Annotated in this window: 51 protein-coding genes and 1 pseudogene (1 of these 52 running past the window's edge); 28 read left to right on the top strand and 24 right to left on the bottom strand. The window is 34.8% G+C overall.

Going from position 1 to position 57,671, the window contains the following annotated elements:
- Positions 1-260 carry the end of a 3-hydroxybutyrate oligomer hydrolase family protein gene (locus tag A9G28_RS08285; RefSeq protein ID WP_065580361.1) on the top strand. Its footprint begins 1,975 nt before the window's first position, so the window shows 260 of its 2,235 coding nt (coding positions 1,976-2,235); its start codon lies off the left edge, out of view; it ends in the stop codon at positions 258-260.
- Between the two features lie 71 nt (positions 261-331).
- On the opposite strand, the gene A9G28_RS08280 is transcribed toward A9G28_RS08285, so the two are convergent.
- The 3 genes from A9G28_RS08280 to fsa form a co-directional block, all read right to left on the bottom strand.
- Complete coding sequence (locus A9G28_RS08280) at positions 332-913, bottom strand: acyl carrier protein phosphodiesterase (protein ID WP_065580360.1); 582 nt, start codon at positions 911-913, stop codon at positions 332-334.
- Positions 914-930: 17 nt separating this feature from the next.
- On the bottom strand, positions 931-1,737 hold the full coding sequence (locus A9G28_RS08275; RefSeq protein ID WP_065580359.1) for a siderophore-interacting protein: 807 nt from the start codon (positions 1,735-1,737) through the stop codon (positions 931-933).
- A 164-nt stretch (positions 1,738-1,901) separates the two neighbouring features.
- Positions 1,902-2,564, bottom strand: a complete 663-nt coding sequence (gene fsa / locus A9G28_RS08270; protein ID WP_065580358.1) for a fructose-6-phosphate aldolase — start codon at positions 2,562-2,564, stop codon at positions 1,902-1,904.
- Positions 2,565-2,858: 294 nt separating this feature from the next.
- On the opposite strand from fsa, the gene A9G28_RS08265 reads away from it, so the two are divergent.
- The gene (locus A9G28_RS08265) at positions 2,859-3,740 is read left to right on the top strand and encodes a helix-turn-helix domain-containing protein (RefSeq protein ID WP_065580369.1); all 882 of its coding nucleotides are present in this window, start codon (positions 2,859-2,861) and stop codon (positions 3,738-3,740) included.
- 367 nt (positions 3,741-4,107) lie between these two features.
- Here the strand turns inward: A9G28_RS08265 and proP are convergent, their stop codons facing one another.
- On the bottom strand, positions 4,108-5,613 hold the full coding sequence (proP, locus tag A9G28_RS08260) for a glycine betaine/L-proline transporter ProP (protein ID WP_065568098.1): 1,506 nt from the start codon (positions 5,611-5,613) through the stop codon (positions 4,108-4,110).
- Between the two features lie 351 nt (positions 5,614-5,964).
- Positions 5,965-6,846, bottom strand: coding sequence for a DMT family transporter (locus A9G28_RS08255; RefSeq protein ID WP_065580357.1), 882 nt, complete (start codon positions 6,844-6,846; stop codon positions 5,965-5,967).
- A gap of 222 nt (positions 6,847-7,068) precedes the next feature.
- On the opposite strand from A9G28_RS08255, the gene ypfJ reads away from it, so the two are divergent.
- Positions 7,069-7,923, top strand: coding sequence for a KPN_02809 family neutral zinc metallopeptidase (gene ypfJ, locus A9G28_RS08250; RefSeq protein ID WP_065568100.1), 855 nt, complete (start codon positions 7,069-7,071; stop codon positions 7,921-7,923).
- A gap of 64 nt (positions 7,924-7,987) precedes the next feature.
- Here ypfJ and A9G28_RS08245 read toward each other — a convergent pair whose 3' ends face one another.
- The 9 genes from A9G28_RS08245 to A9G28_RS08205 all read right to left on the bottom strand — a co-directional run bounded on the left by A9G28_RS08245 (position 7,988) and on the right by A9G28_RS08205 (position 13,867).
- A complete protein-coding gene (locus A9G28_RS08245) occupies positions 7,988-9,199 on the bottom strand; it encodes an MFS transporter (RefSeq protein WP_065580356.1) in 1,212 nt (403 codons plus the stop codon).
- Positions 9,200-9,490: 291 nt separating this feature from the next.
- Positions 9,491-9,883, bottom strand: coding sequence for a hypothetical protein (locus tag A9G28_RS08240; RefSeq protein WP_065580355.1), 393 nt, complete (start codon positions 9,881-9,883; stop codon positions 9,491-9,493).
- Between the two features lie 352 nt (positions 9,884-10,235).
- A complete protein-coding gene (locus tag A9G28_RS08235) occupies positions 10,236-10,517 on the bottom strand; it encodes a hypothetical protein (RefSeq protein ID WP_065580354.1) in 282 nt (93 codons plus the stop codon).
- Between the two features lie 35 nt (positions 10,518-10,552).
- Positions 10,553-10,939 carry a hypothetical protein gene (locus tag A9G28_RS08230; protein WP_065580353.1) on the bottom strand — a complete coding sequence of 129 codons (387 nt, stop codon included), beginning with the start codon at positions 10,937-10,939 and terminating at the stop codon, positions 10,553-10,555.
- Positions 10,940-11,212: 273 nt separating this feature from the next.
- Positions 11,213-11,626: a hypothetical protein gene (locus A9G28_RS08225; protein ID WP_065580352.1), complete on the bottom strand. Its 414-nt coding sequence runs from the start codon at positions 11,624-11,626 to the stop codon at positions 11,213-11,215.
- Between the two features lie 64 nt (positions 11,627-11,690).
- Positions 11,691-12,173: a competence protein ComJ gene (gene comJ / locus A9G28_RS08220; RefSeq protein ID WP_065580351.1), complete on the bottom strand. Its 483-nt coding sequence runs from the start codon at positions 12,171-12,173 to the stop codon at positions 11,691-11,693.
- A 123-nt stretch (positions 12,174-12,296) separates the two neighbouring features.
- Positions 12,297-12,734: a hypothetical protein gene (locus tag A9G28_RS08215; protein WP_065580350.1), complete on the bottom strand. Its 438-nt coding sequence runs from the start codon at positions 12,732-12,734 to the stop codon at positions 12,297-12,299.
- An 85-nt stretch (positions 12,735-12,819) separates the two neighbouring features.
- Positions 12,820-13,317, bottom strand: a complete 498-nt coding sequence (locus A9G28_RS08210) for a CPCC family cysteine-rich protein (RefSeq protein ID WP_065580349.1) — start codon at positions 13,315-13,317, stop codon at positions 12,820-12,822.
- Positions 13,318-13,516: 199 nt separating this feature from the next.
- The gene (locus A9G28_RS08205; RefSeq protein WP_065580348.1) at positions 13,517-13,867 is read right to left on the bottom strand and encodes a hypothetical protein; all 351 of its coding nucleotides are present in this window, start codon (positions 13,865-13,867) and stop codon (positions 13,517-13,519) included.
- A 333-nt stretch (positions 13,868-14,200) separates the two neighbouring features.
- On the opposite strand from A9G28_RS08205, the gene A9G28_RS08200 reads away from it, so the two are divergent.
- On the top strand, positions 14,201-16,507 hold the full coding sequence (locus A9G28_RS08200; RefSeq protein WP_065580347.1) for a zinc/cadmium/mercury/lead-transporting ATPase: 2,307 nt from the start codon (positions 14,201-14,203) through the stop codon (positions 16,505-16,507).
- A gap of 68 nt (positions 16,508-16,575) precedes the next feature.
- Here A9G28_RS08200 and birA read toward each other — a convergent pair whose 3' ends face one another.
- From birA to murB, 3 genes are read right to left on the bottom strand one after another with little or no spacing between them, the layout of a single operon-like run.
- The gene (gene birA / locus A9G28_RS08195) at positions 16,576-17,529 is read right to left on the bottom strand and encodes a bifunctional biotin--[acetyl-CoA-carboxylase] ligase/biotin operon repressor BirA (protein WP_065580346.1); all 954 of its coding nucleotides are present in this window, start codon (positions 17,527-17,529) and stop codon (positions 16,576-16,578) included.
- On the bottom strand, positions 17,504-18,646 hold the full coding sequence (locus tag A9G28_RS08190; RefSeq protein ID WP_065568112.1) for an MFS transporter: 1,143 nt from the start codon (positions 18,644-18,646) through the stop codon (positions 17,504-17,506). The genes birA and A9G28_RS08190 overlap by 26 nt, the downstream gene beginning before the upstream one ends.
- A 57-nt stretch (positions 18,647-18,703) precedes the next feature.
- Positions 18,704-19,714, bottom strand: a complete 1,011-nt coding sequence (gene murB, locus A9G28_RS08185; RefSeq protein WP_065568113.1) for a UDP-N-acetylmuramate dehydrogenase — start codon at positions 19,712-19,714, stop codon at positions 18,704-18,706.
- A 429-nt stretch (positions 19,715-20,143) separates the two neighbouring features.
- Here murB and A9G28_RS08180 point away from each other — a divergent pair, with 429 nt between their 5' ends.
- The 10 genes from A9G28_RS08180 (at position 20,144) to A9G28_RS08135 (ending at position 33,117) form a co-directional block, all read left to right on the top strand.
- A complete protein-coding gene (locus tag A9G28_RS08180) occupies positions 20,144-21,373 on the top strand; it encodes a phosphopentomutase (protein WP_065580345.1) in 1,230 nt (409 codons plus the stop codon).
- Between the two features lie 52 nt (positions 21,374-21,425).
- Positions 21,426-22,142 (top strand): purine-nucleoside phosphorylase, encoded by a 717-nt coding sequence (gene deoD, locus A9G28_RS08175; RefSeq protein WP_065580344.1) that lies wholly within the window; start codon positions 21,426-21,428, stop codon positions 22,140-22,142.
- Between the two features lie 198 nt (positions 22,143-22,340).
- Positions 22,341-23,582: a nucleoside permease gene (locus A9G28_RS08170; RefSeq protein WP_065568116.1), complete on the top strand. Its 1,242-nt coding sequence runs from the start codon at positions 22,341-22,343 to the stop codon at positions 23,580-23,582.
- 346 nt (positions 23,583-23,928) lie between these two features.
- Entirely contained in the window at positions 23,929-25,098 is a 1,170-nt protein-coding gene (gene add, locus A9G28_RS08165) for an adenosine deaminase (protein WP_065568117.1), read from the top strand.
- A gap of 25 nt (positions 25,099-25,123) precedes the next feature.
- Complete coding sequence (locus A9G28_RS08160) at positions 25,124-27,097, top strand: bifunctional 2',3'-cyclic-nucleotide 2'-phosphodiesterase/3'-nucleotidase (protein WP_065580343.1); 1,974 nt, start codon at positions 25,124-25,126, stop codon at positions 27,095-27,097.
- A 23-nt stretch (positions 27,098-27,120) separates the two neighbouring features.
- Complete coding sequence (locus A9G28_RS08155; protein WP_442903262.1) at positions 27,121-27,525, top strand: cytidine deaminase; 405 nt, start codon at positions 27,121-27,123, stop codon at positions 27,523-27,525.
- A 173-nt stretch (positions 27,526-27,698) separates the two neighbouring features.
- Complete coding sequence (locus A9G28_RS08150; RefSeq protein ID WP_065580341.1) at positions 27,699-29,000, top strand: pyrimidine-nucleoside phosphorylase; 1,302 nt, start codon at positions 27,699-27,701, stop codon at positions 28,998-29,000.
- A 28-nt stretch (positions 29,001-29,028) separates the two neighbouring features.
- Complete coding sequence (ushA, locus tag A9G28_RS08145; RefSeq protein ID WP_065580340.1) at positions 29,029-30,714, top strand: bifunctional UDP-sugar hydrolase/5'-nucleotidase UshA; 1,686 nt, start codon at positions 29,029-29,031, stop codon at positions 30,712-30,714.
- Between the two features lie 14 nt (positions 30,715-30,728).
- Positions 30,729-32,276 carry a YjjI family glycine radical enzyme gene (locus tag A9G28_RS08140; RefSeq protein ID WP_442903046.1) on the top strand — a complete coding sequence of 516 codons (1,548 nt, stop codon included), beginning with the start codon at positions 30,729-30,731 and terminating at the stop codon, positions 32,274-32,276.
- Positions 32,251-33,117 (top strand): YjjW family glycine radical enzyme activase, encoded by an 867-nt coding sequence (locus A9G28_RS08135; protein ID WP_065568123.1) that lies wholly within the window; start codon positions 32,251-32,253, stop codon positions 33,115-33,117. The genes A9G28_RS08140 and A9G28_RS08135 overlap by 26 nt, the downstream gene beginning before the upstream one ends.
- A gap of 283 nt (positions 33,118-33,400) precedes the next feature.
- Here the strand turns inward: A9G28_RS08135 and A9G28_RS08130 are convergent.
- Together A9G28_RS08130 and A9G28_RS08125 are read right to left on the bottom strand one after the other, a co-directional pair.
- Positions 33,401-35,570: pseudogene (locus A9G28_RS08130) on the bottom strand (Tex family protein); the annotation flags it as partial.
- 161 nt (positions 35,571-35,731) lie between these two features.
- Entirely contained in the window at positions 35,732-37,168 is a 1,437-nt protein-coding gene (locus A9G28_RS08125; RefSeq protein WP_065580338.1) for a hypothetical protein, read from the bottom strand.
- 292 nt (positions 37,169-37,460) lie between these two features.
- Between A9G28_RS08125 and greB the strand changes: the two genes are divergently transcribed.
- The 3 genes from greB (at position 37,461) to A9G28_RS08110 (ending at position 39,651) form a co-directional block, all read left to right on the top strand.
- Positions 37,461-37,946: a transcription elongation factor GreB gene (gene greB, locus A9G28_RS08120; RefSeq protein ID WP_065580337.1), complete on the top strand. Its 486-nt coding sequence runs from the start codon at positions 37,461-37,463 to the stop codon at positions 37,944-37,946.
- A 125-nt stretch (positions 37,947-38,071) separates the two neighbouring features.
- The gene (locus A9G28_RS08115; RefSeq protein ID WP_065580336.1) at positions 38,072-39,163 is read left to right on the top strand and encodes a YcbX family protein; all 1,092 of its coding nucleotides are present in this window, start codon (positions 38,072-38,074) and stop codon (positions 39,161-39,163) included.
- A gap of 221 nt (positions 39,164-39,384) precedes the next feature.
- Positions 39,385-39,651, top strand: coding sequence for a hypothetical protein (locus A9G28_RS08110; protein ID WP_065580335.1), 267 nt, complete (start codon positions 39,385-39,387; stop codon positions 39,649-39,651).
- 465 nt (positions 39,652-40,116) lie between these two features.
- Here A9G28_RS08110 and A9G28_RS08105 read toward each other — a convergent pair whose 3' ends face one another.
- Together A9G28_RS08105 and ilvC are read right to left on the bottom strand one after the other, a co-directional pair.
- Entirely contained in the window at positions 40,117-40,677 is a 561-nt protein-coding gene (locus A9G28_RS08105) for a cell division protein ZapC (RefSeq protein WP_065580334.1), read from the bottom strand.
- A 293-nt stretch (positions 40,678-40,970) separates the two neighbouring features.
- Entirely contained in the window at positions 40,971-42,449 is a 1,479-nt protein-coding gene (gene ilvC / locus A9G28_RS08100) for a ketol-acid reductoisomerase (RefSeq protein ID WP_065568130.1), read from the bottom strand.
- Positions 42,450-42,623: 174 nt separating this feature from the next.
- Between ilvC and A9G28_RS14165 the strand changes: the two genes are divergently transcribed.
- The 7 genes from A9G28_RS14165 (at position 42,624) to ruvC (ending at position 47,933) form a co-directional block, all read left to right on the top strand.
- Positions 42,624-42,860 (top strand): YhdT family protein, encoded by a 237-nt coding sequence (locus A9G28_RS14165; protein ID WP_065580333.1) that lies wholly within the window; start codon positions 42,624-42,626, stop codon positions 42,858-42,860.
- A gap of 7 nt (positions 42,861-42,867) precedes the next feature.
- The gene (gene panF, locus A9G28_RS08090) at positions 42,868-44,328 is read left to right on the top strand and encodes a sodium/pantothenate symporter (RefSeq protein WP_065580332.1); all 1,461 of its coding nucleotides are present in this window, start codon (positions 42,868-42,870) and stop codon (positions 44,326-44,328) included.
- A complete protein-coding gene (prmA, locus tag A9G28_RS08085) occupies positions 44,303-45,169 on the top strand; it encodes a 50S ribosomal protein L11 methyltransferase (RefSeq protein WP_065580331.1) in 867 nt (288 codons plus the stop codon). The genes panF and prmA overlap by 26 nt, the downstream gene beginning before the upstream one ends.
- Before the next feature lie 37 nt (positions 45,170-45,206).
- A complete protein-coding gene (gene dusB / locus A9G28_RS08080; RefSeq protein ID WP_065568134.1) occupies positions 45,207-46,214 on the top strand; it encodes a tRNA dihydrouridine synthase DusB in 1,008 nt (335 codons plus the stop codon).
- Positions 46,215-46,221: 7 nt separating this feature from the next.
- On the top strand, positions 46,222-46,518 hold the full coding sequence (gene fis / locus A9G28_RS08075; RefSeq protein WP_034883623.1) for a DNA-binding transcriptional regulator Fis: 297 nt from the start codon (positions 46,222-46,224) through the stop codon (positions 46,516-46,518).
- A gap of 183 nt (positions 46,519-46,701) precedes the next feature.
- Positions 46,702-47,445 (top strand): YebC/PmpR family DNA-binding transcriptional regulator, encoded by a 744-nt coding sequence (locus A9G28_RS08070; RefSeq protein WP_065568135.1) that lies wholly within the window; start codon positions 46,702-46,704, stop codon positions 47,443-47,445.
- Complete coding sequence (gene ruvC / locus A9G28_RS08065; protein ID WP_065580330.1) at positions 47,445-47,933, top strand: crossover junction endodeoxyribonuclease RuvC; 489 nt, start codon at positions 47,445-47,447, stop codon at positions 47,931-47,933. The genes A9G28_RS08070 and ruvC overlap by 1 nt, the downstream gene beginning before the upstream one ends.
- Positions 47,934-48,080: 147 nt before the next feature.
- On the opposite strand, the gene A9G28_RS08060 is transcribed toward ruvC, so the two are convergent.
- Complete coding sequence (locus A9G28_RS08060; protein WP_065580329.1) at positions 48,081-51,290, bottom strand: efflux RND transporter permease subunit; 3,210 nt, start codon at positions 51,288-51,290, stop codon at positions 48,081-48,083.
- A gap of 14 nt (positions 51,291-51,304) precedes the next feature.
- On the bottom strand, positions 51,305-52,504 hold the full coding sequence (locus A9G28_RS08055) for an efflux RND transporter periplasmic adaptor subunit (RefSeq protein WP_065568138.1): 1,200 nt from the start codon (positions 52,502-52,504) through the stop codon (positions 51,305-51,307).
- Between the two features lie 402 nt (positions 52,505-52,906).
- Between A9G28_RS08055 and zipA the strand changes: the two genes are divergently transcribed.
- The 4 genes from zipA (at position 52,907) to A9G28_RS08035 (ending at position 56,880) form a co-directional block, all read left to right on the top strand.
- Complete coding sequence (gene zipA / locus A9G28_RS08050) at positions 52,907-53,839, top strand: cell division protein ZipA (RefSeq protein WP_065580328.1); 933 nt, start codon at positions 52,907-52,909, stop codon at positions 53,837-53,839.
- Between the two features lie 225 nt (positions 53,840-54,064).
- Positions 54,065-56,095, top strand: coding sequence for an NAD-dependent DNA ligase LigA (gene ligA / locus A9G28_RS08045; RefSeq protein WP_065580368.1), 2,031 nt, complete (start codon positions 54,065-54,067; stop codon positions 56,093-56,095).
- A gap of 71 nt (positions 56,096-56,166) precedes the next feature.
- Complete coding sequence (luxS, locus tag A9G28_RS08040; protein ID WP_065568140.1) at positions 56,167-56,682, top strand: S-ribosylhomocysteine lyase; 516 nt, start codon at positions 56,167-56,169, stop codon at positions 56,680-56,682.
- Positions 56,683-56,691: 9 nt separating this feature from the next.
- Positions 56,692-56,880 carry a 2-hydroxymuconate tautomerase gene (locus A9G28_RS08035; RefSeq protein ID WP_065568141.1) on the top strand — a complete coding sequence of 63 codons (189 nt, stop codon included), beginning with the start codon at positions 56,692-56,694 and terminating at the stop codon, positions 56,878-56,880.
- 178 nt (positions 56,881-57,058) lie between these two features.
- Here the strand turns inward: A9G28_RS08035 and ribA are convergent, their stop codons facing one another.
- Positions 57,059-57,670 (bottom strand): GTP cyclohydrolase II, encoded by a 612-nt coding sequence (gene ribA / locus A9G28_RS08030; protein WP_065568142.1) that lies wholly within the window; start codon positions 57,668-57,670, stop codon positions 57,059-57,061.
- Position 57,671: the final 1 nt, after the last annotated feature.

Raw genomic sequence — 57,671 nt, 5'->3', positions numbered from 1 at the left:
ACTTAGATGGTAGGCCACCGTTTGACAATACCTTATTACCGATTGATTATTATGGTGAAGACGCCATTGAATGGTTATGGGCTAACTTAACCAACAAAGCAACATTACCTGTAAGCCAAGTTGTGCGCACAAAACCTCGAGGTGGTAAAAGTGGCTATGCCCCACAAGTAACAAACAAAAATCTAAAACCGATTAGCCAATTGCCAAATCGTAAGGATGTTATCCAAATAAACGATGGTAAACTAATATTACCTAATTAATCGAAAAATACTCACCGCTATCGGCTTAAGCTACAGTGTATAAAACTTAAACCGATAGCACTAAATCCAACTTAGTTAATGCCTTGTTTTACTGTTAAACAAATTTTAGGATATAACAAAAAAAACAGCGCCTCTAATTGGCCATAATGTTGTTTGATATCAATAATCGTTTCTTCTAGCAAATATAATTTCGGTCGCCGCTGTGCCATACCAGCTAACACGTCGCCAACAAAATCGAGAGATGCATAATTTTCGAGCCACAACCCACGCCACATCGCATTCATAAAGTGCTGATAATCAACTGGATAAGCGCTAATATATGGTTGGATATGCGCTTTGGTTACTTCATTAAATTGAGCTACACTAGGCAACAGCCCATAGCTATCCCAATGCTTTGACAAGAAATGATCCCATACAATATCCAATGTAATGGCAGCAACGCGCTGATACGATTGACGGAACAGTAATTTAGCTTGTTTAACTTCAAGCAGGTTATCAGTCAAGCTATCAATTTTTCGGTGCAACATAATGCCATCAGCAATATCAGTATCATAAATTAAATACGGATCACCTTTAACAAAATCGGCCACAGTATTACCAATTAACGAACTATGTGCTAACGTGGCCAAATGTAAATGAGCAAGAATATTCATAAAAAAGCAACCGCTAATTATTCACGATGTTTAAATTCACCTTCGGCAAAACCTTCTCGCCAATAGCTAGTAATATGAAAAGCATCCGGCGGTAAATGTGTATATTTATCCTTAACCGCATGGCGAAGAGCTTGTGCTAGCGAGCGCTCCATTCCTCCCCAAAACAGCAGTTTACCTTGCCTTGATAAATTAGCGTTGATTACCGCATTAATTAATTGATGGGGATTATCTGGATTTTGTACTAGCCAACAAACTTCAATATTTTTATTGTCTGATAATGAAACAATATCATTTTTATGATTTACTTCAATGAAGGCAAAAGCTTTATGCTTTTTAGGTAGATGCTCAAGCGTATAACAGATCGCTGGCATGGCTGAAACATCCCCCATTAACACCAAACAATCATCAGTAAACTGCAATTTACTGGCAGCACCAATCAAACCAATTTGATCCCCAATCTTAGCTTTTTGTGACCAAACCGACGCTAAACCAGTCTGATGAATAGCAAAATCGACAAAAAACTCATTATTAGCACATTCAAACTCACGCACACTATAACTACGAATAAGTCGGCGTAATTTATCGTCAACAACGATTTTATTATTATCATCAAACTTGGGAAATTCTATTTTACCAGTTAAAGGATCAGGAAATAACAATTTTAAGTAAGGACAAATCCATAAAGGATTAATATCAACTTGCTTATTACAACTAAATTGGACACGAATAAAACTAGGCGAGATTTTTTCAACATTTAATACTGTGAGTAATGCATTAACAATAGCTTTTTTATTTACTTTGATTTTATTATTTTTTTCATCCATAGCATTGCACCTTATAGTGATTAATATTAAGAATCATCATACAATAAAAAATGTTAGAGTTATGCTATTTTTACAATTGAAAAAGGCAGATCAGCTTGTTCCACGCCAAAGCAGCAAAACAAGCTCAAGTCAAAAAATAGGTAAACAAAAATAGGTAAACAAAGTTAAAACGTTAGTGCACCAAAAGCACTACACCAATCGTCATCAAACTTAGTGATTGCCGCATCGACTGCTGGATCAGAAATAAACAGTTCAGCCACATCTATGGGCAAAGTAATCGATTGGCATCCAGCCAGCATACAATCTAACGCTTGTCTCGGTGTTCTAAAACTGGCAGCTAATACCATTGACTGTGGGCAATGCAAATCTAACAATTTTTGTAATTCTTGTACAGTATCTTTGCTACTTCCACCTTGAGCATCAATACGATTAACATAAGGCGCAATATATTTAGCGCCCGCTAATGCTGCTAAAAACCCCTGCCCTGCGCCATAAACAGCAGTACCTAAGGTTGGAATACCTTGCAGGGTGAGTTCTTTGATTGCCATCAACCCTTGCGCATTAACGGGAATTTTTGTCACAATCGATGGCACTGCTTTTCTTAGCTGATGCGCTTCTTTTATCATCTCTTTAGCATTGCTTGATAATACTTGCGCAAATAACAGTTTATCAGCACCCAGCACGTCTTGTAATTCAGCCAATAATGAAAAAATAGACTTACCTGCTTTTGCCACAATACTAGGATTGGTGGTTACACCATTAATTGGCAACACTTTAGCTAAACGCTTAATGGCCGTAACATCAGCGGTATCTAGATATAGTTCCATGGTTCACTCCTAATTCAGATCAATCATCATCTATTAACTTAGAACAACATTTTTATACTAAACATCATTTTTATACTAAACATAGTAAAAAAAAATCACCCAACCGCCTAGAAGACGTTTTTGCCATTTACTGGATTTATATACGCTAGATGAAAAATTTAGACTTAGATCACACAATCATAAATTAAAAATAGCCTATTAAATAAAAAATAATTTATGTTGATTTCATATTTTTTATATCTGTATATAATCTCAACAATTGCGCACAACTTGATTTATCATCAATTTAATCTTATGACAGATTTCATTAACAACAAATTAACTAAGTTAGTCAATCACCCGCTAACAATCAATCACATCTATTTCGCTAATAACAGCAATTGTGCCCCTTTACATGCCTATCAAGTCGATTTTCCTAGAATTGAGATCGTCTTAGATGGTAAACAAAAAATGCTATGGGCTAATAACGACGGCAACGTACTTGAAAAAGTACTTTCAACCAACGATTTACTTTATATCGCTGCTCACAGCTGGAACAAACCCATTTGGCAAGCCCCATCCACCTTATTAACTATTTTATTTGGCAAACAGCAAATTGCTATAACACTATTACATTGGGATGGCAGACAATTGATTCCCCATGGGCAAGCCAATATCCCAAGGCGTGGTCCTCGGGTTGGATCATTTATTATTCAAGCACTGACCGAGTTAACTCGGTATAACCAGCCGAGCAAACAAAATAAAACAGCTTATCACCTTATTCACAGTTTACTTAGCAACACCCTTGATTTGCTAAATGTCGATATTAAAACATCATCCAAAACTACCAGTCTTTTTGAGGCGATTCGCCAATACATTGATACGCATTTTCGTGAAGATGTTACGCGTGATTTTTTAGCCGATATGTTTTACATTTCGCCCAATTACTTATCACATCTATTTCAACGCGAAGGTAAAATAGGATTAAATGAATATCTTAATCAAATTCGCTTAGAATATGCAAAATCACTATTGAAAGATTATGATCTAAATATAAAAGAAATTGCTCAAGCATCAGGATTTAAAGATAGTAATTATTTTTGTCGGATTTTTAAAAAAAAGACAGATCGAACCCCAACTGAGTATCGGCGACAGTATCATAGTAAACTAATGATGAAGTCAGCTAGCATAAAATAGGTTTTGATAGATATAAATTAGTATTGAATAAGCTATTTGTTGTTAACTTCCAAACTTTTGATATTCAGCGATAATGCCAAAACTGGCACAAAACACCGCAAATAGTTATTTTTAGACTAAATTTATACTCGTTTTCACACTTAAAAAATAGGTTTTAAACTTATAAAAGTCGTTCAGAAAAGTAATTGATTTTATTGAAGTTTTTACCCACCATTACACTTACCCATTTATTTTGTTATTTCTATTTTGTCGTTATCATTGAGTAAAATTTTAGGTTTGTTATGCTTACATAATCTCATTATAAAAAAATCCGAGTTAGTTACTGAAAATGTCTTAACTCGGATGCACTAAAATTACGCAACAAAAATTAATCTAATTTAGGATGCTGATCGACTAAGTTTTGGCGCTGTTCTTGCAATGTTTCAATCTGTTCATCAATATCTTCGACCTTATGTTCAATCGAATCAAAATGTTCTGATAAAATTTCTTTTGCTTCTGACCGATCAGATGCCGCAGGCGTTCCGCCACGCAATGGTCGATTAGCGGTTTCTTTCATTTTTATGCCAGTAAGTAAACCAACTAATGCCACAGCCATTAGATAATAAGCTGGCATATATAAATTATGACTTTCTGCAACTAACCAAGCGATAACTGTTGGTGTAGCACCAGCCACCAATACCGAAATATTAAAAGATATAGCCAACGCACTGTAACGAATACTGGTTGGAAAGATAGCAGGTAAAATAGAGGCCATAACACCAGTAAAACAGTTAAGTAATATAGCCAAAATCAACAATCCTAAAAAAATAAGCCCAATAATATCGCTGTTGATCATAACAAATGCAGGATAAGCAAGAATTAATAACCCTAAGCTACCACCAATAATAAATGGCTTTCGACCGATTTTGTCGCTAATAAAACCAATCAATGGTTGCACAAATAACATACCAATCATGATGGTTATAATAATTAACACGCCATGATCTGTATCATAATTTAAATTGTGAGATAAATAACTAGGCATATAGGTTAATAGCATGTAATAAGTCACATTGGTCACAATCACCAGCCCTACACAAATAAGCAAACTCCGCCAGTATTTTGTAATGATCTGTTTAAATGTCATTTTAGGTTGATTTTCAATATGATTGCGATCATTATGATCCATTAAATCAGTATGCTGTTGAAATGCAGGCGTTTCATCTAATGCATGACGTAAATAAAGCCCAATCAATCCTAATGGTAGGGCAAATAAAAATGGAATTCGCCATCCCCAGTTATGAAACACTTCTTTGCCAAGAATGCTTGATAACAATACCACTAAACCCGCACCCACTAAAAAACCAGCAATAGAACCAAAATCTAACCAGCTCCCCATAAAACCACGTTTGCGGTCTGGCGAATACTCGGCAACAAATATCGCTGCGCCAGAATATTCACCGCCAATTGAAAACCCTTGCGCAAATTTAGCTAACAATAATAACACCGGCGCAGCAATGCCAATTGAAGCGTAAGAAGGAATTAAGCCAATACAAAAAGTACTTAACGACATAATGATGATAGTGATGGATAGTACTTTTTGGCGTCCAAATTTATCACCAAGCATACCAAAAACCACCCCACCTAATGGTCTGACCAAAAACGGCACCGAAAACGTGGCTAATGCCGCCACCATTTGAACACTAGGCGATGCATCAGGAAAAAACACTTGCCCTAGCACATAAGCTAAAAAGCCATACACACCAAAATCAAACCACTCCATCGCATTACCGAGCGCTGCTGCAGTAATGGCTTTTTTTAATTTGTTATCATCAATTATGGTAATATCGTTAATATTTAATGGTTTGTTTTTGGATCTTTTTGTCTTTTTCATAAAATACCGCCTGTTTACATGCAAAGAATAAAAAAGGAATGATGCAACAAGGTAAACGGTTACCTTTTAATACACAAAGAACGTACTTTTTAGATTACACATTAAAAATGTGTTTATCAGCTAATTAAAATTGAAGCAAAAATACAGCAAAGATAAAAAATGAGGATAATAAAAAAGCAAAAACCGATGTTTTATTGTCTATCTTGATTTCTACTAAATAACAACAAAACAATTCCTTTTTGTGAAAATTGAGTGCTAACTATAGCAAAATAACATGATATTGTAAATATTCGGCTAATTAACCAACTAATACTAAATATTTTACACACTATTTTATGCTGAGTTAGCGATTTATCTTTTTGAGCAAAAATAGATCCCAATGACAATGAATATGATCGAAACAATATGGAAATACGCAACTTGTGTATGTAAAAAGACAATACTGAAAATGCCTGCTGACAAAGGAATAATGTGAGTATATATTTGCCCTCGTGTTGCACCAATAGCCACAATGCCTCTATTCCAAAATAAATAAGAAAGCCAAGATGCAAAAACGGCAATATACAATAAGCCAAGCAAAAAACTCGTATCAGTATAATGAGCAAGGTTCTCAATAGGATGAAAATAAAAATAGACTAACGCAATAGGCAACAACATTACCGAGCCTAATACGGCACTCACAGTCACAAAGGCATTACCTGATATCGATTTATCTTTTAACCGTAAAAATGCGCTATAGCAAGCCCAGCTTATTGCTGATGCCATCGCCCATAAATCACCTTTATTAATATTGCTGAGCTCACTTAAATTGGCGATATTTCCTTGCAGAATAAGATAAATAACCCCCATAGTACTGAACAAAACGCCTAAAATATTATTTTTTGAAATTGCATCATTAAATAGTAATTTATTCATTACTAAAACCATTCCAGGTGTGGCTGACAAATAAATTGACGCATTAAGCGATGAGGTATATTGAAGCCCAATATATAGCGCTAATGGAAATATAATTTGACCAAAAATAGCTAGCAAACATATTGGCCAGATTGACTTTTTAATTTTGGATAAGTCGCTACGCACTTGGCTATGATAAAGGCACAATAGTAACAGCGCAGTAATAACCCAACGTCCTTCAGATATCACCATGGGATCGGCTTGGGTAACTAAAACTCGCCCCACCACATAATTACCGCCCCAAAAACAAGCCGCTAATGTCAGCAATAAATATGGCATGATAATACCTTTGAATATTAAACAACACTGTGATAGTGATATTATATACCTAAAAATAATAAGAAATAACTTTTTTGAGAACAAATGCTTTACTCATCGTAAAGATTGTAAAGCAGGTTATTTATTATTAAGTTTTTCAAATTGCAACGATAACATCAGTTTAATCTAGAATCCTTACTTGTTATCATCTAAAATGAATAAAAACTAACAAAGGTAATGACTATGCGTTGGAGAGACCAAAGAGAAAGCGATAATATTGAAGATCGTCGCTCACAATCGATTGGTGATTCAGGTGCTCGAATCCCTATTGGTGGTAAAGGTAAAGTTGCGTTATTGCTGGTGGTATTAGTTGCTGGCTATTATGGTGTTGATTTAACAGGGCTACTAAATTCAGATCTTATTGACACAAATAGCACTGAACAAAGCTCAAACCAATATTCAATTAATGATGAAGATGCTGCCAAATTTACATCAATCATTTTAGCAAGCACTGAAGATTATTGGCATCAAGAATTTCAACATTTAGGTAAAACCTACACTCCTCCTAAATTAGTGCTTTATAATGGCGCAACCCAAACATCTTGCGGTATGGGTAAAGCTTTTATGGGACCATTTTATTGCAGTATTGATAAAACTGTTTACCTTGATACTTCGTTCTATCAAGAGTTAAAACTACGGCTGGGCGGTGGAGGTGATTTTGCACAGGGTTACGTAATCGCTCACGAAATTGGTCATCATGTGCAAAATTTGCTTGGAACATTTGACCAAGTGGAACGGTTAAAGCAAGGCCAAGCAAATATCGATAATAAATTATCCGTTAAGTTAGAATTGCAAGCCGATTGCTATGCGGGGATGTGGGGGAATGCCATGCAAAAAGAGAATATTCTTGAAGTTGGCGATATTGAACAAGCGTTAAACACTGCAAAAGCCATTGGCGATGACCGCTTACAACAGCAAAGCGAGGGGCGCATTGTACCCGATAGCTTTACACATGGCACATCTGAACAACGTTACACGTGGTTTAAACGTGGGTTTGATAGTGGTGCAATCAACCAATGCAATACCTTTACGGAATAGATAATAAAAGGCGAATAGGCTATGCGTTAATGATTACTTATTAACTTTGGTTACTCGTTCGCCTTTAATTGACTTGGCTAGCAGTGTCTTTTTTAACCAACATGCAAAATAACAACGATATTGCCACCATAATCAATGCAACCCAATAAATAATCTTATGCCCATAAATATCAGATAACACCCCTTGCAACATTCCAGCTATAATTACGCCAAAAATGACACCATTATTAAATAAAGTCGATGCGACCCCCATTCGAGTTGGCAATAGATCCTGAAAGTAAATAATACCAATATTTGCAACAATCCCAATAAATAATGCATTAAAAAGTTGTAGTATTAATAAAGCATATTTATCAGTGCAAAGAATCAAACCAGTATAAAAAATTAGCCCACAAGTAATCGCAATAAAAAACAGATTTCGTTTACCTAAATAAGGCACTAAATATCCAGCGATGAGCATTACTGGAATTTCAATACCCGCAGCTAGCCCCATTAATACGCCAGGTAAAGAATCTGGCAAATGTAAGACTTCATCAACATAAAGTGGCATATCGATGATATACATCATATTCGCAGCCCACATAAATACAGTAGATAACAGTAAACATAGCACATTTCTGTTCTGCCAAAGTGGTTGATTTGCTACTTTTAGATCTAGGTTGTTATTTATTGATGAGGTAGGATTTTTTTCAACTGAAGGTAAAAATACAGCAACAAATAGCATCGCCACCATAAACATACCCATGGCAGCTAAATACATTGCCGTAAAACCAAAATTAATAGCCAAACCAAATGAGATTGGTGGACCAAACACCCAAGCCAATGAAAGTTGAGCCCGAATAAGCGAATTAAATGCCACAACATTACGCCCTGTTTTAACAGCATATTCACGCGCTAATGCAAAAATTTGTGGCATAGCAGCCGACGATAACGCCGCAAATAAAACGCCCAAGGTAATTAATATCAAATAATGGCGCGTAAACGCAAAAGTGATACTGTTAGCTACGCCCATTAAACAGCAGAAGATAACAATATAACGCCTATCGCCTTTTTTGTCGGAATATTTAGCCAATAGGAAACTCCCCACAATACTAGCTAAGGCATTAACCGAGAAAAAAAGCCCAACCAGACGCGAATTAACATTAACATCGAAAGTTAAAAACCGACTTAATGTGGGGGCTTGTAAAGCACCAGCAATTCCAACAACAAATGTAGTGACTAAAAAAGCAACAAAAATAACGCTTTGCTTTTGGCGAAACGAAGAGATATTAGTCATAAAAATACACTGAAGAATTAGATTAAAGGGATTTGGACCAATTATATACTTAAATTTAATATAAACGTAATAAAATTAAAAATAAATAAGGCAACGTATTTTTCCTCACTTTACTGATAAATATGCCTTTAGATTTTGCTACTTTTATTAATATAGGATTTATTATGTTTATATGGTAATGATAACTCTGTTTGCAAAAATGGCGGGGCATTAAGAATTAGTCACACCAGATTGTAAAAATTAAAGAAGTAATGATCACCACTTATCGTTATACTAAAATTTAGAAAAAACTTAAATTATTGATATTTCGTATAAATAAAATCCTTCCTCCGTAAGATAAAAAACCTGTTTGTTATTTGGATTAGCAATAATAGGCGTTATTAAAAATGAACGAAGATCATCATGATTAATTGTATATTGAATAAAATCAATAAGTTGATTTTTTAATGCTTTCACAACATGCCCTTTGCATATAGCTTTTTTACCTTTATAGTAAATTAGGTTATGTGCTATGTAAAAGCTATCACTTTGAAATAGATGAACAAAATTTGAAAAAGATTGCGTAAATAAAGTTAAATTTCCATTGCATACGATATCTAACATATTAAGAAATATATGCTGTTTTTCTGCTCCTAATATAAATTCTTTTGGGTTTAACTTTTCAAATGCGTAATAATTTTTCATTGGGTTATTTGTGTTTTTTATGATATTAACAATTATAATATATTAAGCCGTTATAATGTTTTTATTCATTGCAATAAAGTACACAAAATAGTCGTAAAATAAGCTTAAATAGTCACATTGAATACTGCATCTTACCATGAAAATAGTGTTCATTGATTTTGTTGCATTACTGTTGGTTTACAAATATTTCCATCGCTAATCCATTCACTAAAAACATTTTAATCTGCCAAGATTCTCTATCAATTTATATTAATCTATAAATGCGTTGAAAAAGAATATAGGTAATAAGTAGTAGCCCCCACTATGGTAAATTCATCAAGCGTTGTTCTTTCATTTATGTGTTTAGGTAATATTATGTAGAACTTGCAATTAACTTCTTTAATCTTCTAATTTCATTAATTAATTTTGGTATATCTTGTCGAGCATGAGCAATAAATTCTTGATCGGCAATCGTTGCACCAATAAGTTCAATATCTTCACCGCGGTTATTTTTATCACCTGTCATAATAAAATTACTGCCACTGTTATGATCGCGACCTTCAAGATAAGAGATCCAAGGACCTGTCGTTGCTTTCTCACATCGCATTTGTATCAGTTTTAATTCATCATCAGATAGATTAGTCGTTTGTTGCATAATCAACCTCATTGGCAAATTGATGATAGTGGATATTATTTTTTAGTTAATTGCATTTTTAGCTTTCTTATTTCAGGAGTTAGCGCAAAACAGTCCGCTAATGGTTCGTCAGATAATGACCAATACTCAATTAGTTCCATATGATAATTATAATCCTGCAATAAAAGTTTTAGGGCTTGATTAATCGTTAAGGTGGATACACTAATACCTGATGAAACTAAATCATTCGTGACATCCAGTATCAAAGTCATTAATATACGTTTTTGTGTTTTTGAATAAGTTGAATGAGTATAAGCACGAATATATCTATCTAACCATTCTTCGGTTCGGTATTGCTCTGGCAATTCATACGCCCAATCTTGAGTGAATTTATCACCACTTGGTAAATGTAAATCATGACATAGTTTTTTTAGTTCATACATCTTGCTTAATTTTAGATTTTAACGGTTATGTTGCTGATAATTACGTTACTTATAATTAAGTTAATTAGCCAAGATTCAGCACAATATTTTTTGACTACAACTTCATTATGCTAACTTAATTCCAATTCGGAGCATTAAAGTATATTAATTCAAGTAATTAGCTAAATGATATTATTTTAATAATATTTGAAAGCATTGCAAATTTTTCACATGATCTTTTACAAAGAAGGGATTACTTTTTGATCACATTCTATTCCTAATAGCAAACTTTCTTTATAAAAATGCGATTTCTGCAGCACCTATTTTTACTATTGACATGTTTTTCATTTTAATACCTATACTATGTTCACTATCCTCTGACCACGCAAACATTAAGCCGTACTCATCTTTTTCATCTAACAAGATGTAAATTTTAGTTAATGAAATTTGTGATAGCGCTTTATTACCATCTTGATTATAAACTTGAGAGATATAAGTCGTCATTTCATTATTGATGATGTTGTATAATTCAATTTGATGGGATGTAATGAAATCAATAGCATCTTTCATTTGCTTGTTATACTCAAATGATTCCAAATAAATAACTGGGATAGGTTGCTGGCCAAAGCGGGGCAAAATAATATCTACTGCGATGCCTTCGTCTTCGACAACATAGCTTATGGTGTTTTGGCTATTTTTCTTTTTCATTTATTGTTCTTTATTCGCTTTGACAACAGGCTATAAATTAGAGCTAATCATAGCAAAGGTGGAATTATAGTACTCCTGATTGAATTATTTTTTGTTTTTTTCCTCCCCATTCGTCATCAATCATATAGTGTGCGGCGATTGGGGTTGAGGTAGCTACAAAAGTAAATTTATAAAAAACTTCATCACTTTCACAAATTTCATAATACAGCGAATACAATGGCGCACTTAATGGTAAGTCAATGGTAAACTTTTCTGTAGCAGAGGCAACTTCAACGCTATATTCATGATGGGTGTAAAAAGGAATAGCAATACATCGTAAGGTTTGAGTATCTATTGTAAAACTATCTGCTAATGTTAAAAAAACATTTGCGCCGAAAGTATCATCAGGTAACGGATCAAAAATGGCATAATCACGATGAATCACTGCACCTTGCTCAATGTTTTTCTGCCCCCACTGCGACAACGTTTCACAATACGGTTTGGATCTGACTAAAATTTGACTATTTGATATTAACAAATCCACAATTTGTTGGTTATTTTGCCTCATAAATAATACTCGCGTTTACATTTGATAAAATCATCAAATCAAAAATAATATTTATTATAAGTAATATATATTATCAATATTTGGCTTATTGTAGAATGACATTCTATGTTAGGATTGTTATTGCTAATTCTTAGATAAAACAAGGTTAATTGGGTTATTTAATTCAATAGTTATTTTAAAATTAGCGCTGGATTGTACTATAAGGAAATTGTTAGGTAGTTCAATTGCATTAATAAATGGATTTGATGTTTCAAAATAGATCACCCATTTTAAAGCATTTTCTGGTGTTAAGTAGGCGATAAAACCTTCAGAGCCATAACTCCCCTCTCCCAAATAGCAGTTATTGCCATCATTTAGGGTTATTTTTTTGATGATATCAATACTAGTTATATTATCAGGATCTTCGCTCAAAAAAAGATTCAAATTGAATGGCTTCCCCTTTTTTATAAATAATTGGGGATAAAATTGGGTTGCAAAAGAAATTGAATCACCAGTGGCAAAGTAAATGCCATCTTTTATCGGTAGTGTTTGCCTATCCCATAACGCCAATATTTTGGTCATCTAATCATCCTTTAATACTTATAAATAGATATCAAAAAGCATTTTGTTGTATGTACCCTGAAATACTCGTTTTATACAATTGTTATTAATTATCATTACCTGATTTATATGGAATATTAATGAAGTTAACTTTTTGTTTTTCAAATTTTCCTTTATATTGCTTTAAAGTTGAATGATTAACTACACTGTATTTATCTAACTCATGATACAAAGTGCCATCATCCTCCCAAGAACATAATGGGCAAACATCGTATTGCCCTTGATGTTCTAAGGTTAAATAGCTACAACATGGGCATATATGCAAAATATCTTCATCTCCAATAATAGTGATAGGTTCATTATATAAATCACTAATGTATTTTTTTAAATAGTGATTAGAATATCCTTTCAGCTTAATATCAATAAAATAGTCCAATAAAAATGTTTGAACGGCACCATCAAAAATACTTGTATATGTTAAAGATTGACCATGCTCATCAAGGTAATCAGCAAAGAGAATATTCTCAATCTCTTTTGTTGGATATTGTATAATCATATTAATAGCTAATTGTGTTAAAGCAAGTTTACGGCTAAGTGTTTTCATTGCAAATGCCCTATCATTATTCTATTTCTCACGTATAAATTAACCTATCTATTTCATGATGTTATGCAAAATTAAATGTTGTTTAATATGTCACAATTAAAGTTACTTTGATTTAGGTTCATCTATTTAAAACCAATCTTTTGATATCATTAAATATGTTGTAAAGCTTCAATGTGATTTTCCTTCATCATAGATAGTATTAAGTTTTATTGTGGCTGAAATTCTCTAATTTAAACAAAAGATAGTCATATAATTTTTCCGCAAAAAAACTAGCATGTTCACTTTTTACTATTAAATTAAAAAAATAATATTGATCATACAACTCATCAATCATAGGGTCGGAAAGCATAAAAAACTCAAGGTATGCTAAATATAATTTTTTTATATCATTAGAGATTTCTTCTAAAGAAATATGATAATTTGTTATATCATAAAAAATATTAGTGTATTGATTATTAATCTTACTTAACTCTATAAAAGGAGCCCGCTTTTTCTCACAAAGCGCCCAATGAAGAGCCCTTGCCTTATCATTGCTATAAATAAATTTCATAATTTATAGAAAGTCCTCACGTTGTTTATAGTAAGTTGAAAAACGATTAGGGTTGGAATCTACATAATAAAACAAAATTAATATCCTATCATCAATAAGACATAGGGTAATTACATCACAAAAATAACGATTATAGATTTAGCTAAATGTTTGGTAAACTAGCCATTTATAATGACTAAAAAAACTAAACAACTAATCCAACTCAACTACAACATACTTGCTCAACTCATTTTTAATTGATCCTCCTTATTTAACACATAATGAAAATAAAAATAATTTCCTTTTTTATTTTTTAGCGTACAATCAAAATCATCCACTCACGTAGGTAATGTTATGTTATACAATAACAAATACATACACCATCATAGTTGTCATGGTAATTGTCAAAATATAGCGCACAATCATATACAGATACCTGATGATATAAATTGTCATCAAGAATCCACGCCTTGTTGCGGAGGAGATACACATACTACCAAATCCCAAAGTCGCTTTGACGATCCTCCAGAAGATCCTGATAGGCAAAGCCAACATGTTAAATTAACATGGAAAATAGCCGGTATGGATTGTGCCAGTTGCGCTCAAAAAATTGAAAATGGTTTAAAAACCTTACCCAATGTTAGCCAAACAAAGATGATATTTTCTACCGAAAAATTAATGGTTTTTGTTCCCAAAAAAAATCAGGAAATTATTCAATTAATTGAAAATAAAGTTATCGAGTTGGGTTATAAACCTATTTTCGAGCCTTCCAATAACCATTCGCATCATCACGATCATCATCATTTTGACAAAAAGGCACTAATCCCTTTAGTTGTATTAGGAACTTTAATTGTGATGAGTTATATCCTGTTATTATGTAATCAAACCGTTGGCGAATATGCATTTATGGCAACGGCAATAATAGGGTTAATTCCTATTTTGAAAGAAGCATGGATTTTAACACGTAATGGTACACCATTTGCTATTGAGTCGTTGATGAGTGTGTCGGCTATTGGTGCATTATTTATTGGTGCAGCAGAAGAAGCCACCATGGTCATTTTTTTATTTATGATTGGTGAAATGCTGGAAAGCATAGCAACAAATAAAGCCAAAACGGGGATATCATCACTTGCTAAATTAATGCCAGAAGAAACTGTGATAATTATTGATGGCGAACGAAAAACTGTTGCTAGCCATAGTTTAAAACCCAATGATATTATTGAAATTTCATCGGGTGGACGTTTACCCGCCGATGTCATTTTAATAAGCGAACAAGCCAATATAGATGAAAGCGCATTAACAGGGGAATCTATCCCGATTAATTATCTTTCTGGTGATAAGATTTTGGCGGGATCGCTAGTGGTTGATAATACGATTCAACTTAAAGTAGTTTCAGAAGTTGGACAAAATGCGGTTGATCGCATTTTACAACTCATTGAAGATGCCGAAGAGCGCAAAGCGCCTATTGAACGTTTTATTGATAAATTTAGCCGCTATTACACGCCAGCAATTGCTTTGTTTGCACTATTAGTAATTATTGTGCCACCATTATTACTTAATTCTGATTGGTATACTTGGTTTTATCGTGGCTTGACACTATTATTAATTGGATGCCCTTGTGCACTAGTTATATCAACACCAGCGGTAATAACATCGGCTTTATCTAATGCCGCAAAACAAGGAGTGCTAATTAAAGGTGGTGCAGCTTTAGAGCATATTGGTTCTGTTAAATTGATTGCGTTTGATAAAACAGGCACCTTAACCAAAGGTCAACCACAAGTAACCGATGTAATTAATCAAGGTATAACAAAAAAACAGTTATTAACATTAGTTGCTGCAATTGAAAGTGGGTCACATCATCCCATAGCTAAGGCGATTGTTGATTATGCATTACAAAATCAACTAAGCATTAATGAGGCTAATAATCGTAAAGCTATTGCAGGAGTTGGTATTCAAGGCGAAGTGGATCACAAGACTTTTTATATTGTTTCACCAAACAAAGTAGCAACCGTTTCACTACCTTTAAATAATGAACACGCCCAAATCATTGAGGAGCTTGAAAATGCAGGTAAAACAGTGGTAGTTGCAGTGACAAGTCAACAATTGATAGGCATTATTGCATTGCAAGATGTATTGCGTTCAGATGCAATTACGACAATGAATGAACTTGATCGGCTTGGACTCAAATCTTTAATGTTAACAGGAGATAATGCACGAGCAGCTAAAGCCATTGCCTCTCAATTAAAAATGGACTATCGCGCCGAGCTATTACCAACCGATAAATTGGTTGAAATTGAAAGAATTCGTAATACCATGCCAATTGCTATGGTGGGCGATGGTATTAACGATTCACCAGCAATGAAAGCCGCAACGGTTAGCATTGCTATGGGAGGAGGTACAGATGTTGCATTAGAAACTGCCGATGCCGCATTAACTAAAAATAGCTTGTCTAGTTTACCTAAATTAATTCATTTAACACGCTTTGCCCGTCGTAATATTAAACAAAATATTACGATTGCATTAGGGGTTAAGTTAGTATTTTTAATTACTAGCTTATTTGGCTTTACTGGATTATGGCTCGCTGTGTTAGCCGACTCAGGCACAACTGCGATTGTGACGGCAAATGCTCTTCGAGTTTTAAGATTTAAAAATAAAAGTTAACAACTTTATTATTTAACCTATTTCGCTTAAAAAAAGTGGAATAGGTTTCTCATGTTTTTTGAAAATTATCATTCATCACTTCTTAAAGATATTTCACCACCAATATAAGCGTCGATTTTACCATTTTTTTCTAACATTAGGGCGCCTTGCTCATTGATGCCTTTAGCAACCCCACGAATGATGTTTTCGCCAATTAATAGTTTTATTGGACGATTAGTAAAGTTGTCTAATCTATTCCAATCGTTAATAAATGGCGTTAAACCATATTTTTCAAATTCCGTTAATTTACTTTTTAAGGCCTTAGCAATCTGTGCAACTAACAAATTACGATTAATATTACCTAAATTAGCCCATTTTTGGTTAACAATATTAATATCTGGATTAGTCATAGTTAAATTGACACCAACACCAATGACAACATGAGCACAATCCCCCGTTTTCCCTGCTAATTCAACTAAAATACCTGCTAGCTTTTGATCATTAAGATAAAGGTCATTTGGCCATTTAACTTTGATATCTTGACCTGATAATGCACGTAAAGTGTCTGCAATAACGATACCAACAACTAAACTTAGCCCCATTGCTGCCGCTATACCTTGATCTAACCGCCAATACATCGAAAAGTAAATATTACTACCAAACGGAGAAAACCATTTACGTCCTCGTCTTCCTCTCGCTTTTGATTGAAATTCAGCTGCACAGCAATTACCAGACGTGAGTTGATCAATGCGATCGAGCAGATATTGGTTAGTCGAATCAATAATTGGCAATATTTCGCAATGACTATTTGACTGGTAATACTGGTCAATTTTAGCTTTATTGAGTAAATCCAGAGGAGATGCAAGGCAATAACCTTTGCCTTGCACTGACGTTAGCGTTATTCCCCATTCACGCAACTGTTTAATATATTTATTAATACCAGCGCGAGTTATACCAAATACATCTGCCAACTCTTCGCCTGAATGAAACTGTCCATCAGAGAGTATTTCAATTAATTTAAGTGGATTTTTGTAACTGCGCATCCGTTCCTCTTTTTTTAGCTAACAAAATTATGAAGTATAACGAAATTATAGCAAAACTGACAAATAAATAAGCATTACTGGTTTTATCCATGATAAGTGCTATTAGTGCAGGAGCAATTAAACTACCCAAAGTATTGGTTAACAGCATAGCTTGATTCATCGCCACAATATTTTGTTTTTTTACACACGAACAGGCCCAAGCCATGGATATTGGATAAATAGTGTAAATGGTTGCACCTAATAAAATAATCGCCAAAACACCAAACCAATTAAATATTAGCATTACGCATGCGGTTAGCATTAACAATGACTCAACCAGCAATATAATTTGCCGTCCAAATTTGTCAGCACACCAGTTAGCTGGCATTTGCGCAGCCACTCCAGATAGAATAAGTAAAATCATCCAATTAGCAACTTGAATATCACTATAACCTAGATGCGAATAATAAACGGGTAAGAGCGAATATAACGATCCAATTAACATACCTGCAATAACGCAACCAATAAGCCCAATACGTGAAGGTTTATTTAATATCATTGGCATGATATTAAAACTGCTGCTCTTTCTTTTTGGTAATTTATAATGAGTGAGCAAAATAAATAAAATTGCTAATCCCATTAATAATGTAATAACCAATCCAAAATACAATACATCTTGTGGAAAGTACTGTAATAGAGCCTGCCCAAGAACTGTTCCTAAATAGTAAGTAGTTAAATAAACTGCCAGCATTTTACCGCGAGTACGCACACTGCCAGTAACTAATATGCAACTTTCAATGACTACCCAAGTGACAGCACAAGCAATGCCAATAAAAAACCGCCACACTATCCAGCTATAAAAATTCATTGAAAAACCTAGACCAATTGTTGCTATTGCAAAAATAATGCAACTATAAGTGTATGTGTAACGAGCATTGAATTTACTAATAAACCAGTTGGCAAAAATAGTACCAATCAAGTTGCCAGTAAAATAACTTGAACCCACAAAACCAATTTGCCCGAGCGAAAACTCATTACGCACTAACCACAGCGGCACTTGCGTATTTAATGCTGACAATGAGATTGTCACAAAGAGTAAACTAGTTAATAAAATCGGAAATGAATACGAACGTTTCATAGTGTTATTGAGTTTAATTTATGGACTAAATTTGCAATCAATTATAATTTTTGCTAATTACAAATAATTGTCTGCATCAATTTCGCCCGTGTTGCCGATAAACCGGATTTCTGGCGATAAATTCACCAAGAACTTTTGTAAAACGCTTTTTTTAATAAAGCGTGCTAATTCAACCACATCTTCCGCTGTTGCGTGACTTTTATTAACTAATACCAACGCTTGTTGTTGATGCACAGCAGCACCACCTATTTGATATCCTTTTAGATCACATTGCTCAATAAGCCAGCCAGCGGCTAATTTTGTTTGATGATGATCTTGTGGATATATTGGCATGTTTGGATAAATTTCAAGTAGCTTGTCTGCCACAATTTTATCGACTACAGGATTTTTAAAAAAACTGCCTCCATTGCCAAGCACTTTTGGATCGGGCAATTTACTGCGCCGAATGTCACACACTTTATCAAATATTATTTTTGCCGTAACACTTTTAGGGTCAAAGTTTTGTAATTCTCCATAAGTTAAAACTGGTTGCCAATCTTTTGGTAACTTGATTCCGACATTAATAACCGCATAGCCTTGCAAATACGCTTTTTTGAAGATACTTTCACGATATCCATATTGACCATCGGTGACAGTGATAATTTTACCTGTAGCAAGCTCAAGCAGTTCCACATAATCAGCAACTTTTTGAAACTCAACACCGTAAGCGCCAATATTTTGAATGGGCGCAGATCCAACACAACCAGGAATCAATGCAAGGTTTTCTAGCCCTGATATATTTTGTTCGATAGTTGTTGACACTAAATCGTGCCAAATTTCACCAGCCCCCACTTTTAAATGCCATGCTTGTTCAGTTTCGGTTATGGTCATCCCTTTGATTCGATTAACAATAACAATACCATCAAAGTCACAAGTAAAAAGCGAATTACTACCTTCACCAATAATCATAATGGGCAAATTTTGGGAGTTATCTTGCCAAACTTGTTGTAATTGCTCAACGGTGGTTACAGTAATAACTTTTAGTGCAAAAACAGTAAGACCAAAAGTGTTAGGAATTTTTTGTTTCATTGATAACTACCTTTTTATTTTTGTATATATGCCCAAAAATGAATCTATTTTATATGTTATTTTTTTATAGCTTGGAATTTTTCGTATTTAGCAACTATATTACCACATTGGGTAATCTTATTTTATTAATTATTTAAGCGTGGGTTGCGCAGAATTTGTATAAATTTGCTATTGAATCAGTTTAATAAAAACAGGTTTATTCGCATTTTTATTTCAAAAGTATGACTAAGATCAAATTCCTTGCTCTATTTAAGCAAATATTCGCCTAAAGTAGCGCTTAAATCTTTTTTGTTTTTTGTTATCGTGTATTATAACTAGCTGAATAATGTTTTTATAAATTATAATCAACTTATTTAGTCAGCACAAAATGCAGTGATTATTATTTAACTAGCTATTATTGATTACATTGCTTATGAGTTAGAGGAAATTATGAAAAGAGTTTTTATTATGATCCTAGATTCGTTTGGGATCGGTGGCGCTGAGGATGCAAAAAAATATGGTGATGAAGGCGCTAATACTTTAGGTCATATTGCTGAAGCTTGTGCTTTAGGTAAAGCAGAGCACGGTCGTAGCGGCCCATTAAAATTGCCTAATTTAAGCAAATTAGGTTTAATAGAAGCGGCATATGAATCAAGTGGTCAATATCCTAAAGACATGAAAACTGAAAGCGAAATTATTGGCGCATATGGTTATGCTAGCGAAATTTCTTCTGGTAAAGATACACCATCAGGGCATTGGGAAATAGCTGGTGTGCCCGTACTTTTTGACTGGGGCTATTTTACAAATACAACTAACAGCTTTCCTCAAGATCTTTTAAATAAAATTATTTCTCGAGCAAAACTCCCTGGCTACCTTGGTAATTGTCACTCTTCAGGCACAATTATTCTTGATGAGCTTGGTGAAGAACATATGGCTTCAGGAAAACCTATTTTTTATACTTCTGCTGATTCTGTATTCCAAATTGCCTGTCATGAGGAAACATTTGGTTTAGATAAGCTTTATGAAGTTTGTGAAATTGCTCGTGATGAGCTTAACAAAGGCAATTATAATATCGGTCGAGTTATTGCTCGCCCATTTTTAGGCAATAAGTCAGGCGAATTTGTACGTACAGGTAATCGCCATGATTTAGCAGTTGAGCCACCAGCACCAACAATGATTAAGAAGCTAGTCGATGAAAAACAAGGTACCGTTGTGTCAATCGGTAAAATTGCTGATATTTATGCACAAGTTGGTATTACCAAAAAAGTGAAAGCAACTGGTCTTGAAGCACTATTTAATTCATCGCTTGAAGAAATAAAACAAGCTAAAGATAACACGATTGTATTTACTAATTTTGTTGACTTTGACTCCTCTTACGGGCACAGACGAGATGTATCGGGTTATGCTGCCGCATTAGAATATTTTGATAGTCGCCTTCCTGAAATGTTAGCACTTATTAAGCCTGGTGATCTGCTTATTATCAGTGCCGATCATGGTTGTGATCCAACTTGGCCAGGAACCGATCATACTCGTGAACATATTCCCGTCATCGTTTACGGTGATAGCGTGCCTGTTGGATCTTTGGGGCATCGAGAGACATTTGCAGATATTGGGCAAAGTGTTGCTGATTACTTTGATTTGTCACCAATGGATTATGGCAAATCATTTATTCGTAAATAACGATTTTTTAGTTAGTGTAGTACATTTTTAGTAATAAATTGAGGAGAGTTAAATGCCTACCCCACATATTAACGCCACCGATAATGCTTTTGCTCAAACGGTATTAATGCCTGGCGATCCATTGCGAGCTAAGTTTATTGCCGAAACTTTTTTAGAAAATGCAAAAGAAGTGACTAATGTAAGAGGAATGCTTGGTTTTACAGGCCACTATAAAGGTAAGCAAGTTTCTGTTATGGGACATGGTATGGGGATTCCATCTTGTTCTATATATACAACCGAATTGATCAAATTTTATGGTGTTAAAAATATCATTCGTATCGGTTCGTGTGGCGCAATCAGTCCTGATGTTAATCTTGGTGATGTTGTTATTGGCTTAGGTGCTTGTACCGATTCAAAAGTCAATCGTTTACGTTTTAAAGATCACGATTTTGCCGCTATCGCCGATTTTGGTTTGACTTGCAATGCCGTTAATGCTGCTAAAAACTTAGGCGTAAATGTTAAAGTTGGCAATCTTTTTTCTGCCGATCTGTTTTATAGTGTTGAACCTGATATGTTTGATATTATGGAAAAGTACAATATTTTAGGCGTTGAAATGGAAGCAGCGGGCATTTATGGTGTGGCTAGTGAATATGGAGCTAAAGCATTAACAATTTGTACAGTATCTGACCACATACGAAAAGGCGAAGCAATGTCGGCAGAAGAGCGACAATTAGGCTTTAAAAATATGATTAATGTTGCGTTAGAATCGGTATTAATTAATTCAAATTAAAATTAATGGCAGAATTTCTGCCATTTTTTTTAGGTTAAAAACAAACCAACTAATTGTCGCATTAGCTGTAAACCAACAGCTTTAAGCGTGAATATTTTTAGCGTTATAGCTAGTTTTTAATAGCGATAACAAATTTTTATTTATTCATTAATTTTTATCTAATAGGTTAGAAAAGAGCTCATTTAATAAGGAACAAAAATGAATATCAAGCTACAACTGAGAATTATATTTTTCTTACAATTTTTTATCTGGGGAAGTTGGCTAATTACCTTAGGCTCCTATATGATGAACAATTTAAATTTTACTGGCATTGATGTCGGCGCCGTATATGGTACCATGGGTATTGCTTCATTATTTATGCCGAGCTTACTTGGTATCGTAGCTGATAGATGGATACCTGCTAACCGATTGTATGCACTTTGCCATTTGATTGGTGCTATAACCTTATTCATTGCTGCATCTATCACGTCACCATTTTTAATGATGATTGTGATGCTTATCCATTGTTTTGCTTTCATGCCAACTATTGCGATTTCTAATTCGATTTCTTACTCTTGTTTAGAGTCACAAGGGCTTGATGTTATTACGCAATTCCCTAAAATTCGTATCTTTGGTACCGTCGGTTTTATTGTTGCGATGTGGTTAGTGAGCTTTATGCAATTAGAACTCAGTAATATGCAACTTTATATTGCAGCTGGAAGCTCTGTGTTGTTAAGCCTGTATTCTTTAACTTTACCTTTAATTCAAATTACTCACGATACTAGTAAAGAAAAATCGATTTTGAGTTCATTAGGTTTAGATGCATTTGTGCTTTTAAAACAACCTAGAATGTTGATCTTTTTTCTATTTGCAGTGTTATTAGGCGGTATTTTACAAATTACCAATACTTTTGGTGACCCATTCTTGCATAGTTTTAAAGATATTCCAGAATTTAAAGATAGTTTAGTTATTAAGTATCCCGCAGTATTACTTTCTATTTCGCAAATATCAGAAGTCGTCTTTATCTTATTTGTTCCTTTCGTTATGAAACGTTTAGGCATCAAATATGTCATGCTAATCAGTATGCTTGCATGGGTGGCTCGTTTTGGGCTATTTGCTTATGGTGATCCATCCCCTGTTGGTTTTGTATTGCTGCTTCTTTCAATGATTGTTTACGGTTGTGCCTTTGATTTTTACAACATTTCAGGTTCTATGTATGTTGATAAGACTGTATCATCAGATATCCGTAATAGCGCGCAAGGGCTATTTATGATGATGACAAATGGTATTGGTGCTTATATTGGTACCATGGCTAGTGGTTTTGTGGTTAATTACTATACAATAGAAAAAATTGTAGATTGGCATTCTGTTTGGCTTATATTTGCAGGCTATTCATTAGTGCTTGCAATTGTTTTTGTTTTTATTTTCAAAAATGATGACGCCGATAAAAAATTAGCCTAAAAATCAAGCAGTGAATTGGCATTAACTACCTAGTTAATGTTGAAATAGATAGATAAGTCAGATTATTCTACTAATAATTTGTTCTATAAATAGGCAACAGATTAATTGTTGCCTAATTCCTGATTGCGACAAAATGTTATCGGCCTCACAGAAAATCGATAGATTGCACAAAATGTATAGAAAATAAATTGATGGGAAACAAAGGTATGGAAAACAAGTATCTTATCAAAATAGCATAAAATGCTTATAATAAGTGTATCAATTCTGGTATTTGATACGTTTGCCAGTTGATTAATAATCACTATTACAAGTACCTTATAAGCGTATTTAAGCAGATTAGAACAAGATGAATAAACACATAATCCCCAAAGTTATACTTCATGAGCATGTTGAAGGCAGTATTACTCCCTTTATGGCTAAAAAATTAGCCAATAAAAATCATTTAACTTTCCCTGATTCATTATGTTATCAACAAGGCGAATATGATGCGACCGAGTATAAAAATGGTCGATATAACTATGATGAATCCGACTTTGTTTCATTTATTCAAACTTATGACACTGTTTCGAGTTTTGTTAAACATCCTGACGATTATTACCTGATTACTTACGATTTTTTAAGCAGAAATGCCAAGCAAGGGTTAATCTATTGTGAACTGTTCTTGTCGCCCTATCATATTTGCGCAACAGAAAGACAAGGAAAAGTTGTTTGGGACAAAGAAAGATTTCAACAAACTCTTAATCAAATGGATAAAGCAATTATTGATGTTCAAAAAGAGCATAATATTACCGTTAGGTACCATGTAATTGGCGTACGACACCTTGGCGCCGATGTGGTGCATGATACACTGCGTTTTATTGAAAATAATTATCATCCATTTATTACTGGATTTAATATTGCTGGCAATGAGAAAGCTGGGCATTTTGATGATTTTAAAAAGGCTCATCAACTTGCTTCTGAATTAAATTTAAAAAAATCTTACCATGCTGGTGAAATTGACTCAGCGGAAAGTATTATTCAAGCGCTAAAACATGGCGCAAATCGAATTGGGCACGGTATTGCTGCTATTGAAGATGATAAATTGATTAAGCAATTAGTTGATAACAAAATCACTTTAGAAATTGCTCTCACCAGCAATCGTATTTTAGTGAATAAATTACAGGGTGATATACTTAATCATCCAATTAGACAACTGTATGACCAAGGTGTTCGCATTACTCTTAACACGGATGATGCCGGAATTTTTGGTACCGACATTGAAAAAGAATACCATATTGCTCAATCGATATTTTCTTTTTCGCGATTAGAATTGCTTGATATAACACTATGTGGTATCCAAGCAGCTTTTGTTGATGAGCCTATTAGAGTTCGTTTAATGAATTTGGCACTCTCATACTTTACCTCGGATGATAGAAAATTACTGAAAAAATTTATTCATGATAAAAAATATCATCCAGCAATCATTGAACGTTTTTTAACATATCAAAAATTATTATTAGCTATCCCCATTAATTAATTCATCAGAATAATTGGAGATTTACATGAAAAAAAATAAGTTAGCCCTAAGTTTTTTACCCCTATTTATATCTGGTGCTGTTAATGCTGCAACAGTCGATTTAAGAATTATCGAAACGACTGATTTACACGGCAATATGATGAATTATGATTATTTTAAAGATCAAACTATTGATTCATATGGGTTAGTTAAAACTGCCAATTTAATTCATCAAGCAAGAGGTGAAGTAAAAAATAGTGTTCTTGTTGATAATGGTGATTTAATTCAAGGTAGCCCAATGGCTGATTATGCAGTTGATAAAGGCCTTAGTGAGGGCGAGATACACCCAGTATATAAAGCACTCAATACCCTTGATTATGTTGTTGGTAATATTGGTAACCACGAATTTAATTTTGGATTGGAATTTCTGAAAAAAAGCCTTTCTGGAGCTAAATTTCCTTACATTAATGCCAATGTTTATGATGCTAAAACCAATAAGCCATATTTCAAGCAATATATTATTGTAGATACTCCTGTTATTGATAGAGATGATAATAAACATACTATCAAAATTGGTTATATCGGTTTTGTCCCGCCACAAATTATGCAATGGGACAAACTTAACCTTAATGGCAAAGTTGTTGTCAAAGATATTACCGAAACCGCTAAATTACTAGTACCGGAAATGAAAAAACAAGGCGCTGATGTCATTATTGCAATTCCACACTCTGGCGTGTCGGCTGAACCTTATAAAGCGTTAGCTGAAAATTCGGTTTATTACTTAAGCCAAGTAGAGGGAATTAATGCAATTATGTTTGGTCACTCACATGGCGTCTTCCCAAGTGAAGAATTTAAATCACTGCCTAATACTGATATAAAAACAGGAAATATCAATCATGTTCCCGCGGTCATGCCAGGACAATGGGGAAGCCATTTAGGCGTAGTGGATTTAGTTCTAACGGGAGATAAATCCAATTGGCAAGCTATTTCAGGGAAATCTGAAGCACGGCCGATTTATGACCAAACGAATAAAAAAGCCTTAGTTGAAGCTGATCAAAAACTCGTTGATATTCTAACAACAGACCACCAAGGTACGCGTAAATTTGTAAGTAAACCTATTGGTAAAGTTTCAACCGATATTACTAGCTATTTAGCGCTAGTCGAAGATACATCTGCCTTACAAATTATTAATGATGCACAAACCGATTACGTTAAGCAATTTATTCAAGGCGATCCAGATCTGGATGGTCTGCCAGTTTTATCAGCTATTGCACCATTTAAAGCTGGTGGCAGAAAAAACGATCCAAGTGCTTTTGTTGATGTAAAAAAGGGTGATCTTACCTTTAGAAATGCAGCAGATATCTATCTGTATCCTAATATTTTATCTGTGATTAAAATTACAGGCAAAAATGTAAAAGAATGGCTTGAATGTTCTGCGGGTATGTATAACCAAATAGATATTCATACAGCAAATCCACAATACCTAATTAATTGGGATAAATTTAGAACCTATAATTTTGATACAATTGATGGTGTAAATTATCAAATTGATATCACCAAACCTCCACGTTATGATGCTAACTGCCAGCTAATCAATCCAACATCTGAAAGAATAACTAATCTGACTTACCAACACAAACCACTTGATCCTAATCAAATGTTTTTAATTGCTACAAATAATTATCGAGCTTATAGCGGCATATTCCCAGGTACTGGTGAAAAAAATGTTAAATTTAATTCACCGGATGATTTAAGAGTGATCCTGTCAGCTTATATCACTAAGGTTACTAAACAAGAAGGATCGGTCAATGTTATTGTTGATAACAACTGGCAAATTGCGCCAATATCGAGTGATACCAAATTAGATATTCGTTTTGAATCATCTCCAACAGATGAAGCTAAAACTTATATTGAAAAACATTCACTATACCCTACTGAATTTATCGAAAAAGATAAATTAGGTTTTGGTGTTTATCGATTAGATTTACAGTCATCAGCTAACGCTCAACCTAAAATTTAATTAATATTATTACGAAACAAAGGATTCTCAATATGAAAATTGAAAAACTCATTGAACTCGCTAAAACTGCTCGCTCTAAAGCTTATGTTCCTTACTCCAAATTTCAGGTTGGTGCAGTATTAATCACTGAAGATGATGAGGCGATTTTAGGTTGCAATGTTGAAAATGCCTCTTATGGCCTAGCCAATTGTGCAGAACGCACCGCTATTTTTAAAGCAGTTTCAGAAGGTAAAAGAAAATTTAAAAAATTAGTGGTAATTGGTGATACTGAAGGTCCAATTTCACCTTGTGGAGCTTGCCGTCAAGTAATCAGTGAGTTTTGTGCTAAAGATATGCCAGTGATTTTAACGAATATGCAAGGTAAAATCCAAGAAACCACTGTTGGTGAATTGTTACCTTGGTCTTTTTCGCCAAGTGATTTAGATTAGTTTTGCTTGTGAGCAATGTAATTTTAGCTATATTGAAAATAGTTAAAATTGAACGCAATTAAAAATAAAAAGAAATTGATACTTATTGTTAGCTAGGATTAGCCTTCTCATCAAGCCAAATTATGGATGAGAAGAATATAATCCTAATTTATTGATATTAAGAGAGACGAATAATGAGATTTGTAGATATTATTGAAAAAAAACGTGATGGCCATGCATTAACCACTGACGAAATTCAATTTTTTATTACTAACTACACTAATGGTACCATCCCTGATTACCAAGTTAGCGCTTTATTAATGGCAATTTATTATCAAGGTATGACATCAAAAGAATGTGCGGATTTAACCAGTGCCATGATGTATTCAGGTGATACTGTTGACCTATCATCAATAAAAGGCATTAAAGTCGATAAACATTCAACTGGTGGTGTGGGTGATACCACAACATTAGTACTTGCTCCTTTAGTTGCAGCATTAGATGTACCGGTCGCTAAAATGTCAGGGCGTGGACTTGGGCATACTGGTGGCACCACCGATAAATTTGAGTCAATTGCGGGATTCAAAATTGAATTAAGCAAACAAGATTTTATTAATCAGGTGAATACCAAGGGTTTAGCAGTAATTGGTCAGTCAGGTAATTTAACACCAGCCGATAAAAAGCTCTATTCACTACGTGACGTAACTGGCACCGTTAATTCTATTCCACTTATTGCAAGCTCAATTATGAGTAAAAAATTAGCTGCTGGTGCTGATGCTATTGTGCTTGATGTTAAAACCGGTGATGGCGCACTAATGAAAAATATGGCTGATTCAGAAAAATTAGCTCACGAAATGGTCAATATCGGTAACCAAATTGGTCGCAGAACCATGGCTATTATTTCAGATATGTCACAACCACTTGGTTTTGCAATTGGTAATGCACTTGAAATCAAAGAAGCGATTGATACTTTGAAAGGTAAAGGTCCTGCTGATTTAACTGAGCTAGTTTTAACATTAGGTAGCCAAATGGTTGTGCTTGCCAACAAAGCGAAAACATTAGAAGAAGCCAGAGCTAAACTGCAAGAGGTCATAAAAAATGGTAAAGCAATTGAAAAATTTAAGACCTTAATTGAAGCGCAAGGTGGTGATAGCTCGGTTGTTGATCATCCTGAAAAATTAGCAAGCGCGCCATACCAAATCGCGCTACCTGCGCAAAAATCAGGCTACATTACAAAGATTATTGCGGATCAAATTGGCATTGTTGCAATGCAATTAGGCGCGGGGCGAGCAACCAAAGATGATATTATCGATCCAGCGGTTGGAATCGTATTACATAAAAAAGTCGGCGATAAAGTTGATGAGGGTGAAGCTTTATTAACGATTCACGCCAATACTGATAAGCTTGATGCAATCAAACAAAAATTGTATGACAATATTATTGTTAGTGATAGTGCAAGCGAGCCACAATTGATTTATAAAGTGATTACGGAGTAGTCATTATAATAAGGATTTAGGAGGAACCATGTTTCAGCCAAAATTAAATAAAAAAATATCACTACTTGTTGTTTTGAGTCTATTTTCAGCTAATGTTATAGCGACCATTTCGAACAAAAAACCAACAACACCCACTTGGGAAAAGAACACAATTTATCAATTTACTATTTTACATACTAACGATCACCACGGTCGTTTTTGGCAAAATGATATTGGTGAATATGGACTTGCTGCACAAAAAACAGTCGTTGATAAAATAAGAAAGGAGGTAGCTGCTAAAGGCGGAAATTTGTTACTTCTATCTGGCGGTGATATTAATACTGGTGTTCCTGAATCCGATGTACTTCAAGCAAAACCTGATTTTTTAGGTATGAATGAAATTGGCTACAATGCGATGGCTGTGGGTAATCATGAATTTGATCACCCTTTAACGATTATTCGTGAACAACAAAGATGGGCAAATTTTCCTTTTCTATCTGCAAATACTTACTTTAAAGGCACCGATAATCGTGTTTTTGATGCCTACACAACATTTGATTTAAATGGTATTAAAGTGGCAGTATTTGGATTAACCACGGATGATACAACTTTTTTAGCTTCACCTAAAAATACTGATGGCATTGAATTTCATAAAACCTTACCCGAGGCGCAAAAAATTATAGCTCAGATAAAAAAGATGGAACATCCTGATATGATTATTGCTTTAACGCATATGGGACATTATGAAAATGGCGAACATGGTACAATGGCACCTGGAGATGTTGAATTAGCCCGCGGGTTAAAAAGTGGTGAATTAGATATGATTGTGGGTGGTCATTCACAAAATCCTGTTTGTATGGCAAGCCCAAATAAGCGCATTACCGAATATGTCCCAGGAACCCCTTGTGCACCCGATCAGCAAAACGGGACTTGGATTGTTCAAGCGCATGAATGGGGTAAATATGTTGGGCGTGCAGATTTTACCTTTTTAAACGGCAAAATAACTTTGCAAAAGTATCAACTAATCCCTATCAATTTAAAAAAAGAAGTTGATAATGGTGATGGTACAAAACGCCTTGAATATTACAGTGAAGAGATATTACAAGATAAAAAATTACTCGAAAATCTAAAGCCTTATCAAGAACAAGGAAAGCAACACTTACTAATTAAAAGCGGAGAGTTATCCGGCCGACTTGAAGGTGATCGTAATATTGTAAGATATCAACAAAGCAATATGGGACAATTATTGCTTAGCGCTTTTATTGAAAAAACCAGTGCTGATATGGGGATTATGTCAGGTGGTATGATTCGCGATTCATTAATTGAAGGTAATATTACTTATCGCGATATTTTAAAAGTTGAGCCTTTTGGTAATAACGTTGTTTATTTTGATCTGACAGGTAGTGAATTAATTGATTACCTTAAAGTAGCACTTAACAAAAAACCAGGTTCTGGCGGATATGCACATATGAAAAATGTCACCTTAACACGATCGAACAATAACATTGAAGATATAAAAATTAAAAATGAACCTATCAATTTACAAAAATCATATCGCATAGTTACGCTAGACTTTTTAGCGGCTGGTGGTGATGGTTACCCAATAACCAATACTTCACCAACTTATGTTGATACGGGTTATCGTGATGCTGATGTAGTAAAACAGTATTTTGAGAAATACTCGCCTATTAATGCATCAGATTATGAACCAACACCATTTATTATTGAAAAATAAGTACTGAGGTAGCTATGAACATGACAGAATTTCAACTAAATTGTTATAATATAGTGACTGATCCTAATCTATCACCTAAACAAAAATCCCATTTACTTGCACTTGCAGCAGAAAATAATTTACCTTATGTAAATCTAGATAGTGAAACCCGACATGCTTTAGATGAACGTGTGATTTGCGATATGTATGAAGGTCATGCGCCCTATAAGCCCCGCTATGTGCTACCTGATTATGCTAAATTTTTAAAGCAAGGTTCAAAATGGCTAGAACTTGAGCCAGCAAAAACATTTGATGATGCATTAAATATGCTTACCATCATTTATCATCACGTTCCTTCTGTAACTGGTATGCCTGTTTATTTAGGCTGTTTAGATCAAATATTACTCCCTTATGTTGGCAATCTAACAGAAAATGAAGTTTATGAGCGATTAAAGCGCTTTTGGATTATGCTTGATCGTAATTTACCAGATGCATTCATGCATGCCAATATTGGGCCAACAGATAATGTGATCTGCCGCGTTATTTTACGTGTTGATCGCGAACTTAAACAAGTTGCTCCGAATCTAACGTTTATTTATGATGAAGATATCACGCCAGAATCGTTACTCAATACAGCAATTGAGAATATTTGCGAAACAGCAAAACCCCATATTGCTAATAATATGATGATTAAAAAAGATTTTGATGAAAAAGGCTACGGTGTGGTGAGCTGTTATAACTCACTGCCTGTTGCTGGTGGTGGGAGCACATTATCCAGAATTAATTTGAAAGAAGTAGCATTACGTAGTCAAGATATTGATGATTTTTTAAAACATGTTCTTCCGCACTACTGCCAATTACAGATGAATTTAATTCAAGCAAGATCAGCATTTCTTTTTGAAAAATCTAACTTTTTTAGCAATAGTTTTTTAGTTAATGAAGGATTAATTGACGCAACTCGATTCGCACCCATGTTTGGTATTTATGCGATGGCAGAAGCGGTTAATATTTTACAAGAAAAATCAGGATTGGCAGGATGTTATGGTAAAAACGAAGAGGCCAATGAGCTAGCTTCAGCAATTTCTAAACAACTTGCTGAGTTTGTTGATAATCATAAGGTTAACTACGCTTGGAAAGGAAAGGCGATGTTACATGCGCAATCGGGCATCAGTTCCGATAGAGATGCCACCCCTGGTTTACGCATACCTTATGGGCATGAACCTGATCCTGTTACACATATTATGGCATTATTTAAACACCATAAATATTACACCTCTGGCATTAGTGATATTTTAACGATTGATGAAACGATAAAAAATAATCCATTAGCATTAGTACAAATTTGTAAAGCCGCATTTAAATTTGGTTTCCGTGAATTTACGGCTAATATCAGTGGTAATGATCTTGTGCGAGTAACTGGCTATATGGTAAGACTATCGGATATCAAAAAATATAAACAAGAAGGATCGCGGATTAATACGACATTTTTAGGTAGCGAAGCAGCGGAAGCGCCTGACAACAAGAGTTACTTATGCCGCACACCTCGAGTAATCAGCCATGAACAAGCCATGGGCAATCATTAATAAACTGTTACCCTTTTCTTGTGTTGACGGACCGGGAAACCGGTTAGTCATCTTTTTACAAGGCTGTAATTTTAAGTGTTTAAATTGCCACAACCCTTATACTATTTCGCCGTGTAAGGATTGTGGTGATTGTGTGGCAACTTGTCCCCATCAAGCGTTAACATTTATCAATAATAAAGTTATCTGGCAATCTTCACAATGTGAGCAATGTGATACATGTATTAATACTTGTCGTCACAGTTCTACTCCAATGACCTATCAATATAGTGTTGAAGATGTTTTACTTGAGATCCGTAAATACTTGCCTTTTTTGAATGGTATTACCATTAGTGGTGGCGAAGCGACATTACAGTTACCTTTTATTGAAAGGCTTTTTCATGCTGTTAAACAAGCCGAGGATTTAAAGCACCTTACCTGCTTTATTGATAGCAATGGTTACTTAGTGAAAACAGGTTGGCAAAAAGTAGAAAACGTAATGGATGGTGCGATGATCGACCTTAAAGCTTGGAATAGTGATGTTCATAAAAAGCTAACAGGTCGGGATAATTTACGCGTAAAAGAGACGATTAAATATCTTTCACAGATAAATAAATTATATGAAGTAAGATTTTTAATTATTCCAAAACAAACCGATCTACAAGACAATGCTAAAAACATTGCTGAATTTTTAATGGATTTGGATCCTAATATTCGAATAAGAATTAATGCATTTCATAATCATGGAGTGCACGGTATCGCTAAAACATGGTCTGTAGCCACTAAACAGCAAGTCGAACTTTTTGCAGAACAATTAGAACAAAATGGGTTAAATAAAATTACCTTACCATCTGTATATTTATAATCTATTTTGCTGAAATTGAGTAATAACGGATAAATTAAATATACGTTATAGAGGTGGGGAGCTTCCCCCCAGCCTCTTTATTATTTTGTTTGACTCAATTTATTGTGATGTATTACAAGAAATATTTACTAGCATGTGATAACTTATTATTTGCCTTTTTTAAACGCTGCAGCAAATGCGTTCCCCATCGCGCTGTTGCCTAATGATGGCGTATTATTTTGTTTGCTAGTATGTGAGCGACTTTTAGAAGATCGATTATCTTCCTGTTTAGTTAATGAAGCAGGATCATCAAGACGCATGGTTAAAGCGATACGTTTGCGAGGAATATCTACTTCAATCACTTTCACTTTAACAATATCACCAGCTTTTACAACAGTTCTTGGATCATCAACAAATTTGTTTGACAATGCTGAAATATGTACCAAGCCATCTTGGTGTACGCCAATATCAACAAATGCGCCAAAATTAGTAACATTAGTTACTGTACCTTCCATAATCATACCCAGTTTTAGATCTTCCATTGTTTCGATATCATCTGCAAACTGAGCTGTTTTAAATTCAGGTCTTGGATCTCGCCCTGGTTTATCTAGCTCTTTAATAATATCTGTGACGGTTGGAACGCCAAAATGGTCATCCACATAATCTATCGCTTTAAGGGATTTTAAGTAATTTGTATCACCTAAAATTTCTTTTAAAGATTTATGATTTTTTTCTAAAATTCGCTCAACAACAGGATAAGCCTCTGGATGAACCGCTGATGCATCAAGTGGGTTTTTACCATCCATAATTCTTAGAAAACCAGCGCATTGTTCAAAGGCTTTAGGGCCTAAACGCGGTACTTTTAATAATTGTTTACGATCAGTGAATTGACCATTTTCATTACGCCAATCAATGATATTTTTGGCAATAACTTTATTAAGCCCAGCAATACGCGCAAGTAACATCATCGAAGCAGTATTCAAATTCACACCAACCGCATTTACACCATCTTCAACCACGGCATCAAGTTTTTTAGCAAGCTGCGTTTGGCTGACATCATGCTGGTATTGACCAACGCCAATTGATTTAGGATCAATTTTAACAAGTTCGGCTAATGGATCTTGTAAGCGCCTTGCAATTGATACCGCACCACGGATCGACACATCAAGATCAGGGAACTCTTGTGCTGCAAGCTCAGATGCAGAATAAACTGATGCTCCAGCTTCGCTAACAATGACCTTTTGCCCTTTAACTTCTGGATATTTTTTTTGAACATCAAGATAAAAGCGTTCTGTTTCGCGCGATGCAGTACCATTGCCAATAGCAACTAATTCGACTTGGTATTTAATACAAAGCGCTACAACTAGCATAGCGGCTTTATCGGCCTGCCCTGTGTGTGGGTAGATTGTTTCAGTTGCGACTAATTTACCTGTCGCATCAACAACCGCAATTTTAACCCCTGTTCTTAATCCAGGATCCATCCCCATCGTAACTTTCATACCCGCTGGTGCAGCCATTAACATGTCATGCAAGTTAGCGGCAAATACGTTAATCGCTTCTTCTTCAGCGCGTTCACGTAGGGTCGTCATAAGTTCGGTTTCCATGTGCATTAAAATTTTAATACGCCATGTCCAATTAATAACAGCTTTACGCCATTTGTCAGCAGGATCATTATTGAAATGTATCGCTAAATGCTCAGTAATAATTTGTTCACAATAACTTTCTTTTGGTGCTTCTTCATATTGAGGATCAGCATTAATTGAAAGTTGTAAAAAGCCTTCATTTCGACCGCGAAACATCGCTAAAGCTCGATGAGACGGCACTTTTGAAATAAGTTCACTTTGTGCAAAATAATCTCGAAATTTTGCGCCCTCTTCTTCTTTGCCTCTAACCACTTGTGAAACTAAATGCGCATTATTCCAAAGATAATGCCGTACTTTTGCCAGTAATGCTGCATCTTCAGCAAATCGCTCCATTAAGATATAGCGTGCGCCATCTAATGCAGATTTAGTATCCGCAATACCTTTGTCCGAATTGATATACTTTTCCGCTTCAATTTCAGGATCAAGTATTGGGTTTTGCCATAAGTCATTAGCTAATGGTTCAAGACCCGCTTCAATAGCTATTTGACCACGAGTACGACGCTTAGGTTTATAAGGCAAATAAAGATCTTCAAGTTCGGTTTTACTTAACGTTTGTATGATACTTTGGCTTAATTCTGGTGTTAATTTACCTTGTTCTTCAATTGACTTTAAAATCGTTTGTTTGCGATCTTCAAGTTCACGTAAATAGCTCAATCGGCTATCTAAAGTGCGTAATTGAGTATCATCAAGGCCTCCTGTCACCTCTTTTCGATAACGGGCAATAAATGGAACGGTACTACCTTCATCCAATAATTGGATTGCAGCTAAAACTTGCTCTGGTTTTACCGTCAGCTCACTAGCTATAATATGGCTAATTTGTTTATTAATCATGGTTATTTTATCTATTTTTTAACATGCGGTAATTATATACCTATCTTCGTTTTTGTTGCAATTTAACGAATTTGATCAGTTATCTAAAAATAGCACGACTTATCATTAATTTTTATTGCGTAAAAGAATATTAAATAAAACTGATAATTAAACTCACCATTTTATTTAGCAACACATATCCCATAATAATCATAACTTGGTTCCTTAGTCGTCACTTTATTATCATACAATGCTCCAGTATTCATATTTACATAAATAACATTGCTATTACTTGGTGAAATTCCACTCGTCCAACCATAAGTTTGATTATAAAAATTAGCCCCTGAAAAATACGCCATTGCTCCCCATTCAGTAAGCAATCCTTGGTGAACAGCTCTTTTATAATTATGATGAGGATGAAAATTATCACTTAAACTATTTAACCTAGCATTACTCAAATCCCTAACATTTGCTTGTCGATAATTGCCTAACCCTTCACACCACTCTTTTTGCTGAGCAGGCCAAGCAACAAAATCCCCTCGATTAATAAACCACTGCGTTATTCTAAATTTATAAATGAGCTTTACACCCTGTTTTGTTGTGCCAATTAATTCAATATCAACAGGTAAGTTGGCTGTTGGTGCTGTAGCTTTATCTTCACCTTTACTTGATGAGTCAGGACCTTTTAACGTGACAAGCACCATATTCTTGTTATCATAAACTTTGAATCCTTTTGAGCTTGGAGCTTCTGTTTTTTCTATGCTTGCGGTAATTGCATTAAGCGAACTATCATCAACATTTGATGTTTTTACCGCCCATGTTGTTGTATCTAATGAATTATCTATCCCATTGGTCACTAAATAGAAATAAAGCCCATTTGCACCTGTTGATGGGAAATTATCTAAATAATCAGATTGTGGTACATGACCATTGTTAGTTGTTGGGTCAAAAATGCTTTTATCGCCATAGGTATAGCCTCCACCAGCATAAGACATATTTGGGCTGGCATATTTAATTGCTTCGCCACCTATTTTGATATGAAATCTTCGATAAGGAGTCTTAGTTATGGCTATCTTATTATCTGGGTAATTCTGAGAGTTTGGCACACCATACTTTGTATTCAAAGAAACAGAGCCACTTACTTTAATATATGGGTAAATACCATTTTTCAATAATGTACTAAATGTCGTTGTTGTCTGAGCTGCTGTTAATTTAACCTCATTGTTATCTGAATCTTCATAATACCATACTAGAGAAAGAGGATGGGCTGTATCTTCTGATAAAGAAATATCACCATCACCATCAACATCTATTACATCTGTATTTTGCGGTTGTTTGATTGCAGAGGATAATTTCAAACTCACTGGAGTTTTAGTCGCAATATTAATGCCTAGTGCAGAATCTAAATCATTTGTATTAAAATAAGTTTTTCCATCATAGGTAACACCAAAATAATCAAATTCAGCATTCGATTCAATACTATTTTCAATCGAAGTAATAAAGCGAGGGCTGTGTCCTTCAATAACATTAGTGGTAACAGCCGATAATGCTAAAGACTCTGTTGAGAAAAAACTTACAAAAAAAACTAAGTTAAAAGCTAATTGGTACCGTGTAGCCATATTAATACCTAATAATAATTTCAAGTTATATAAAATCTGTTATTGAATTTCAATGATTGTTGAATTAAACCTATTTATGTAGTGCACATAACTTAATATAATTATTAGGTAAACCATTTATCATTAACAGAAAGAAAAAAACGAAAAACCATGATAAAACTTTATTTTTATCCTTGCAGTACAATTTAAATCAAAAATAACAAAAGAAAAACAATAAAAATAATTGTAATGCGTATTAAACACTCAATTAAACACTAAAATACACAAAATAAAAACGAAAGGACGTTAAATTATGCGAATAGCAAATTACATAACAAGAGAAGGCTATTTAGCGCTCGAACACGAATTAAAATATTTGTGGAAAGAAGAAAGACCTAAAGTTACTCAAGCAGTATCTGATGCAGCAGCCCTTGGCGATCGCAGCGAGAACGCCGAATACATCTATGGCAAACGAAGGTTGAGGGAAATCGATAGGCGAGTTCGTTTTCTAACTAAACGATTAGAATCACTGACAATTGTCGATCCTAATCCAAAGCAAGAAGGCAGGGTATTTTTTGGTGCATGGGTAAAATTAGAAGATGAAAAAGAAAATCTACATATTTATCGTATTGTGGGAGCCGATGAGTTTGATCCTAAAAAAAATTGGATATCGATTAACAGCCCTGTAGCAAGAGCGCTAATAGGGCATAAAATTGATGATGAAATCACTGTTATGACACCAAATGGCAAAGCATTTTATTACATTGTAACGATTAGTTATACCGAATTGGTCTCTTAAATAGCGTGCTTTAAATAAAAAACAATTCGTTTTTTATAATCTATAACTCGATAGTCTATTGTCTGTAATGTATAAGCAATAAAGTATATAATCATAACAATATTTATAATATTATCTAAGGCATTATGATATCCATCAATCAATTATATATCTATCCAATCAAATCAATTCAAGGTATAAAACTTACTAAAGTAAATACTGCTGAAGGTGGCTTTGAGCATGATCGTATTTTGATGATTAGCGAACCTGATGGAACCTTTATTACTGCAAGAGAATATCCACAACTGCTAAAAACAAGTGCCATTATCATAGGGAACGAAGTACATATTTCTCATCCATCAATGACAACTATCAGACTTAACCTAGATGAATTTTCAAACTCTCAGGAAAAGACAGAAGTTTGGGATAATCATTTCACTTCGCACATTGCCCCTATAAGAGTGAATCAATTTTTCAGCCAAATTCTTCAAAAAGACGTCCAATTACGTTGGCTTGGGCATCAATTATCACGTCGAACAAAACGTTACCCTCAAGTACCTGTTAGTTTTGCTGATAGATATCCTTACTTGTTATTAAATAAAGCTTCATTTGATTATTTACAACAGGAATGTCCAGAAAAATTAGATATTAGGCAATTTCGCAGTAATATTATCATTCAAGGCGCGCTACCTTTCGCAGAAGATGGTTGGAAAACAATCAAAATTGGCAAAGTGATTTTTGATATTGTAAAACCTTGTGCTCGCTGTGCGTTAACAACTATTGATATCAATTGTGCAAACCCATTAAACAATGGTGAACCACTTAAAACATTACGTTATTTTAGATCTGATGAACAAGGCCAAATCGATTTTGGCATGAATATGATTGCTCGTAATCACGGAACCATCTCTGTTCACGATAAAGTCGAAGTATTAGAGCGACAACTTGCCAAAAATTACATTAAAACCTTTCCATCAGAAATAAAAAGTGAAATACAACCTTGTACCATCACTTTGGGAAATAAAACTATTCAAGCGAATGATAAGCAAACTATTTTAGAACAGTTAGAACAAAATGGAATAGCTCTACCTTATTCTTGCCGTACTGGCATATGTGGGCGTTGCTTAGTGTTTTTGAAAAAAGGGAAAGTCAAATCACTGACTCAGTCAGCGATAAAACGGAATAATCGAATTTTAGCCTGTAGTTGTGTGCCAATGGGTGATATCGTAATCGAGTAAAGTTAGTATTAATGATTCAAAAAATAAGTCTGTTTGTTTTGGCTCTTATATTTTGATCTACTGTATTTTCAACTAATGATTTTAGTATCGTGACGAATTTTTTTAAAAGAATAAAAATAAACAAAATAATACAGAATCAAATTCAGATCAGAATAATTTAACTAGTATTAAAAAATTAGAACAACTTATGCTAAGTTGGCCAATAGACTTTCATCTAAAAATTGCAACAAGTTAAAAAACTTTACGGTTTTGTCATAACGAAAGAAAAAAATTTTACTTTATATTATGATCCTCAATCAGGTTATGGCGAAGAAAGCGATCCAGAGAGTAATTATAACAAATTTGGTTGCAACACTTTAATTTCTAATGATGTTTTAACTACATTACAACTTAGCTTTTATTATGGTGATGATGAACGATTCAATAAAGCAATGGAGTATTTTGAACGTGCTTGCGCAATAAAATCATCTGGTGCATGCAATTTGTAGCAACAACAGTTAAAACAGCCAGAAAAAAATAAGATATATTCATTATTTCATCAATTTGACAGAACTAATCCTAATGTTAAAGCCACCGCAGACATAGCAAAATGATATGAAGATTCAGATAAGCTATTTAAAGCAATCAATTACTATTCATATTGTATCGATAAAGATCTCGAGCTATTACTTAAAATAGCCTTATTATTTAATAAACTTAGATATAAATTACGACTTAAAAAAGATATTTATTAAAATTTACGGAGCGAAACTTGTTGATCCACCGAGATTAAAGAGAATAGGACTACATTATCTTAAATTGGCAGCAGATCAAGACCACCAAGAAACTGCAATTCTTTACATTATAAGTAAGAATTGCCCTAAGATGCCTTGTTTTTCATGCTAGATTATTTAAATCCTCGCCTCGAACGACGAGATTATACGGTTTAATGATAAAGCGCGGTTTTAATTTTATTAAATGGCTTCTAATTTCAAATATTCTGGATGCTGTGCTGTATCGTATTGTATAGGCTTTAATCTATCATTCATCACTTTAATCGCTTCTGAAAAATAGAAAGTTTTGTTCATAGCGATAAACGTTGGTTGAGCAATAATGCAAAGAGATGCATTTTCGCTAGCTTCAACGACTAATAAATAAACTTTTTGGCTTGTTTCTTGTAAGTTCACTTCTACAATATCAGCAACTTTCGGTTTATAAAACATAGGTTGTTGAGAAAAATACCAACTTTTGGGCATCTGCGGTTTTAAAAAATTAGCCGCCACAATAGCATTAATTGATAATTCAATTTTTTGCGAATCAGTCAAATTAAGCAACTGACACCTATCATGAAATTGATAATAAAATGTTGCATCACTAACTGAAAATGGAAACTCACAAAAAACATCAGGAATTAATATCTTACTTGGATAACAAGAACGGAATAACATTTCAGATGAAACTTCAAGCATCAAACTATCATATTCACTATCAAAATACCATCGCCAACAATCAGTTGGTCGAAAAGCCAATTTCATTAATATGTTATCCTCTTATAATTGAACTAAATTTACTCAAAAAGATAACATAACTTAAAAAAAAAATAAATAAAAAGCTAAAATAAAAATTATTTAATTATATAATTTTTAAAAACTTTAAATATCTATTTAAATCATTAAAATAAAGATGATCTAATTTTGAGCGTTTTTAATCTATTTATTCTATACTCAGATCCGCTATTTCCTGAATAGTTTTTACAATAAACTTTAAAGCATAAATTTTAAATAGAAAAGGTGCTTTTGAACACCTTTCTATTCTGGGATAACATAGTTTAGCTTGCAACATTAATACGTTTCATATCTGTCATATAGCTACGCAGTTTTCGCCCAATAATTTCGATTGGATGATTGCGAATTTCATCATTTACATCACGTAAATAAGCATTATCAACACGGCCTTCTGGAATCGCTTTACCAAGATCACCAGATTGCAACATTGGCATAAATTTCTCTCTTAGCAATGGTACCGCTGCATTAGCAAACAGATAGTTACCATACTCAGCTGTATCTGAAATGACGACATTCATTTCATACAAACGCTTACGCGCAATAGTATTAGCAATAAGTGGTAACTCATGTAATGATTCATAATAAGCTGATTCAGGTAAAATACCAGATTCAAGCATAGTTTCGAACGCAAGTTCAACACCAGCTTTAACCATCGCGACCATAACAACGCCTTGATCAAAATAAGCTTGCTCGTCAATTTTACCTTGATATTCAGCGGCTTTTTCAAATGCGGTTTCGCCAGTTTCTTTACGCCATTTAAGCAGGTTAACATCATCGTTAGCCCAGTCTTTCATCATCGTTGATGAAAACTCGCCAGAAATAATATCATCCATATGTTTACGATAAAGATCGGTCATGATCACTTTTAATTCTTTTGCTAAAGCATTTGCTCTTAATTTAGCTGGGTTTGATAAACGATCCATCATTAAAGTAATACCCCCTTGTTTTAAGGCTTCAGTGATCGTTTCCCAACCAAATTGGAGTAATTTACATGCATAAGCTGGATCAACACCATCTGACACTAATTTATCAAAACAAAGTAATGATCCTGTTTGTAACATGCCGCAAAGAATGGTTTGCTCTCCCATTAAATCTGACTTAACTTCAGCGACAAACGATGACTGTAGAACACCCGCTCGATGCCCACCAGTTGCTGCTGCCCATGCTTTAGCAATAGCTAACCCCTCACCTTTTGGATCGTTTTCTGGGTGAACAGCAATAAGTGTAGGCACTCCAAAGCCACGTTTATACTCTTCACGCACTTCTGTGCCTGGGCATTTAGGTGCTACCATTACAACAGTGATATCGGGTCGAATCTTTTCCCCAACCTCTACAATATTAAAACCGTGTGAATAACCTAACGTTGCACCTTGTTTCATCAATGGTTGGATAGCTTGTACAACAGCTGAATGCTGTTTGTCTGGTGTCAAGTTAATAACAAGATCTGCTGTAGGAATTAACTCTTCGTAACTGCCAACTTTAAAACCATTCTCGGTTGCTTTTTTCCATGATGCACGCTTTTCAGCAATAGCCTCTTTACGTAATGTATAAGCAATATCTAAACCCGAGTCACGCATATTAAGACCTTGGTTCAGTCCCTGAGCACCACAACCAACAATTACAATTTTCTTACCTTTTAGAAAATCAGCTTCCGACGCAAATTCATTGCGAGCCATAAAACGGCATTGACCTAGTTGTTCTAATTTTTCACGTAAATTTAGTGTATTAAAATAATTTGACATTATTCTCTCCATGAGTTGAATTATTCATAATCAATTTATCAAACACTATATATTACTTTTGTTATTGCTGAAATTGATATATTTAAAAAATTATATTGCATAAATTGCAATAAACTTGCTAAGTTAAGTACTTTCTTTTAATCTAAGCCACCTTTAATTCACCAATAAATCAATATGGATGCTCGATATAAGCAAGCAAATAAAGAAGCTAACCTATCGTTATTATTAACTTTTATTTATCTTCTTAGCTGGGTTGTTTGTGCTTACTGCGTTAGCAATAAACTAGGTTTTTTAGGACTCCCATTGTGGTTTGAACTATCTTGCATTATGGTACCTTTAGGTTTTATATTGCTGTGTTGGGTAGTTGTAAAATTTCAATTCAAAAATATCTCGTTAGAACAAACTAAGTGATTAACCAATGCATTTTGATATTATTTTACCGCTTGTTATCTACCTTATTTTTGTATTTGCGTTATCAATTTATGCTTATGTTAAACGCAAAAAAGTAAATCAATTTACTGATTACTTTATTGGTAATCGAACTATGGGTGGATTTCTACTCGCCATGACATTAGCTGCAACTTATATTAGTGCCAGCTCGTTTATTGGTGGTCCTGGTGCAGCCTATAAACTTGGCCTTGGATGGGTATTGCTATCCATGATTCAAGTCCCTACCGTTTTACTTTCACTTGGTATTTTAGGTAAAAAATTTGCGATTTTAGCACGTAAATATAATGCAATTACCTTAAGTGATATGCTCTATGCCCATTACCGAAGTAAACTTATTGTTTGGTTTGCAAGCATAGCGCTTGTCGTTGCCTTTATTGGCGCAATGACAGTACAATTTGTCGGTGGTGCTCGCTTACTTCAATCTTCAGTTGGTATTCCTTATCATACTGGATTATTAATATTTGGTATTGGCACTGTAATTTACACCGCTTTTGGTGGCTTTAGAGCTAGCATTTTAAATGATGCATTTCAAGGTTTAATAATGATCATTGGTGCTATATTATTACTTGGGGCTATCATTTATAATGGTGGTGGAATTACGGCAATTATCACTCGATTAGCACAAATTGATCCCGCACTGCTAACACCACAAGGACCAAATGATTTTATGGATTTTCCGTTCATGGCTTCATTTTGGATATTAGTCTGTTTTGGTGTAGTTGGTTTACCTCATACCGCTGTGCGCTGTATGGCTTATAAAGACAGCAAAGCTGTACATCAGGGGATTATTATTGGTACTATTGTTGTTACCATTATCATGCTAACAATGCACCTATCTGGCGCTTTAGGTCGTGCTATTGTTGATGATCTAACAATTCCTGATCAAATAGTGCCGACATTGATCATCAAGGTATTACCCCCTTTTGCTGCTGGAATCTTTTTGGCTGCGCCACTTGCTGCTATTATGTCAACAATTAATGCTCAATTATTACAAGTTTCATCGGTAATAATTAAAGACCTATTTTTAAGCACAAGACATAGTAAAAGCTATAGTGATAAAACGCTAACTCGCCTATCCGTTATTATCACCTTTATTTTTGGCGGATTACTTATTTTGGCTGCTTGGAATCCACCAGATATGATAATTTGGCTAAATTTACTCGCTTTTGGTGGGCTTGAAGCAGTATTTTTATGGCCATTAGTCCTTGGATTATATTGGAAAAAAGCCAATGCAACTGGTGCGCTTTACTCAATGCTTGCTGGAGCAGTGAGTTACACATTATTAGCTGGCTATAATATTAAACTACTATCACTTCATCCAATTGTGCCATCTTTAACTATTGGATTAATTGTTTTTATTATAGCCAATATATTTGGTATATTTTGTAATAGAGAGAAAAATTATGCCTTGGATTCAACTCAAAATTAACACAACTAACAAACTTGCTGAACAAATCAGCGAACAGTTAGAAGAATCAGGTGCAGTATCGGTCACATTTCAAGATACTTATGATAATCCTGTTTTTGAACCTTTACCGGGTGAAACTAAGCTTTGGGGAGATACCGATGTTATTGGGTTATATGATGCGCAAACAGACATTGATGAATTAAAAACAATATTAAATATTGAACAATATTCTTACAAAATTGAGCAATTAGAAGATAAAAATTGGGAACGTGAGTGGATGGATAACTTTCATCCTATGCAATTTGGTAAACGCCTTTGGATTTGCCCAAGCTGGCGCAAGGTACCCGATTCAAACGCAGTTAATGTTATGTTGGATCCAGGCTTAGCATTTGGCACAGGTACTCATCCAACTACTGCATTATGCTTAACTTGGCTCGATAGTTTAGATCTTACAGATAAATTGGTTATTGATTATGGTTGCGGATCAGGTATTTTAGCCATTGCAGCACTAAAATTAGGTGCAAAACGTGTCATTGGTATTGATATCGATCCTCAAGCCATCCAAGCTAGCCGAGACAATGCACAGCGTAACGATGTTAGCGAAAAACTAGAACTCTATTTAGCAAAAGATATCCCTAATGATTTACAGGCAGATGTTGTTGTTGCCAACATTTTAGCTGGGCCATTAAAAGAGCTTGAGCCACATATAAGCAAATTAGTAAAACCACAAGGTAAGCTAGGGTTATCTGGTATTTTGTCTAGCCAATCATCTAGTGTTTGTATGGCTTATCAACCCCATTTTGAACTAGACCCTGTAGTTGAACAAGAAGAGTGGTGCCGTATCACTGGCAAAAAAAAGTAAAAAAAATAACATTACCCCCTTTTAAGTTAGAAAAAAAATGCGTAATATAGCCGACCTTAATTTGCTTAGCATTGGTGAAGTAAAATTAAAGAATAATTTAATTGCAGCACCAATGGCTGGAATCAGCGATAAACCATTTCGTAATTTATGTTATCGATTTGGTGCTGGTATGACAGTTTCAGAAATGTTTTTAGCAAATTCGGATGTTTGGCATACTGATAAATCAGCTTTGCGAATGAAAGCAAGTGATGATATTGGTATTCGTGCAGTACAAATTGTCGGTTCAGATCCTGATGAAATGGCAAAGGCTGCTGAGTTTAACGTCAAACATGGCGCCCAATTAATTGATATTAACATGGGATGCCCTGCAAAAAAGGTCAATAAAAAATTGGCTGGATCTGCCTTAATGCAGTATCCTAAACTTATTAAAAATATTTTGCAGAAAGTTGTCGGTGCAGTCGATGTGCCGGTAACATTAAAAACGCGGACTGGATGGAATAAAGATCATAGAAATTGCATTGAAATCGCACAAATTGCACAGGATTGTGGCATAAAGGCAATTACTATTCATGGAAGAACACGTGCATGCTTATTCAACGGTGTGGCTGAATATGACTCGATTAAGGCAGTTAAAGAAAATGTTACGATTCCTGTAATTGCCAATGGAGATATTTGTACACCCGAACAGGCAAAAGATGTTTTTCAATATACGCAAGCCGATGCTATAATGATCGGTCGAGCGGCACAGGGGAGACCTTGGATATTTGAAGAAATTGCATTCTATTTAACACATGGACAGTTACAAAAAAATAAAAGTATTGATGAGGTAGAACAAGTTGTGTTATCGCATCTTGATGAGCTTTATCAATTCTATGGAGAATACAAAGGATTAAGGATTGCCAGAAAGCATGTAAATTGGTATACCAAGAATTATGCTGACAGCGATCAATTCAGGCGCTTTTTTAGTGTACTTAGCAATACAAGTGAGCAAGTAAGCACACTAAAAGCATTTTTTAGTCAAATTAGAAATAACCCAAAGAGTTAAGAATACTATGTCAGAACAACGCGTTACAGCTGCAGCACTTAAATTTACGACTGTAAATTCTCAAGACCAAATAACACAAAAACCTTTGCGGGATTCAGTGAAGCAAGCTTTAAAAAACTATTTATCTCAATTAAATGGTGAAGACCCTACTGATCTCTATGAGTTAGTGTTAGCTGAAGTTGAACATCCATTCCTTGATATGGTTATGCAATATACACGTGGTAATCAAACTAGAGCAGCTAACATGCTTGGTATCAACCGCGGTACACTACGCAAAAAACTAAAACAGTATGGAATGAGTTAATCACCTATTGTTTTATATTATACTATGACAAAAAAGCGCCTTAACATAAGGCGCTTTTTTGCTAACAACTAAAAAATCACTATAATCAATCTATCAAACATGAATAGACATATTGATAATGAATTTTAAGTAAAAGTTTGTTAAAATACAGCGATTTTAAAATTATTTAATCTGGAGAATTTTATGGCAGGTCATAGTAAATGGGCCAATACCAAACACCGTAAAGCAGCGCAAGATGCAAAACGCGGTAAAATATTTACCAAAATTATTCGTGAGTTGGTAACCGCAGCAAAACTTGGTGGCGGCGATCCAGCGTCAAATCCACGGTTACGTGCAGCAATGGACAAAGCATTATCAAATAATATGACCCGCGATACCATGAATCGAGCCGTTGCTCGTGGTGTTGGTGGTGAAGATGATAGCAATATGGAAACAATCATTTATGAAGGCTATGGCCCTGCTGGTACTGCTGTCATGGTTGAATGCTTAAGTGATAATCGTAATCGTACCGTATCAGAAGTGCGCCACGCCTTTACTAAAACAGGTGGCAATTTAGGTACTGATGGTTCAGTTTCATATTTATTTACCAAAAAAGGAGTTATTTCATATCCGACGGGTACCAATGAAGATCAAGTGATGGATGCTGCGCTTGAAGCAGGTGCTGATGATGTTGTTACTTACGATGATGGCGCTATTGATGTTTTTACCACACCTGAAACATTTGGTGAAGTAAAAGATGCACTTGATGCAGCAGGATTAGTTGCTGAAGCCGCTGAAGTATCAATGATCCCAGCAACAAAAGTCGATCTTGATATTGAATCTGCACCAAAATTATTACGTCTGATTGATATGCTCGAAGATTGCGATGATGTTCAAGAAGTTTATCATAACGGTGAAGTTTCTGACGAGGTCGCAGCAACGCTCTAATGGCCATTATTCTTGGCATCGATCCTGGCTCTCGTTTGACGGGTTACGGTGTAATCCGTCAAACTGGGCGTCAACTTTCCTATCTTGGCAGTGGATGTATCCGTACTTCTGTTGATGATCTGCCTACTCGTTTAAAACGGGTATATGCAGGTGTCAGTGAAATTATACTCCAATTTCAACCCGATATATTTGTTATTGAGCAAGTATTTATGGCTCGTAATGCCGACTCTGCGTTAAAATTAGGTCAAGCCAGAGGTGCTGCTATTGTCGCTGCGGTTAATAATAATTTACCCGTTTTTGAGTATGCTGCTCGTTTAGTTAAACAGTGTGTAGTAGGAACTGGTGCTGCAGATAAAAAACAAGTACAGCATATGGTAAAATTATTATTAAAATTACCAGCTAGCCCGCAAGCCGATGCTGCTGACGCTTTAGCTATAGCAATTACCCACGCGCATACCAGCCAACAGTTAATACAGTCCCGTAAGTAACATATACTAAATATCAAGTAATGGTACACATCTATAAACAAAAAATATAGACAAAAAAATACGCCAATAAATTGGCGTATTTTTTATCTTAATATCGCATTGAAAATGCATGCCCAATATGCAATTCGGTACATGCATTAAAACTAACTATTCAGTTTTTGCTTTTGAGCAGTTGGTTGGTAACACAGCTTTATTTTTATGTTTAGTAAATAATTTAGTTATAAATAAGAAGAATAACGGCACATAAAATATAGTTAAAAATGTTGCTGTTAACATACCACCAATTACCCCAGTACCTACTGCATTTTGACTTGCAGAACCAGCACCACTATTTAATGCTAGCGGTAGTACACCAAGAATAAAGGCAAATGAAGTCATCAAAATTGGACGTAGACGCAAACGACAAGCTTCAAGTGTTGCATCTATTAACGATTTACCTTCTTTTTCAAGCGCATCCTTGGCAAATTCAACAATCAAAATAGCATTTTTAGCTGACAGCCCCATAGTGGTCAATAAACCAACGATAAAGTAAATATCATTATCAAGTCCTCTAAACATCGTTGCATAAACAGTTCCCAAAATACCAAGAGGAATAATGAACAAAATCGAAATAGGTACTGTCCAGCTTTCGTATAATGCGGCTAGTGACAAGAATACCACAATGATTGAAATAATATAAAGTGTCGTTGTTTGTGAACCTGTTTGACGTTCCTGATACGAAATGCCTGTCCAATCAAATGTAAAACCTTTTGGTAACTGTTTTGATAATTCTTCCATCACAGTCATTGCTTGACCAGAACTCATCCCAGGCGCAGCTAAACCACTTATACCCATTGCTGCTACACCATCATAACGTTCTAAAGAGGGTGAACCATAAGTTTTTGATGTGCTCGCAAATGCATCATAAGGTACCATTTGCCCATTTTTATTTTTGACATGCCAATAACTAAAATCATCAGGCAACATACGGTATGGTGCTTCTGATTGTAAGTAAACTTTTTTTACACGGTTATTATAAACAAAGTCATCAATATATGCAGAACCTAAAGCGGTTGATAATACAGTATTGACGCTACTGACTGAGACACCAAGGGCTTGAGCCGTTTCAAAATCAACATTAATTTTATATTGAGGAACATCTAACATACTAGCCGGACGTACTTGTTGCAAATCAGGATGATGAGAGGCTTGCTCAAGCATTTGGAAAAACGCAGCAACTAATGCTTGATGCCCTAATCCCGCAGTGTCTTTAAGCATATAAGAGAAACCATTAGCCATACCTAAAGATGGCACTGCTGGTAAATTAGTTACAATTACACGACCTTCGGTTATGGTTGACGCAAATCTCATGCCGTCTCCAACTAAAGCGTTAACTTTTTGATCGGCACGTTTGCGCTCATCCCAATTTTTTAATCGGATAAAACCCATCCCCATATTTTGCCCACGACCAACCATGCTAAAACCAGCAACAGTAAATATTTCCTCAACAGAATTTACTTTTTCTTCAGTATAAAAACGAGAGGTTTTATTTAAAACTGACATGGTTTGCTCTAATGTGGAACCCGGTGGTAATTCAACTAAAACCAAAAGCACGCCCTGATCTTCGTTGGGTAAAAAACCTGTAGGTAAACGGTTAAAACCGAATAACAATCCAACCAGTATTAAAGCATAACAAACAAAAGCAATTATAGGCTTACGGATAACCTTAATAACGCTTTTCTCATAAGAACGTAAACTTTTATCATAAAAGTGGTTAAACCACTTAAAAAAGCGTTTAGTGCCTGTTGAACACCAACTAAATGGAGGGACCGACTCTAATTTCTCACCTAATGAAGTTTTCTTAACTTTATTTTTAGACGGCGCTTTCAAAATCTGCACACAAAGTGCCGGCGTCAATATAATCGCCATCAATACTGATAATCCCATTGCCGTTACTATGGTAATTGAAAACTGGCGATAGATTCCCCCTGCAGCACCACCATAAAACGCCATCGGCACAAATACAGCAGATAAAACAACAGCAATCCCAACTAATGCTGAAGTGATTTGCTCCATTGATTTAACCGTTGCATCATAAGGCGATAACCCCTCATCGTGCATGATACGTTCAACATTTTCAATAACAACGATTGCATCATCCACCAACAATCCAATCGCAAGTACCATAGCAAACATGGATAAGGTGTTAATGGTAAATCCACAAATATAGAGGATCGCAAATGTCCCTAATAATACAACAGGTACAGTAATGGTAGGTATAAGTGTCGATCGAAGATTTTGTAAAAACACATACATGACAATAACAACCAAAATGATTGCTTCAATTAATGTATGAATTACATTGTTAATGGATAACTTAACAAATGGAGTTGTATCATATGGAAAAGAATATTTAATATCTTCTGGAAAAATTTGAGATAACTCTTCTAATTTTTTATCTACCTTTACCGAAGTATCTAATTGGTTAGCGCCCGTTGCTAAATATATCCCGAGACCAGCTGATACATTGCCATTATAATGAGAGATAAAGTTATAATCCGACGCGCCAATTTCAACGATTGCCACATCTTTTAATAAAATGTTAGAACCATCGGTATTAACTCGAACAAGAACATTTTGAAATTGTTCAGGTGTTTTTAAACGCGATTGTGCGGTAATGGTTGCATTAAGTTCTTGCCCTTCATTTACAGGTAAAGCGCCTAACTGTCCAGCGGTTACTTGTGCATTTTGCGCTTGAATGGCTGCAATAATTTCTTCAATTGATAGATTAAAATAGGTTAATTTATTGGGATCAAGCCAGATACGCATAGCATATTCAGAACCAAATAATTGAGTATCACCCACCCCTTGAACTCGTCGAATTTGATCTTGCACAGTAGAATAGACGAAGTCAGCTATATCAGCCTGTGTTTTTTTCGGATTAGTTGAATAAAAACCAACAACTTTTAAAAAGCTGGTATTGTTTTTAGCAACAGATACGCCATTTTTTTGCACACTCTCAGGTAAGCGAGACTTAATACTCTCTATCTTATTTAAAACTTGCACTTGAGCAAAATCAGGATTAGAACCAGGCGCAAAAGTCAATGTTGTTTGAACAAAGCCTTGTGCACTACTGGTTGATTTCATATAAATGAGGTTATCTAGCCCTGTTAAATTTTGTTCAATCAACTGAGTTACTGTATTTTCAATAGTTTGTGCATCAGCACCCGGATAAGTTGCACTAACAGTTACAGAAGGGGGAGCAATATCTGGGTACTGTTCAACAGCCAGCAACTTTATACATAAGGCACCGCCTAGCATCATCATGATAGCAATTACCCATGCAAACACTGGTCTATCAATAAAAAACTTAGCCATAATTCAATCTACCCTTATTTCATACTATTTTGGAGAATACCATCTAATTGCTCCTGCGAAAGCTTATCAGGATCACCTATTTTTGTTACTTTCATTGGAGGGGCATCTTTAATTGGCTTTTCGACAGCGGTTAAATTAAGTAATCCAGTGATAATGACTTCTTCTCCTGCATTAATCCCTTTTGTTACAATCCAGTAGCCACCTATTCCTGCATATACTTGGATACCCTGGCGATATTCTACTGTATTATCTGGTTTTAAAATTTTTGCAGTATATTGTCCAAATTGATTACTCGTAATTCCTTTTTGTGGAACAAGTATAGCGTTTTTTATTATGCCTAATGTTAGTCTAGGTTTAACAAACATACCTGGTAAAATCTTTCCATCATTATTTGAAAATTGCGAACGTAAAGTTACAGTACCTGTTGTTTCGTTAACCGTCATATCAGAGAATTTAATAGTACCAGCTTCGGGATATTTTGAACCATCGCTGAAAAAGAGTTCAACATTATTGCTCTTAATTGGTTCATAAATTACATTTTCATCTTGAAGATATTTATTGTAACGAGTTGCTGCTTCAGTCATATCAATATAAATAGGATCAAGTTGTTGAACTAATGCTAATGGGGAAGGTTGCCCTGCTGAAACCAAAGCGCCTTCGGTAATACTTGATTTACCAATATAGCCATCAATCGGCGAATACACTTTCGTATAATCCAAATTGACTTTAGCTGTATGCTCTGCCGCTTGTGCAACTAATACTGCAGCTTCGGCTCGCTTAGCATCAGCGGCAGCTTTATCGTAATCTTGTTGACTAATCGACTTACTATTTAATAATCCAGCATAACGCTTAAGAGTAAGTTGAGCAATATTTGCATTTGCTTTAGCACTAGCAACACTAGCTACCGCACTATCATAGTTAGCTTGATAAATAGCTGGATCTATCTGATAAAGAGACTGACCTGCCTTAACATTTGAACTTTCATCAAACTCACGTTTTAAAACAATACCACTCACTTGAGGTCTAATTTCGGCAATTTGAGATGCGACAACTCTACCTGGTAAATTAATTTTTAATGTATAACTTAATGGCTCAACCTTAAATACAGTTACCTTTGGTAAACCCCTCTGCGGTTTACCATTATCACAACTTGTTAGTAAAAGTAGGCTGGCAAGCGCCACAGGCAAGGCTAATAATAGCTTGTTAAATCTCATAAAAATGACCTCAGTACACTTAATAATTATTTTATTAAAAATAGATCTTATCTTTAAACGTAATTGGCGATTTTACAAAAAATATGCATAAATTGTAAGTAACTTTACAAGTTAATAGCACGGAGTTCTAAAAAATGGAGAACTAAGTTATGATATTAAAAATATATATTGATGATTATGAATATTGTCAGAAATCAAGTAATATATATTAATTAATTTTTAGTGCTATAACGTATTTCAAAGAAAATGTTATACTAAAAACTAGGTGGGGTTGCTTTAATGAAGATTAATCTAGATTGTTAAAGAAATTAATATTTACATTGCTATACTCCATAATCATTTTTTTCAAAATATGATTGAATAATTTAAGTCTATATTTAATTTAATACAGAGATGGTTATTATGGATAATTTACGTATTGTTCTAGTTGTTGTTGCATCCTTAGTCATTATTGCATTGTTCATCCATGGATTTTGGATTAATAAAAAGGAACGATCTTCACTTTTTAGTTCAGATAAAAAAGAAAAATTTTCACAAAGCACGCAACAAGATCAAAACTTTCCTACAAATGATGATATAGAAGAAGATGAGGTAATTTTACTCACTCCAAAAACAACAAAAAATAATGAAATCGTTGAAAATAAAGTAATTATCAATGAATCTATAAAAGAAAATATACCACAGCAAGATGATTTATTTACTGATCGGGATGAGCTGCCCCAAATTAATACAGACGTAGCAAAAGAACCCGCTATCGACGAAAATCATGACCTTTTTGAAAATGAACAACAACTTAATCTAATCCAAACAACCAAGGAAAAACATGTTGATGTTGATGGTGATGTTAATATTGATACCAATAATCAAATTAACCATAACAACAAACCTGAAAAACTAGATATAAATGAAGAAGATCCCGCAACCGAAATTATCGTATTAAATGTCACCGGTATTAATGGAAAATTACTTCAAGGTGATGTACTACTTGCAAGTATTATGCAATCAGGTTTTCAATTTGGTGATATGAGAATTTTTCACCGCCATGTAGATCCTGCAGGTAACGGCTCAATATTATTTAGTTTAGCTAATATGGTCACACCAGGATATCTGGATCCTGAAACCATGCATGAATTTACCACTCCAGGGGTATCTATTTTTATGATAGCTCCAACTGAAGGTAACAATCAGCAAAACTTCAAATTAATGTTACAAACAGCACAACGCATAGCGGATGATGTCAACGGTGTGGTATTAGATGATGAACACCATATGCTGACACCACAAAAAATCGATAGTTACAAAGAGCGAATTAAAAAATCTTGTAACAAAATTTAACCACAACATCAATATTTATCAGTAAATTTAACACAAATCACCAACCACGGTTGGTGAGTGCGAATGAATATTGATGAAAAATGTTTATTTAAATGATCTCATTTAGTCATACATTATTTCAATTAAAGTTGTAATAATATTCCCAAACCCGACGTTTTAATTTAAGAGCCTATTATCATGTCCCTATCGAATAAAAATGAACACTCAGTAAATTTAACTGAATCGATTGAAGATATAACAGAACAATTGACCTCGCTACGAAGCCTAATTAGGCATCATGAGTACTGTTATTATGTACTTGACACCCCAGAAATTCCCGATGTTGAATATGATAAATTAATAAAACAGCTACAAACATTAGAACAACAATATCCAGCTCTTATTACTCCCGATTCACCAACACAACGGGTTGGTGGCACCCCATTAGAGCAATTTTCATCGATAAAGCATGAAATACCTATGCTATCACTTGATAACGTCTTTGATGATACTGGTTTTATTGCATTTAACAAACGTGTTAAAGATCGTCTTCATTTTAATGACAATGAACATGTTGAATATTGTTGTGAGCTCAAACTTGATGGACTTGCCGTCAGCCTACTTTATGAAAATGGGCACTTTATACAAGCCGCAACACGAGGCGATGGAACAACTGGCGAAGACATCACCGCAAATGTAAAAACCATAAAAATGATTCCGCTAATCTTAAAAGGTGACAATATCCCAACTCGATTAGAAGTGCGCGGTGAAGTATTTATGACACATAAAGGATTTGAAAAACTCAATTCAGACGCAGAAAAACGCAATGAAAAAATATTTGCCAATCCACGTAACGCAGCCGCTGGCTCATTAAGACAATTGGATCCTAAAATCACCGCTAAACGGCCTCTGACCTTTTTTTGTTACGGTGTAGGCATTGTCGAAGGTGTTGCATTACCTAACACTCATTATGATCGCTTAATGCAATTTAAAGCGTGGGGATTACCAGTGAGTGATAAAGTAGAAAAACGTCAAGGTGCACAAGCTGCTTTAGACTATTTTAAACAAATTGGTGAACAACGAATGTCATTAGATTTTGATATCGACGGAGTGGTCATCAAAGTCAATAGCATTGAACAACAAAATAAACTGGGCTTTGTTGCTCGTGCACCAAGATGGGCTACCGCATTTAAATTTCCCGCCCAAGAAGAAGTGACACAATTAAACAAAGTAGACTTTCAAGTTGGACGCACAGGAGCAATTACTCCCGTAGCCAGACTTAAACCTGTTTCAGTGGCGGGTGTTATTGTCAGCAATGCAACATTACATAATAGTGATGAAATTGCTCGATTAGGTATCCGTGAAGGTGACTATGTAACAATACGTCGAGCAGGTGATGTTATTCCTAAAATTGTTGCTGTTATATTAGATAGAAGACCCAAAAACACAAAAGAAATCATATTTCCAACGCACTGCCCAATTTGTGGCTCACAAATAGTTCGAGACGAAGGTCAAGCCGTTTCACGTTGTGCAGGAGGTCTAATTTGCCCTGCACAACGCAAAGAAGCCTTAAAGCACTTTGTTTCACGCCGAGCAATGAACGTAGATGGGATGGGTGATAAACTTATCGAGCAATTAGTTGATAAAAATTATGTTAAAACGCCTGTAGATTTATATAAACTAACACTGCCAATGCTATGTAGCTTAGATAAAGTTGGCGAAAAATCTGCTAATAATTTACTAAATGCACTAGAAGCATCTAAAAATACAACATTGAACCGCTTCATCTTTGCGCTTGGCATTCCCAATGTTGGTGAAGTTACAGCCGAGAATCTGGTTAACCAGCTTGGCAGTTTACCGGCGATTGAAAATGCCTCACTTGAACAGCTACAAACAGTAAATGACATTGGTGCCGTTATTGCAGAAAGCATTATAGACTTTTTCCAAGAACCGCATAATCGCGATGTTATTGAACAATTAACCAGCAATGAAATTGGCATTCACTGGCAAGATCTTAATCTACAAGAACAAAAATCTGACTCTAATTCACCTTTTTCAGGTAAAACTATAGTATTAACTGGTACTTTATCGGTTTTAACACGAGATGAAGCCAAAAACAAATTAAAGCAACTCGGTGCCAAAGTAACAGGTAGCGTATCAAAAAACACCGATCTAGTTATTGCTGGAGAAGCCGCTGGATCTAAACTAAATAAAGCCCAAGAACTGGGAATAAAAGTGATTGACGAGCAGGAAATGCTAAATTTAATTGCTCAATAAATATAAATTTTATTGTTGCTAATTAATAGGTTGATTAAAATAACGAGTATCAAAAAAACAAGGAGGATATTATGCCTTTATTAGATAGTTTTAAAGTTGATCATACAAAAATGAAAGCACCTTTTGTGCGAATTGCAAAAACAATGATAACCCCAAAAGGCGATGACATTACTGTGTTTGATCTTCGCTTTACTATTCCAAACAAAGACAATTTACCTGAAAAAGGGATTCATACATTAGAGCATTTATTTGCAGGATTTATGCGTGAGCATCTCAACAGTGATAAAATTGAAATCATCGATATCTCACCAATGGGATGCCGTACAGGATTTTACATGAGCTTAATTGGCAAACCCAACGAGGAATTAGTTGTTGATGCATGGCAAAAATCAATGCATGCAGTATTAGCTGTAAAATCACAAGACCAGATTCCTGAATTAAACGAATATCAGTGTGGTACTTATAAAATGCACTCATTAGATGAAGCCAAAGCCATTGCTGAACAAATTATAAAATCGGGTATTGGCATATGTCATAATGATGAAATTGCATTGACGGATGAACAACTAGCTAAAATAAATAACTAGGAGCAAACTATGCCAAATGTCGTTATCGACTTTTTAGAAGGTCGTACAATAGAGCAAAAAAGAGAAATGGCAAAACGCGTCACTAATGCTATTGTTGAAACCCTCAACTGCAAGCCAGAAGCCGTACAAATTATCATGCACGAAATATCAAAAGATCAGATCGCTAATGGTGGCGTGCTGCGCAGTGATAAAGATTGATATTAACATTAAAAAATTATTGATAAAACAGACAAGATCAATAAGTTAAAATCGCTCTTATATTACATTTTGTAAAAAAATCTCAAATATAAAACATTTGAGATTTTTTATTCTAACAACTTTTGCTGTTTTATAAACATTCAATCATAAATGAATTGACCGCTATTTAACCAAAAGCTTAATGTTTACAATGACAGTGATGCAAATGAAGTAAGTGCCCCATCTTGCTTGCTTTTGTTTCTAAATAGTGTTCATTATTAGGATTTTCGCCAACTTCCAATGGCTCACGTTGCGTAATTTTAATTCCAGACTGTTCAAGCACTCTTATTTTTTCTGGATTGTTGGTTAATAAACGTATCTGAGATACACCTAATAACGTCAACATATCAGCACATAGGGTAAAATCACGTTCATCGGCTGCAAAACCCAACTTTTCATTGGCTTCAACAGTATCTAAACCTTGATCTTGTAACGCATAAGCCCTAATTTTATTTAGTAAACCTATATTACGTCCTTCTTGGCGATGGTAAATTAAAACACCTTTGCCTTCTTTTGCAATTTGTTTTAAAGCTGCCTCTAACTGAAAACCACAATCACAGCGTAAACTAAAAAGCGCATCGCCAGTTAAGCATTCAGAATGAATTCTTGTAAGAACTGGTGTATCATCGGATATATCACCGAATACTAATGCAGCATGATCCTTTTTTGTTGCAATTTCTTCAAATCCAACAATAGTAAAACATCCCCATGGCGTTGGCAGTTTTGCTTGTGCAACACGTTTTAATTGCATT

The organism is Gilliamella sp. Fer1-1 (genome assembly GCF_001690825.1).
In the GTDB taxonomy this organism is placed as follows: domain Bacteria; phylum Pseudomonadota; class Gammaproteobacteria; order Enterobacterales; family Orbaceae; genus Gilliamella; species Gilliamella apicola_C.
The sequence above is the reverse complement of the archived record's forward strand: the minus strand, read 5'-3'. Positions and strand labels throughout refer to the sequence as shown.

Coding starts and splice junctions, on each gene's coding strand:
- A9G28_RS08280 (WP_065580360.1), bottom strand. CDS start 913: ATGAATATTCTTGCTCATTTACATTTGGCCACGTTAGCACATAGTTCG.
- A9G28_RS08275 (WP_065580359.1), bottom strand. CDS start 1,737: ATGGATGAAAAAAATAATAAAATCAAAGTAAATAAAAAAGCTATTGTT.
- fsa (WP_065580358.1), bottom strand. CDS start 2,564: ATGGAACTATATCTAGATACCGCTGATGTTACGGCCATTAAGCGTTTA.
- A9G28_RS08265 (WP_065580369.1), top strand. CDS start 2,859: ATGACAGATTTCATTAACAACAAATTAACTAAGTTAGTCAATCACCCG.
- proP (WP_065568098.1), bottom strand. CDS start 5,613: ATGAAAAAGACAAAAAGATCCAAAAACAAACCATTAAATATTAACGAT.
- A9G28_RS08255 (WP_065580357.1), bottom strand. CDS start 6,846: ATGCCATATTTATTGCTGACATTAGCGGCTTGTTTTTGGGGCGGTAAT.
- ypfJ (WP_065568100.1), top strand. CDS start 7,069: ATGCGTTGGAGAGACCAAAGAGAAAGCGATAATATTGAAGATCGTCGC.
- A9G28_RS08245 (WP_065580356.1), bottom strand. CDS start 9,199: ATGACTAATATCTCTTCGTTTCGCCAAAAGCAAAGCGTTATTTTTGTT.
- A9G28_RS08240 (WP_065580355.1), bottom strand. CDS start 9,883: ATGAAAAATTATTACGCATTTGAAAAGTTAAACCCAAAAGAATTTATA.
- A9G28_RS08235 (WP_065580354.1), bottom strand. CDS start 10,517: ATGCAACAAACGACTAATCTATCTGATGATGAATTAAAACTGATACAA.
- A9G28_RS08230 (WP_065580353.1), bottom strand. CDS start 10,939: ATGTATGAACTAAAAAAACTATGTCATGATTTACATTTACCAAGTGGT.
- A9G28_RS08225 (WP_065580352.1), bottom strand. CDS start 11,626: ATGAAAAAGAAAAATAGCCAAAACACCATAAGCTATGTTGTCGAAGAC.
- comJ (WP_065580351.1), bottom strand. CDS start 12,173: ATGAGGCAAAATAACCAACAAATTGTGGATTTGTTAATATCAAATAGT.
- A9G28_RS08215 (WP_065580350.1), bottom strand. CDS start 12,734: ATGACCAAAATATTGGCGTTATGGGATAGGCAAACACTACCGATAAAA.
- A9G28_RS08210 (WP_065580349.1), bottom strand. CDS start 13,317: ATGAAAACACTTAGCCGTAAACTTGCTTTAACACAATTAGCTATTAAT.
- A9G28_RS08205 (WP_065580348.1), bottom strand. CDS start 13,867: ATGAAATTTATTTATAGCAATGATAAGGCAAGGGCTCTTCATTGGGCG.
- A9G28_RS08200 (WP_065580347.1), top strand. CDS start 14,201: ATGTTATACAATAACAAATACATACACCATCATAGTTGTCATGGTAAT.
- birA (WP_065580346.1), bottom strand. CDS start 17,529: ATGCGCAGTTACAAAAATCCACTTAAATTAATTGAAATACTCTCTGAT.
- A9G28_RS08190 (WP_065568112.1), bottom strand. CDS start 18,646: ATGAAACGTTCGTATTCATTTCCGATTTTATTAACTAGTTTACTCTTT.
- murB (WP_065568113.1), bottom strand. CDS start 19,714: ATGAAACAAAAAATTCCTAACACTTTTGGTCTTACTGTTTTTGCACTA.
- A9G28_RS08180 (WP_065580345.1), top strand. CDS start 20,144: ATGAAAAGAGTTTTTATTATGATCCTAGATTCGTTTGGGATCGGTGGC.
- deoD (WP_065580344.1), top strand. CDS start 21,426: ATGCCTACCCCACATATTAACGCCACCGATAATGCTTTTGCTCAAACG.
- A9G28_RS08170 (WP_065568116.1), top strand. CDS start 22,341: ATGAATATCAAGCTACAACTGAGAATTATATTTTTCTTACAATTTTTT.
- add (WP_065568117.1), top strand. CDS start 23,929: ATGAATAAACACATAATCCCCAAAGTTATACTTCATGAGCATGTTGAA.
- A9G28_RS08160 (WP_065580343.1), top strand. CDS start 25,124: ATGAAAAAAAATAAGTTAGCCCTAAGTTTTTTACCCCTATTTATATCT.
- A9G28_RS08150 (WP_065580341.1), top strand. CDS start 27,699: ATGAGATTTGTAGATATTATTGAAAAAAAACGTGATGGCCATGCATTA.
- ushA (WP_065580340.1), top strand. CDS start 29,029: ATGTTTCAGCCAAAATTAAATAAAAAAATATCACTACTTGTTGTTTTG.
- A9G28_RS08140 (WP_442903046.1), top strand. CDS start 30,729: ATGAACATGACAGAATTTCAACTAAATTGTTATAATATAGTGACTGAT.
- A9G28_RS08135 (WP_065568123.1), top strand. CDS start 32,251: ATGAACAAGCCATGGGCAATCATTAATAAACTGTTACCCTTTTCTTGT.
- A9G28_RS08125 (WP_065580338.1), bottom strand. CDS start 37,168: ATGGCTACACGGTACCAATTAGCTTTTAACTTAGTTTTTTTTGTAAGT.
- greB (WP_065580337.1), top strand. CDS start 37,461: ATGCGAATAGCAAATTACATAACAAGAGAAGGCTATTTAGCGCTCGAA.
- A9G28_RS08115 (WP_065580336.1), top strand. CDS start 38,072: ATGATATCCATCAATCAATTATATATCTATCCAATCAAATCAATTCAA.
- A9G28_RS08105 (WP_065580334.1), bottom strand. CDS start 40,677: ATGAAATTGGCTTTTCGACCAACTGATTGTTGGCGATGGTATTTTGAT.
- ilvC (WP_065568130.1), bottom strand. CDS start 42,449: ATGTCAAATTATTTTAATACACTAAATTTACGTGAAAAATTAGAACAA.
- A9G28_RS14165 (WP_065580333.1), top strand. CDS start 42,624: ATGGATGCTCGATATAAGCAAGCAAATAAAGAAGCTAACCTATCGTTA.
- panF (WP_065580332.1), top strand. CDS start 42,868: ATGCATTTTGATATTATTTTACCGCTTGTTATCTACCTTATTTTTGTA.
- prmA (WP_065580331.1), top strand. CDS start 44,303: ATGCCTTGGATTCAACTCAAAATTAACACAACTAACAAACTTGCTGAA.
- dusB (WP_065568134.1), top strand. CDS start 45,207: ATGCGTAATATAGCCGACCTTAATTTGCTTAGCATTGGTGAAGTAAAA.
- fis (WP_034883623.1), top strand. CDS start 46,222: ATGTCAGAACAACGCGTTACAGCTGCAGCACTTAAATTTACGACTGTA.
- A9G28_RS08070 (WP_065568135.1), top strand. CDS start 46,702: ATGGCAGGTCATAGTAAATGGGCCAATACCAAACACCGTAAAGCAGCG.
- ruvC (WP_065580330.1), top strand. CDS start 47,445: ATGGCCATTATTCTTGGCATCGATCCTGGCTCTCGTTTGACGGGTTAC.
- A9G28_RS08060 (WP_065580329.1), bottom strand. CDS start 51,290: ATGGCTAAGTTTTTTATTGATAGACCAGTGTTTGCATGGGTAATTGCT.
- A9G28_RS08055 (WP_065568138.1), bottom strand. CDS start 52,504: ATGAGATTTAACAAGCTATTATTAGCCTTGCCTGTGGCGCTTGCCAGC.
- zipA (WP_065580328.1), top strand. CDS start 52,907: ATGGATAATTTACGTATTGTTCTAGTTGTTGTTGCATCCTTAGTCATT.
- luxS (WP_065568140.1), top strand. CDS start 56,167: ATGCCTTTATTAGATAGTTTTAAAGTTGATCATACAAAAATGAAAGCA.
- A9G28_RS08035 (WP_065568141.1), top strand. CDS start 56,692: ATGCCAAATGTCGTTATCGACTTTTTAGAAGGTCGTACAATAGAGCAA.
- ribA (WP_065568142.1), bottom strand. CDS start 57,670: ATGCAATTAAAACGTGTTGCACAAGCAAAACTGCCAACGCCATGGGGA.